Source organism: Bradyrhizobium barranii subsp. apii (genome assembly GCF_011516635.5).
GTDB classification, from domain to species: domain Bacteria; phylum Pseudomonadota; class Alphaproteobacteria; order Rhizobiales; family Xanthobacteraceae; genus Bradyrhizobium; species Bradyrhizobium barranii.
This window is the reverse complement of the sequence record NZ_CP096256.1, coordinates 115,343-173,013: the sequence shown is the minus strand read 5'-3', so window position 1 is coordinate 173,013 and position 57,671 is coordinate 115,343. Positions and strand designations below refer to the sequence as shown.

Below are 57,671 nucleotides of genomic sequence, written 5' to 3'. Positions count from 1 at the left end.
CCGCGCAGGAAATCGTAACCGGCATCGGCCGTGTAATAGGTGAACCTCCCGTTTGCCTGGCCGGATATCGTGTTGACATAGGAAAATGGTGGCCCCAGGCCCCAGTCTTCATCGTTCATGTTTCCTTTGTTGAAGCGTCCAAGGCCAATATTGCCCTTCAGGAATATTCCCCACGGGCTATCAACACGGCCAAATGCGTCACCGGAAAGCCCGTCGAGGCCGTGGTAGGTGAGCCTCGATATAAGAATGTCAGGATCTCCAGTAGCGATATCGAGGGGCACAGCGTTAGCGTTCCATTGGAATCGTCCCCGGCTGAGCCAGAGCCGCGATCCTCCTTCGAACGACCAACCGGGGGCGTAAGCAATCGGCGGCGCGCCGGCGGGCGCTTTCGCGTACAGCGGTGCATCGGACCTCTGCGTCCACGGGTCGGCGCCAAAGTGGTAGTTCAATCCGATCTTTCCGACGTGATAGTTGCTGGACAGGCCCGTTGTGTTCGCTGGCAGAATTGCGAACGGTGGATCTTGCACCGTCGGAGGGGTCGCGACACTCGGCCCACCGAAATGCAGGTAGTCATACTCGATTTTGACCGACCATGCAGGCGTAAGCGCTTGCTCAACACCTAGCCCGATGGTGCCACCGACCCGGCCATAGTCGAAATGGGTTTTCTCCTGTGGCCCCCCGCCTTCAAAATTGTTGAAGACGTCGCTCCGATTGTTTTGCCAAGCCACGCCTCCCTTGAGGTAGGCCAGGGTGTGGCCCAGCGCGCCAAACGCGTAACCGATGCGACCGGTCCCGGTGGCAAAGACGTTGGGACCTGCCTTGCAGTTTGCGCTCACGATAAAACCGGACGCGGCGAGGCAAGTATTTGTACCGTCGGAGACATCACCGCTGACATCAAGTTCGACGCCAAATACCCAGTCGTTGTTCTGCCAGTTGTACCCGACCTGACCACCTGCGAGGAATACTGGGGTATCGACGACGTCGCCATAGATTGAAGGACCGTACGGATTGCTGAAGGAGGTTCGGCCGTAGCCGCCTCCGACGTGGCCGCCAATATAACCCCCGGACCAGTTCCACACCGCCGGTGGCAGTTTCACTACTGGCACAAGGTCTGCCGCATTGGCTGCGTCGCTTGCGACGAGCGCAATTATCAGCGCTCCCAAAAGAAGAACTTGAGATCGCAACAGACACATCCCTGCGTTTTCTTGGTCCACAACCGAGCGCCCTTAAGTTATCGCCGCACCATCCGTCGTGCGAAACGCACGCTAACAGCGAGTTGCGCTAAGTCCGTCCGTAGATCATTGCACTGCGATTTGTGATGATGCGGTGAACCGAGCAAGTTACGTGCCGATGTGAATTCGTGAGTTATGAAGGCACTTCGTGGTGGCGTGTAGGGTCAAATTGCTGACATTGGTCTCAAGACCGACAGCCGGCGCAGCCGGGTCGCCACAATACCGATCAGGGGGCTTGGCTGCCGAGCTTGTGGAAGATGCGTTGGAGGAGCGTCAGGCTCCGGCGATCAAGCTTGAGATCGCGATCGGTGATGTCGTGCTGCGGATGGATACGGCCATTGATGGTGAGCAGCTGTCCCGTGTGATCCGTGGGTGCGAGCCTAGAGCTGGCCCCGGTTGTTTGGACAGTGCCCCGCGGAAATTAAGTGGATTCCTGCCAGGTTACACTGAATGCGGGGCTTTGCGATTTTGTCGTTGCGTCGGGAGAAGCTATGGGAGGCGGCGGGGCTGAGGCACTATCGGCGCTGGACCACCAAAGATGGATGTAGATCATGCCCGCAGTCGATGATTTGAGTCGTTCCCTCACCGCGCTGAATCAAGATAGCACGTTGATGACGGTTATCGAAATGAGCAAGTCAAGTTGGCTCGTCGCCGGGATGGTGCCTGGCATTGAGCGGCATCCCATGAAGAAGCTCGATCCCGATCCGGTGGCGTTACTCAACCTGGTCAGTCGCTGGCGCTGCGAAGCGGAGAGGAAACAGCGGCGGATCGACCGGAGCGTGTCACAGACACGACAGAAGTGTTTGACATCTGCCAATCTAGACACGTGAACCTGACCTTGACCTAATTGTTGTAAGAACCCTGCTAGCCAATCTTCTTCAGAACCATGATGGTTTGAGCTGGTCCAGCAAATCTGAATGGTGCGATATGTGAATTCCCTTCTGACGGCGGGCAAGATTGACCGGTGAATCAGGAGAGACGATGAACGGACAATCTCGGCGGAACCACACTCCGGCTTTCAAGGCGAAGGTGACGCTTGCCCGTCAAGGGTGACTGCACGCTGGCGCAACTAAAGCGGGATGGGACGACGCCAACGTCGTCCTCTCAGCTGTCCGCCACAACTCTCGGGGATGGTCCTAAGTTTGCTGTGGCGCGCGCTCGCCTCTCCACCGGCTCAGGCCGGCTTCTTAGACTCGTGTGATCGCGAACGACGTCAAATTAGCGCCGTCCTCGTGGCTGAGGTGATTTTCAGCCTTCATGTGCCCGATGGCCGAGCGGCGCAAAACGTACAAGGCCAGTAAGGCAAGCGCTCCATCTGAGCTGACACCCGGGCTCGCACTTGTATTCTTGTGTCGGCTCCTTCAGAGTTGAACTTCGAACACCGCGCCCGCCGCCGTCAGCGATCGACACTTGCTATTGTCCACGCTCTATCCGTTGAATAGTCAGTGCTCATGTTCAAGCCACACGGTTCGGCCAATTGCACTCCTCCACCCTCTCTCTGGCGCCCCACTTACGGCTGGAAACGGCCCAAAAGCTTCGACTGCATGTGGGCGAGCGCGTCACTCAGCCTTGCCGCCTCTTCGAATCGGGTTTCCTGGTGCGGCGGGTGCGAGCCAGGATCGACCACGATGGCCTCGGCGGATTCCGAGAGCCGGCGCAGCGGGATCATGAGCCATTGAGCGGCGCACAGGAGCAGTACCAGTGCGACCACGGCGCCGGCGCCGAGAATGAACCAGAACGTACGGATTAGTTCTCGAATTGATGCCATAGCGTCATCGGCGTTCTGTCGGACCAGAAGAGACCAGCCGAAGCTCGGAAGGTCCGTAAAACCAACGGTCGGAACTATCACGGTGAAATAGTCCTTTCCATCGGACCATCGCTCGCTCGAGAACGCGCGGGTGACGCGACTGGCCGCAAACGATGAGCCGACGCTTAGCTGCTTGTTGACGACATCGGCCGGGCCAAACAGCACGGTTCGGTCCCGTGATAGCAGCAGCACATCGATTCCAGGCGCCTGCAACGCGGCCATGCCCTCCTCTACCCATTTCCAGTTGAGGTGCGCTCCGATCACGCCCGCGACGGAGCCATCATGCCGCAAGGGTGCAGCTAGATCGACGAAGCGATAAGGTTCCGCGGATACAGGCAAGAGGCTAGCCAGGAGTTGGGCCTCGTGGACATCGACTGCAGTTGGCGCATCAAGGCCGCGCGTGAACCATGGCCTCTGCGCTACACTTGCGCCCTCGAGCATCCCGTCCCTGGCCGCCAGTACCTTGCCCTCAAGATCGGCTATGCCGAGCCAGGAGTATCGGCCATCCAGGCGGCTCAGAGTCTGTCCGGAAAGATTACCTTGGATTGCATAGCTTTCGCAGCATGAGTCGGATGGAGGCCAGCTTGAGAAAGGCGAGCGCCCTGTGATTGAAGCATTCCCAATCTTTGGACAGTCTTCGGCATCGCCCGAGCCAGGCAAAGGTACGCTCGACGATCCAGCGTTTGGGCAAGACGACGAAACGGTGAGCCTGATCGGAGCGTTTGACGATTTCGAGGTTCACGCGCTTCAGAGCGCTACGCAGCCCCTTCTGGAAATGTGGCCCTTGATATCCGCCGTCGGCGTAGAGCTTCAGAAGAAAGGGATAGAGGCCGAACAACGTTGCCATCAGGAGCACGCCGCCGTCGCGATCCTGGATGTCCGCCGCATGCACGATGGCGTGCATCAAGAGGCCTTGCGTGTCGACGAGAATGTGCCGCTTCTTGCCCTTGATCTTCTTGCCCGCGTCGTAGCCATGGAGATCATGAGGCCCCCTTTTTCAGCGCTTTTCACGCTCTGGCTATCGATGATGGCGGCGGTGGGAGAAGCCTCGCGCTCGGCCCTTTCGCGACATTCGACATAGAGGGCGTGATGAATTTTATCGAGCGTGCCGTTCCAGCTCCACAGATCGAAGTAGCCATACAGCGTCGAGCGCGGCGGCAGGTCCTTGGGGATCGCGCGCCACTGGCAACCTGTGCTCAGGATGTACATCAGCCCGTTGGCAATCTCGCGCAGGTCCACCGTACGCTTGTTGCCGCCGCGCTTGGCCGGCGGGATGCGAGGCGCGATCAGCGCCCACTCCTCGTCGGTCAAGTCGCTCGGATAGCGCAGGCGGCTGCGGTCGTAGCGTGCACGGTTCTCGGTAGTCCACATTGGCGGCGCGTCCCCATCGAATCAGGCCGCTCACCTTGAATCACAACCGATTCATTCGACTCAACATGTTTTGGAACAGACACTTAGACTGCCTCGCCGCTCTTGGACTGTCTTGGACGGCAAAGTTGCCGTCTTTCGGTCTGGCTTCGCTGTTGAGTCGTTCGTGCATTTCCTTACTGGCCTCGAAGTGTGGAAGGCGCTTCTCGTCGACGCGTACGAGCGCCTGTGCGCGGATTCCTGCTGATGCGAGCTTGCCGTCCGAATCCACGTAGCTCAACCCGATCGCCGCGCGCGAGCGAAGCAACGATCTCGTCGAGTATTGCATTGACAATAATCTCGACATCCCGCTAATAAAGCCGTGGATTTCGGCCGGCGATACGCTCAACGAGTTCGAATCTGATCATTGACACTAGCATCCACAGAATGGCGCGCATAGAGGCCAGGTTGATGCCGCTCTCGATCAGCTCTTTGAGTTGAAGCGATTGGCAGGCACTGGTGCCCGACCCACTCTAGAAGGCTTGCAAGTAATGCGCCGCGGAGATCGGCGCCCGGCCGCTTCGGGTGCCATCGTCGCTTCCGCAATCGGTCAGATGGCGTCGGTCAAGCGCCTGCGCCGTAACCGCAGCTGCTGCGGGAGCGCACCCTAAGGAATGTAGAGCAGGACAAGGATTGCAAGCGCGGCGATAGCACAGAAAGCCACTGTCTTGCCGATCACCGCGCGTTGCTCGATTTGCGCGGCCGCATATCCGAAGCCTCTGGCAATATTGAGGAGGCTGTCCCGTTCGAGCCCTTCCGGCGAATGCTCGGCCTGTAGCAGGTAAGTCTGCTCCAACCGCCGGTACTCGTCCGCTCGCAATCTGCTCGCGCGCGCCGCCATATGTCTCCCTCCGACCAGCTCACCAAGATGCTCGCAGACTATCCGCGAACTGCGGACCGGATGTGACCGCCGGCCTACCAGGTCAGATAGTTGCACCTGTGCCCCAGTAGAAAATTGGCGCTTCGGGGGTCCTTCCGGGGCCCTTCCCATGCGGGTGACGCGCTACCGCCCAACTTGGCTAGATAAAAAAACGTCAAAAGTGACTTTTTGTTCTCGGATCGGTTGTGGAATTGAGGGTCGCAGCCATCCCCGGCCTGATCGGGAAAACATCGGATCGGCGATTTTCGAAGGCAAAATTGATGTTTTGGTATGTGGCGGCGGCGCTTAAGGGCGACCGAAACGCGCTCGAAAGAAACAATACCGATTTGAGACGGTATGGCTCGTGATCGGAGCCTCTATCCATGATCGTTATCGGCCTTAAAGGGCTTTGTCGGGTCGGTCCGGCAAGACCACCGTGGTCCGCCATCTCATCGAAAACTACGGGTTTGGCGCGGCCGGTTCCCTGGCGCGCTAAAGGACAACGAATTGACCGAGTTGCCCGACGATATCGCCCAGCGCATCGGCGAAGTCCTGAAAGCGTTTGGCTATGATCCCCAGGGCGACCGGTGCATTGAGCCCGCGGCCGATGTCCCTGACGGGTCGCAGGCCCATTCGACGAACTTCTTCCGCAAGCTGAACGAAGACGCGCTGTCGAATCTGCATGCCTGGGTGGCGCATCGTAAGTTATTCGGCGAGCAAGGCGTCGATGGCGCTAATTTCGCCGCGTTCGAGGCCGCGCAGGGTGACGTCGAGGAGTTTCAGGGCGCGCGGCATCTTCAGACTGACCAAGTTGGTCTTAACGCGCTCGATGACGGAGGAAGCACTCATCATACGATCTCCTGGGCTGTCAGACGGCGGCCGACGGCCGCGTAGAAGTCAAGCGACGACGAACGGTGTGGTCACCGGCGCACGTGAGGGTGACGGGTTCTGCACTGCCTGGATGGCGTAGGCCGAAGCTGGCGAGCTTGCGATGTGCCGGATCGAGCCGCTTCTGACCCCGACCATCGAGCGGGGCATACTTGCCACCAGCACGCTGCCCTCGAAGATGCGGATTTCGTCAGCGAATACATGGACGTTGGAGACCCGCCACCGCGTCGTACTCGACCTCAAACCTGGCGAAGTAACTTGCGCCTGCTCACCTGCTGAAGCGTCAAAACGCACTTCAAAAGTTGTCGGCTGGGCAGGCCGCAGTTCGCGCACGCGATCGCGTACGATGCTGTCGCCGCCGACGAAGCTGCTTTCCTTGAGCTCAAGGACAACCGCACGGTGGTGAGCGCAGGATAGGCAGCCAGCCGCTCACGCAAATAAGCTTCGAAGTGGTCGACAATTCCGGGCCGCGCCGCTCGCTTTTTGTAGACCGGCGCCTCTAATCCTTCGGCGATGTAGGCCCTGACTGTCTTTTGGTCGAGACCAGGTTGCCGGGCGATAGCGCTGACCGACAGACCTTGGCCATGCAAATCCAAGATCATGACAAGGTCCCCAAGTGTGAGCACCGCGCCCTCCCCTCTGCCTGCAGGAGGAGCGTCGGCGATTCGGCCGGCACGCAAACTGGGGATTTTTCAAATGGAATAAGTGGGGAGAATTACTCCTCACAAGATGGAGCACGAACTGTTTCAGCTCGCTGGCAACGTCGATTGAGACTGGATCGACGACGAGATCGCACCGCTCTGCAGCGAGAACGGCCGGCCCGGCATCACGACCCGCTCATGATCGGGCTGCTGCTGCCCAAGCATATTTACGGCCTGCCCGATGAGGGGGTGTGCGAGCGCTGGGTCACGACCCGTATTTCCAATTCTTCACCGGCGAAGAGTTCTTCCGGCACACGTTCCCGCATGGGCGCTCGGACCTGAGCCACTGGCGCCAGCGGCTCAGCGACAAGCTGGAACTGCTGCTGGCCGAGAGCCTGCGGGCGGCGCATGACGTCGGCGTGTTACGCAGGCAGTCGATACCACGGTGCAGCCAAATTCGCGACCGATACCAAGGTGCTGCATGTGGCGATCGAGGGTTCAACCGTCTCTCCCGCCGGCGGCATAAAAAAGCATACGCAGACATAGCTGTCTCGCCAACGCCCTGCGCTTCGACCGTTGCGCCGAGCAACGACCGCACACAGCCTAAAACCGAAACCTCTGCTTTGGCGTGGAGTGGGACGGGGGCGAATACGACGCGTAGCCGCCGCCATCGCATGGATTTTACTGAAGATCACGGACAGTTAGCCAGCAGAAGAAGAGTGTTAGGTTGAATGCCGTCCGCTGCCGTCTTGATGTACTTGTGTCCATCGTGCGTGGCCCACACGACATCAACTCTGCGACCGTTTTCTTCGACATAAAACTCCCACTCGTTGCTCTCGATGTCTCGGATAGCCTGATCGATGGATCGCTTCCACGGCGTTCCGTCCGGGTTAGGTCCCCCAACATGTGTGATTCTTTCGTGAGGTTTCTTTCTGTCCGTCTTGTTGACGTAGCGTATGCGTGCGCGTTTGGTCATTCTCGTCTCTCCTAAATCTGCAGGTTACTGAAGGACCAGCATAGCCCAATGGTTGGATTAGGCGGCTACCAATCCTGGTGGGTGTCTTGCAGTCCTTCTCCACAATACAACTTGCGGCGCCACAAGATTACCCTTCACCTTAGCGACACGGGATAGGGACAGCGCTCATGGTCCAACGCCACGGCTCAAGCTGAGATCGCGGCGCAGATGGCAGCTGAGAATCGTTCGAGCGCCGCAAGCCAGCCCGTCGGCCGCTGCCCGAGCATTTGCGCGGGAACGCATTGTCTATTGGATACGGGGCCACCTGCCCATGCTGCGACGACAGCCCATTGCGCAAGATTGGCGAGGGATGTGACCGAGACGCTGGAGCTCGTTCCGCGCCAGTGGAAGGTGATCCAGCGCTAGCGCGAGAAGCTCGACTGCCGGGCCTGCGAAGCGATCGCCCAGCCACTGGCCCCCTCACATCCGATTGCGCGCGGGAGCGCAGGGCCCAACTACTGGCCCAGTTACACCTGCCGTTCTATCGTCAGAGCGCGATCTATGAGCGTGAAGACATCGACCTCGACGTATCGACGCTCGCGGACTGGTAGATGCCTCCGCGGCAATCCTGGTCGATGGTATCCGGAGGCGCGTCTTTGCTCTGGACCTACGTAAGCACATTGAGATCAAAGTCGACTGCAACACGATCCGAGCCGGTCGTGGGGCAGACACTGTGATGATTGCGCCAATCCTATAGACGCTGAAGGTGAGCCTCGATAAGCCGTCTGGTGCGGTCCGTTGATGGTGGTGACCAAAGCTAAAAAGTCGTCCGTGAAGAGCGGCTAAGCGATTGAGCTGGAATCGCATTTGTCGTTTTGGACTGTTTTAGGATTGCAGGGTTTTGATGCTTCGGGCATCGGAACCTTGCAATTCCATTTTCGGGATTGAACGAAGCCGCTGCCGCGGCGTAGGGGGCAAGGTGGCATAGATCGCCTCCTGGCTGAGAGGATGTGGGTGTTGGAGCCCACCCCCTCAGACAGGAGTATCGAGATGGCCGATTTGAGCCCTCTTCGCCGCCGCATGATCGAAGACATGACCGTCCGCAATCTGTCGCCGGCGACGCAAAGATCCTACATCAGCGCGGTTTCGAAGTTCAGCCGCTATTTTGGCCGATCGCCTGACCGGTTAGAGCTGGAAGACGTCCGCGCCTTCCAGGTGCATTTGGTCTCGACCGGCATCTCATGGCCGGCGCTGAACCAGATCGTCTGTGCGCTACGGTTTTTCTACGGCGTCACGCTCGGCGAGGCGCTCATCCCAGAGCGCATTCCCTATGCGCGAGAACCGCGCAAGCTGCCGGTCGTTCTCAGCGCCGACGAAGTGGTTCAGTTTCTTGAAGCGGTATCGAGCCTGAAGAGCCGCGCCGCGCTCACCACCGCCTATGCGGCCGGGCTCAGGGCCTCGGAGGTTGCGGGACTGCGGATCGAAGACATCGACAGCGCCCGCGGCGTCATCCAGGTGCGCCACGGCAAGGGCGCGAAGGATCGCAACGTGATGCTGTCGCCCCAGCTGCTGGGCATCCTGCGCACCTACTGGCGGCTCGCCCGGCCGCGGCTTTATCTGTTCCCTGGTCGTGACGAAGATCATCCGATCGATCAGACCGTGCTGCATGCCGCCTGCCGGTCGGCGGTGAAGGCTGCGGGCCTGACCAAGCGCGTCACGCCGCACACGCTGCGCCACAGCTTCGCGACACATCTTCTCGAGAACGGAACCGATATCCGGATCATCCAGGTCTTGCTCGGGCACAATAATTTGTCGTCGACAGCGCGCTACACGCAGGTCGCCACCGATACGATCCGAGCGACGCAGAGCCCGCTCGATCGCCTGTCGCTGGAGGTGACGCCACCTGGATGACCCGCAGCGGGATGCGGGTCATGACCCGCTCCGACATCCGCTCCAACAGGCCCGCCATCGAGATTGCCGATATTCTGCGCCGGCATGGCGACGCCTATCGCCGTGTACATGCCGGTCATCTGGGGCGGGTCGAGCGGCGCGTGATGAGCGCGATCGTTGCGTGCCGGACCGAGGCGCTCGGCGGCCACATGCAGGCTTGCGACGACTGCGGCACGACACGCGTTGCCTATAATTCCTGCCGCAATCGGCACTGTCCGAAGTGTCAGGGGAGAGCCCGAGCCGCGTGGCTCGCCGCGCGTCAAGCCGACCTGCTTCCGGTTCCCTATTTCCACGTCGTCTTTACACTTCCCGCACCGATCGCCGCGATCGCTTTCCAGAACAAGGCCGTCGTCTATGCCATCCTGTTCAAGGCTGCCGCCGAGGCGATGACGACGCTCGCCGCCAATCCACGCCGGCTCGGCGGTGCGATCGGCGGCGTCGCCGTCCTCCACACCTGGGGACAGACGCTGATGCATCATCCCCACGTCCATTGCGTCGTTCCGGGTGGCGGCCTCTCGCCCGATGGCGCGCGCTGGACCGCTTGCCGACCGAACTTCTTCCTGGCCGTCAAACCGTTGTCCAGACTATTTCGCACACTTTTTCTCAAACGTCTGTCGGCAGCCTTCAACTCCGGTGCCTTGCGTTTCTTCGGCGATCTCGGAGCTCTGGCCGAGCCGGCTGCCTTTGCGGCCCACCTCGACGCCATGCGACGCATCAACTGGGTTGTTTACGCCAAGCGGCCCTTCGGCGGACCCGCACAGGTCCTGGCCTATCTCGGCCGCTACACCCATCGCGTCGCGATCGCCAACAGCCGGCTCGTCGCACTCGACGACGATCATGTCGCCTTCTCATGGAAGGACTATCGCCAAAACAGCGCGACAAAGATCATGAATCTCAAGCCCGATGAGTTCATTCGCCGTTTCCTGCTTCATACGCCGCCTGACGGCTTCCACCGCATCCGCCACTTCGGCTTCATGGCCAACCGCCATCGCGCTGCCAAGCTCGCCCTTTGCCGCGAACTTCTCGATCATGAGCGAACAGCCCCAAACGATGGCCAGCCGTCGCCTGTGGATTCGGAGGCTCAAACCTGGGCCGAGGTTCCTGCCTGTCCCGATTGTGGTGGCGTCATGCGCATCATTGAGCGCTTTCGACATAGCTTCAGACGCCCCAGCCCTCGAACATCACCGTTCCGATGCGACACATCGTGAGCCAAGTCATGTCGTGCACGACGATCTGCATGTTTCGCGGGATCGTGAGCACGGATTTCAGGGGATCGTGAGCAGAGATTTCAGACGATCGTGAGCACGGATTTCGCGGGATCGTGAGCAGCTTTTCAGCAACTCAGCCCGCTTCGGCCGACAACTCAACCGGCTTAGGAACTGCCTCGTCAGTGAACGAGGAAGGCCGATGCCCACCCAGAGATTGTCGATGCGCCGGATCAAAGAGGTTCTCCGCTTAAAACATGTTCAAGGCTTGCCGGAGCGAGCCATCGCGCGCACCTTGGGCATCAGCAACGGCGCCGTGCACAGCTATCTACGCCGAGCCGGGGCTGCCGGGCTGAACTGGCCGTTGCCGGCCGGAATGAGCGACGAGGACCTGGAGCTGCTGCTTTTCCCGGCGCCGAGGCCTGCGTCGCAGAGCCCCCAGCGGGCCGTTCCCGACTGGGGCTATGTCGACAAGGAGCTGCGCCGACGCAACGTGACCCGTCGGCTGCTGTGGGACGAGTATCGCGCCACCCATCCCGATGGCTTCGGCTACACCTGGTTCTGCACGACGTACGAGGCCTGGAAGGGGCGAGCCCGGCCTTCGATGCGGCAGACGCATCTGGGCGGCGAGAAGGTTTTCGTGGATTTCGCCGGCGACACCATCGACGTCATCGATCCCTCAAACGGGGAAGTGCAGTCGATGAAGCTGTTCGTCGCGGCGATGGGCGCCTCCAACTATACCTATGCCGAGGCCTGTCCAAGCGAGGGGCTCGCCGACTGGATCCGGGTCCACATCAATCTTTTCGCCTTCCTCGGCGGCGTGCCGACATTCGTAGTCTGCGACAATCTCAAGGCCGCCGTCACCAATCCCGACCGCCACGATCCCGGCCTCAACCGAACCTATGCCGAGATGGCGAGCCATTACGGCACGGCCATTCTCGCAGCCCGGCCGCGGCGCCCAAAAGATAAGGCAAAGGTCGAAGTTGCGGTGCAAGTCGCCCAGCGATGGATTCTGGCGCGGCTGCGCAACCAACGCTTCTTTTCGTTGGCGGAGCTGAACGCAGCCATCAAAACACTCGTCGTCGAACTCAATGCAAGGCAGATGCGCGACTTTGGCGCCAGTCGCGCCGAACTGTTCGCCGAGCTCGACAAGCCCAAGCTTACAAAGCTGCCGGACCAGGCTTACGCTTTCGCACGCTGGAAGCGATGCCGGATCGGCCCCGACTATCATATCGAGATCGATGGACACTGGTATTCCGCGCCGTATCGGCTCATCCGTGAGCTTGTCGACGCACGCATCGATGACAGAACGGTCGAGATCTTCCACAACGGCCGCAGGATCGCCAGCCACGCCCGCGCGCCCAACCGGCGGGGCCACACCACCATCGCCGACCATATGCCCAGCGCCCATCGGCGCTACGGTCAATGGACGCCCGCCGGAGTGATCGTCGCCGGCGAGCGGATCGGTCCGTCGACCGCCGCCTTCTTCCAGGCCGTGATCGCGGCCCGGCCGCATCCCGAGCAAGGCTTTCGCACCTGCCTCGGCATTCTGTCACTGGTCAAAAGCTACAGCGCGGAGCGCGTCGAAGCGGCCTGCCGGCGCGGCATTCTGATCAAGGCGCGATCCGTCGCCTCGATCCGCTCCATCCTCCAGAACGGTCTGGATCGTACCTTTCTCGACGAGCCCTCCGAACACCAACCCCTGCGCCACGGCAACATCCGCGGCCGCGATTATTTTCACTGAAGCCAAGGAGACCTGTATGCTCAACCATCCCACCCACGAACGCCTGATCGAGCTCGGCTTGAGCGGCATGGCCAAGGCCTTCGAGGAGCAGCGACGATCGCCTGATCTCGAAGCCTTGCCGTTCGAAGATCGCATCGGCCTGCTGGTCGACCGGGAAGCGGCGGAACGCGACACCAGGCGGCTCACCACGCGCCTCAAGCTGGCCTCGCTCCGCCAGAATGCCTGCGTGGAGGACGTCGATTTGCGGGGATGTCCCGGGTTCTGTTGAATTTCTGAAGAGGTCGGCGTTGCCCACCTTGAGCCGGTAGGCTCGGGGTGCTGATTCCACAAAGGAGAGCAACGCCATGACGAGAGATATCACACCGGCTGGTTGGCCGGCGACCGGGGCTGTGGAGAAATCATTTGCGGAAGTGCGAGCGAGCTTCGATCGGTTCTGCCTTGCGGCAGGAATCGAGGCGCTCGGCACGATGATGGAGGCGGATGTGACAGCGGCCTGCGGGCCGCGCCACGGTCGTGATGCGGCGCGGCGGGCGCACCGTTGGGGCCGAACGCGGGGGCGGATCGGTTTCCACGGCGGCAAGATCGAGGTCGATCGCCCGCGGGTCCGGGGCATGGACGGCCGCGAGGTCACGATCCCGAGCTGGGAAACGGCGGCGCAGGAGGACTGGCTCGGTCGCTGGGCGATGAACCTGATGCTGATCAATGTGTCGACGCGCCGGTTCGGCCGCGCCGTCCGGCTGCCCGAGGGTGACGTGCCGGCACCGCCCGGATCGGGGATTTCGAAGTCGGCGGCCTCGCGGAGGTTCGTGGCTCTGTCGGCGGCGCGGCTGGCCGACTTCATGGCTGCCGATCTGTCCGCGCTCGACCTTCTGGTGGTCCAAATCGACGGGCTGCATCTCGACGACGATCTCGTGCTGGTGGCCGCGATCGGGGTTGACGGCGAAGGCAACAAGCATCCGCTGGCGCTGGTGGAAGGGGCGACCGAGAATGCAGCAACGGTTCAGGCCCTGCTGGACAACCTGGTCTCGCGCGGGCTCGACCCGACGGTGCCAAGACTGTTCATCGCCGACGGCGCGAAGGCGTTGTCGAAGGCGATCCGCCGCACCTTCGGTTCGGCCGCTGCGATCCAGCGCTGCCAGATCCACAAGGCGCGCAACATCATGGAACGCCTGCCGAAAGAGCATCATGCGGCCACCCGCCGGGTGCTGCGCCAGGCCTGGGAGCTCGATGACGCCGACAAGGCTGAAAAATTGATCCGCAATCTCGCGCGTCGACTCGACCAGCAATGGCCCGGCGTTGCGGCCAGTATCCTCGAAGGCCTCGACGAAATCCTGACTGTCGTCCGGTTGAAGTTGCCGAAGGAGCTTCGCCGATCGCTCGCCTGTACCAATATCGCCGAGAACATGATGGGCACCATTCGCCGCGTCACGCGCAACGTTAAACGCTGGCGGGATGCCGGTATGGCCTTGCGATGGGTCGCGGCCGGTATGATCGAGGCCAACAAGGGCTTCCGACGATTGAAGGCGCATAAGCAATTGTCGGTTCTGCGTGCGGCCCTTCAAGCTCACCACGATCGCATGACAATCAAGTCCGTTGCCCACGTCACGAGGGCTGCGTAATATTCATTCCGGCAACGTCGACCCGACGTAGTTCAACAGCGATCGGGACATCCCCCGATTTGCGCACGCCGCGGGGTATCGACCGGGCCGTCTTCGCCAAGCTCGCCAGCGGCGACTGGATCGATCGCCACGAGAATTTGCTCATAACCGGGGCGACCGGATTGGGCAAAAGTTGGTTAGCCTGTGCCCTCGGCCACAAGGCCTGCCGAGATAATCGCTCGGTCCTCTATCACCGCGTCCCAAGATTGTTCGAAGCGTTGGGGCTCGCGCGGGGCGATGGACGTTATGCCCGCTTGCTCAAAACCCTTGGCCGCGCCCAGGTTCTGATTTTGGATGATTGGGGATTGTCGGTGCTCACCGCTGCCGAGCGGCGCGATCTACTGGAAATCCTTGACGATCGCCATGGCCGCTCCTCCACCATCGTAACCAGCCAACTCCCTGTGGACACATGGCACGAAGTTATCGGAGATCCCACGCTAGAGCATTTTCCGACCGGAAAGAATCGGGTGGGGATTCCCAAAACGGCGCGAGTCAGATTCAAGCTGCATGCTGGCGAGGGAGGCCAGCATGTATGGCCAGGGCGCTTTCGGTTGATCTTCGCCAAAGGGTGGTAGCCGCGATTGACGGTGGCATGTCCTGTCGACAGGCTGCTGAGCGCTTTGGTGTCAGCGCGGCCAGTGCAATCCGCTGGCGCGGTCGCCTCAAGAAAGTTGGCGACATCGTTCCTAAACGCCAGGGCGGTGACCGCAAATCGCAGCGCATCGAAGCGCATTCGCAATTGATTCTGGAGGCGGTGACAGCGAGGCCGGATATCACGCTTGCCGAGTTGCGAGAACTGTTGAAACGTCGTGGAATATCGACTGGCATCGCGTCGCTCTGGCGTTTTTTCCAGCGCAGAAAGATCACACTTAAAAAAAGACAGCGCACGCCGCCGAGCAACGGCGCGGCGATATAAATGCCGCACGTGAGGAGTGGTTCGAAGGGCAAATCGACCTTGACCCTGAGCGTCTCGTCTTCATCGACGAAACCAGCGCCAACACCAAAATGGCGCGGCGTTACGGGCGCTCGCCACGCGGCGAGCGATGTCGTGCAGCTATCCCACACGGACATTGGAAGACGACGACGTTCACCGCTGGATTGCGCTCCGACGGTCTGATCGCGCCGCTTGTTCTGGACGGTCCAATGGATGGCGACGCTTTCCTGGCCTACGTCGAGCAATTGCTCGCCCCATCGCTGCGGCCGGGCGATACCGTTATCATGGACAACTTGCCCGCTCACAAGGTCCATGGCGTTCGAGAGGCCATCCAGGCGGTCGGAGCTAGCCTGCTCTATCTTCCGCCCTACAGTCCAGACTTCAACCCGATTGAAATGGCCTTCTCCAAACTGAAAGCGCTGTTGCGGACCGCCGCAGCCCGCACCATGCCCGATCTCTGGCAAGCAATCGCCAACGCTCTCAAACGCTTCTCACCCGAGGAATGTCAAAATTATCTCGTCGCGGCTGGTTACGACGCAACGTGATCGGAAAACGCTCTAGGCGACGCGATTCTGGATCGCCTCGTCCACAACGCTCACCGCCTCCAGCTTGCTGGCGAAAGCATGCGAAAACGCAACGCCAAAACCATCACCCTTGACGAGCAGCCAGAACGCTGACCCTATCACCGCCTCGGCCGGAGCGAGGCTGCTCACGATCGTCTGAATTCGGCGCTCATGATCGCGCGAAATCGCTGCTCACGATCACTGAAATATGCAGCCAAGCCCAATCGTCGATTCCGACGACGGTCGGAGCAACGAAATCCGGCAACGGGGCCGAGTGAATCATTCGGAGCAAGGTGTCGCCGCTGACCGGCATGGCCAGTTTGCGCGCCAGGCGTGAGCCGGGCTCTCCGCCGACCGCAAAGCCGATCGCCAGTTGGCTCTCGCCGAGGCGGGTTGTGCGTCTTGCTTTCGGCCGCACCGTTGCCGGTAGTCGTTCGGTGAATATCCGACGCGGGCATTGCAGATTCGCGCATCGAAACCGTCGCGCGTGAAGCCGGATTTCGACAACCCGACCCTGCCAGGGCAGATCGGCTAAGCGTCGCACGTAATGGCTGTGGACGCGACACGTCTGGCAGCCGCAACAGGGACAGAGCGAGACCGCTGACTTCGGCCGAGCTACGAGCACCACCCTGTTGGTCTGGGGAAGGATCTCGACAATCGAAAGCTCGGAGGAAACCAGTGAGCGGAAGGCTTGGAGCAAGGCGAATCACGGGCGTCGACTGCGATTCCGACCTTATGCCCTTATTTGCACTGTCCGTGAATCCTGCACCCTGCACCAAATGTGCGGAAGAACCCCTAATTGCCGCGCGGAATGCTCTACTTGTCGTCCACTTTCTCCGACTTGAAACCGGTTTACCTCTCAGTTGTTAACCGGGCGATGATCTTGAAATTTTATGAGCCACTACTCTTGGGAGGGGGTCTATCGGCTGTTAAGGCCGTTGATAGGTGTCGAGCCAGAACTCGGCGGTTCTCCGGGACACTCATCATAGTCACGTGGTCGCCCGGAATTGGCACGGCATGAATGGCCTCCGCACTCAGAACGCGGTCCCAACCCCGCAGGGGCGCACCCTCTGGATCTATTGAATTTTTGCGAGATCGTGCGCGACGGCTAAGATGCTCGTTGCTATAGAACTGATGTATCTCAATCGGTAGGGATGGTACCTCATACAAGTCCAGCGCCCTATGAAACTGCATGCTCCTTTCATACGTCAGAATGTCGTTCTCGAGATCACGATCCAAATGGATCGCCCCAACTTTCTGGGCCTTTTCAAGGAGCTTAGAAATTGAACTTTGTTCAGCGAAGCGTTCAAGCATTTTGAACTTCTCGTCGTCTAATTCGAGAGATTCCAACAACGCTTCTCGCAACATTTGGGTGGGTGATACGCTTGACGGTTTTGCAGGTAGCACAACATCGATTAGAGCGATGAATGAAACAGCTTCATCAAGATCCAGTAACTGCTGCGCAATGGCGTAGGCCAAGACTCCTCCTGATGAATATCCAGCGAATCGATATGGACCTCGTGCCTGAATCTCTCTAATCGCCAAATTTACTTGCGAGGCTATCTCTTCAAGATCTGGAACTCGAACTTCACTGAATTGGGGCCATGGCAAAGCGTAGACAGGACATTCTACGTTCATTTCCTGGACCAAACTGGGGACATAGGAGCAGTCGCCCAAACCTGTGGGAACAAAGAACAGTGGCGGCTGCAATCCGGTTGCTCGAACACAAATCACTCTCGAACTGCTGGGCTGTGGTTCCAATTGAGTCTTTGATGCAAGTTCCTTTAGAACGGGGGCTTGGAAGAGGTCGGCGGCACTGAACTTGAGCCCAAGATCAAGTGCGCGACTGAGCAATTGCACAGCTAGCAGGGAATGGCCGCCGAGCGCAAAGAAGTTGTCGTGGCGCCCGATGCGCTCCACACCGAGAAGCTCGGCCCAGATCTGTGCCAGCGTGGTCTCGATCTCGCCCTGCGGCGGCTCATAGGCGCGATGCGCATACGCCTCCTCGCCCGGGGCCGGCAGCGCGTTCCGATCGACCTTGCCGTTCACCGTCAGCGGCAGCCCCGCCAGCCGCACGAACGCAGACGGCACCATGTAGTCCGGCAGCCGCGCACTCAAGTGTGCGCGCAAACCCCCGGCAAGATCAGATTCCTCAGCTTCGGGGGCGACGACATACGCAACGAGCCGCTGCTCGCCGCGGCCATCCTCGCGCGCCACCACCACCGCATCACCCACCGCCGGATGCTCGAGGAGCCGCGCCGCGATCTCGCCCGGCTCGATCCGGAAGCCGCGGATCTTCACCTGCTCGTCGTTGCGCCCCAAAAACTCCAGATTGCCGTCCGCCAGGTAGCGTGCCAGGTCGCCGGTCCGGTACAGCCGGTCGCCGTCCACAAAGGGGCTGGCGATGAACCGCTCCGCCGTCAGCTCAGGGCGGTTCAGGTAGCCCCGCGCCACCCCCGCACCGCCAATGCAGAGCTCGCCCACCGCCCCGAACGGCACCGGCTCCCCATGATCGTCCAGCAGATAGATCCGAAGATCGGGAATGCGCCTTCCGATCTGACTGCCCGAATCGGTGGTGTCAGACTGATCAAGAGACCGATAGGTGACATGCACGGTCGTTTCCGTAATACCGTACATGTTGATCAATTGTGGTGCACGATCTGAATGCCTTGCATACCACGGCTTCAGAATCGATGGCTCCAGAGCCTCTCCACCCAAAATAACGTAGCGAAGGCGGTTTCGAGCACCGCGCTGACGCTCCAGATCCACAAGAGCTTTAAAAGCCGAAGGGGTCTGATTCAGAACTGTAACGCCGGACTTGCAGATGAGATCATCGAAGTCAGGAGCAGAGCGAGCGGTGTCGCTCGGCACAAGAATCAAACGACCGCCATAACGCAGTGCGCCCCACAACTCCCACACCGAGAAGTCGAACGAGAAGGAATGGAACAGGCACCATACGTCCTGTTCAGTGAACCCATACCATTCCTGCGTCGCCTCGAACAAACGAACGATCTGAGCATGCTCGACCATGACGCCCTTGGGCGTACCGGTGGATCCCGAGGTGTAGATCACGTAGGCGAGATGGCGGGAGGTGAGGCCGAGCGCGCGCGGGTCCGGATCCGATTCCGGCAGGCTGGCCCAGGCCGGTGCCGCCGCATCGAGTTCCAGCACGCTCGCATCGAGGCCCACATCGCCCAAGGCGGCGCGGCCCGCCGCATCGGTCAGCAGCAGCCGCGGCGCCGCATCCTCCAGCACCTGGCGCAACCGCGCCGACGGATAGGCCGGGTCCAGCGGCACATACGCCCCGCCGGCCTTCAGGATCGCCAAAAGCCCCACCACCATCAGCGGACTGCGCGCAACGCAGATTGCCACCGGCTGATCCGGCTTCACCCCGAGGGCGATCAGATGATGCGCCAGCTGGTTGGCGTGCGCATTGAGCGCGCCATAGCTTACGCGCTGGTCCTGATAGACCAGCGCCACCGCCTCCGGCGCCTTGCGCACCTGCGCCTCGAACAGCTCCTGGATGCACTTGTCCGCAGGATACGGTGCCGCCGTCCGGTTCAGCTCCTCCAGCAGATAGGTACGCTCGTCCGCTGGCAGGATGTCCAGCTCCCGCACCGGCGTGTCCGGCGCCCGCTCCAGCGCCTCTGCCAGCTGCTCGAGCGCCCGCTGCATGTAGCCGCAGATCCGATCCGCCGAGATAGGCTCCGCCACCTGCGCCGTCAGCCCGAGCGCCTCGCCAAAATCCTCCACTGACAAGGTCTGCGGATAATTGGTGCGCTCCTCCCCGCCCAGCCATTCCACGCCCACCAGACTGTCATCGGTTGCGGTGGCGACCGCCGCGGTGTTGTGGCGGTAGTTCAACAACGCGCTGAACAGCGGCGCCGGCGCCGCAATGGCACTGCAGCGCTGCGCCAGCGCCAGCGAGGCATGCTCATGTGCCAGCAGCTCGGCCAGCCGGGCATGCGTGGTTCGCACGCTCGCCTCGACCGCAGTCCCATCAAGATCAAGCCGCAGCGGCAGGGTGTTGATGAACAGCCCCATGGCGCGGTCGGCGCCGGCGTTGCCCTGCAGGCGGCCGAACAGCACCGTGCCGAACACCACCTGCTCGCGGCCGCTGCTGCGCGCCACCACCTGCCCCCACGCCAGATGGCACAGGCTTGCCAGACTGACGCCCAGCCGCCGCGCCTGTTCCCGCAGCCGCGCATGGAGCGCCGGCGGCAACAACCGATGCGCCTCACGAACCCCGCCGCCGTCGCCGCGCACCTCGCTCAAGCCGAACGGCGTGGTCGGCTCGTCGATGTCGGCCAGCAGCTCCCGGAAGAACGCTTCGTCCGCCTCGGCATCACCGCGTAGATGCACCTGCGCCACCAGATTGCGGAACGGCTGCGGCGCCGGCAGCTCATGCTGGCGCCCCTCCAGCTCGGCCCGGACCTCAGCATGCATCACGTCCAGCGTGGTGTGATCCCCGATCAGATGATGCTGCAGCTCCAGCAGCAGCCAGCGCGCGCTGCCGGGCTCGCGCGCAATCACAAACCGCAGCAGTGGCGCCCGGCCAAGCTCGATGCGGTGCCGGCGCGGATCAAACCGCTCCCTCAGCTGCTCGGCGCCAGCACCATGAGCGCCATCCAGCTCGACCTCGGTCACCTCCAGTTGCGCCTTCCGCCACACCACCTGGGCCGGCTGCGACAGCCCCTCCCAGACAAACGAGGTGCGCAGGATGTCATGCCGATCCACCACCCGCTGGACCGCGGCAAGATAGCGCTCGAGCAGCCCACGCTCGGCAAACGCCATCTGCGATACCAGCAGGTATGGATCGCCCTTTGCCGCCAGCAGATGATGGAACAGGATGCCGTCCTGCAGCGGCGACAGGCCGTAAATGTCCTGGATGTTGCCAACCCCGCCGGGCACCGTGGCGATGATCCGGTCGATCTCGTCCTGTGCCAGCTCGATCAGCGGCAGCATCTGTGGCGTGATCGCCGCACTCCGTTCGGTGATCAGGTTGGCCGGGACCGCCACCTCCTGATGGTGGCCGAGGCTTGCGGCCAGATCCGCCAGCACCGGCTGGACGAACAGGGTGCGCACTTCGATGCCCAGCGACCGCCGCCGCAGAAGCTCCATCAACTGTACCGCCAACAGCGAGTGGCCGCCCAGTTCGAAGAAGTGATCGTGGCGCCCGATGCGCTCCACACCGAGAAGCTCGGCCCAGATCGTTGCCAGTGCCGTCTCGATCTCGCCCTGCGGCGGCGCGTAGGCGCGATGCGCATACGCCTCCTCGCCCGGGGCCGGCAGCGCGTTCCGATCGACCTTGCCGTTCACCGTCAGCGGCAGCCCCGCCAGCCGCACGAACGCAGACGGCACCATGTAGTCCGGCAGCCGCGCACTCAAGTGTGCGCGCAAACCCCCGGCAAGATCAGATTCCTCAGCTTCGGGGGCGACGACATACGCAACGAGCCGCTGCTCGCCGCGGCCATCCTCGCGCGCCACCACCACCGCATCACCCACCGCCGGATGCTCGAGGAGCCGCGCCGCGATCTCGCCCGGCTCGATCCGGAAGCCGCGGATCTTCACCTGCTCGTCGTTGCGCCCCAAAAACTCCAGATTGCCGCCCGCCAGGTAGCGTGCCAGGTCGCCGGTCCGGTACAGCCGGTCGCCGTCCACAAAGGGGCTGGCGATGAACCGCTCCGCCGTCAGCTCAGGGCGGTTCAGGTAGCCCCGCGCCACCCCCGCACCGCCAATGCAGAGCTCGCCCACCGCCCCGAACGGCACCGGCTCCCCATGACCATCCAGCAGATACACACGCGTGTTCGCAATCGGACGGCCAATCGTTTCAACGACAACGTCCCCCCTTCGTATGCAAATCCAGGTCGAGTAGGTCGTTGTCTCGGAAGGACCGTACAGATTACAGATCTTCTCGACACCACTGCTCTCAAATGCCTTCGCGATGAGATCCGCCTTCAGCCGCTCGCCGGCCAAATTGATGACGCTTGTCGAAGCCGGTACTGCTTTCTGATCGAGCAGAGCGGCGATCGCCGAAGGGACGGTGTTGATTAAGGAGACATCCGACTGCGTTTGCGCATTCTCGACAAGGTGCAGCCTGGTTCCTTGCGAGAGTGGAACGAAGCACTCGTAGATCGACAGATCAAAGCTGATCGAGGTGGCAAACAGCGTCCGGCTGATTTCTGATTCCGCAAACACGCCGCTGCTCCAATGCAGCAGGTTGACAGTGCTCCGATGCTCGACCATGACGCCCTTGGGCGTACCGGTGGATCCCGAGGTGTAGATCACGTAGGCGAGATGGCGGGAGGTGAGGCCGAGCGCGCGCGGGTCCGGATCCGATTCCGGCAGGCTGGCCCAGGCCGGTGCCGCCGCATCGAGCTCCAGCACGCTCGCATCGAGGCCCACATCGCCCAAGGCGGCGCGGCCCGCCGCATCGGTCAGCAGCAGCCGCGGCGCCGCATCCTCCAGCACCTGGCGCAACCGCGCCGACGGATAGGCCGGGTCCAGCGGCACATACGCCCCGCCGGCCTTCAGGATCGCCAAAAGCCCCACCACCATCAGCGGACTGCGCGCAACGCAGATTGCCACCGGCTGATCCGGCTTCACCCCGAGGGCGATCAGATGATGCGCCAGCTGGTTGGCGTGCGCATTGAGCGCGCCATAGCTTACGCGCTGGTCCTGATAGACCAGCGCCACCGCCTCCGGCGCCTTGCGCACCTGCGCCTCGAACAGCTCCTGGATGCACTTGTCCGCAGGATACGGTGCCGCCGTCCGGTTCAGCTCCTCCAGCAGATAGGTGCGCTCGGCGGACGACAGCAGCTCAATCCGCCCGACCTCTTGCTGCGCATCGGCAGCCATCGCCCGCAGCAGCGCCAGCAGATAATCCCGCTGCCGCTCGATCGTCGTCTGATCAAACAGCGCGGTGGCATAAGCCAGCGTTCCGGCGATCTCCTCACCCTGCTCGCCAAGGCTCAGCTCCAGATCGAACTTGACCTGATCAATCTCTTCCCCGGCAGCTTCCACACTCAGCCCCGGCAGGTCCAATGACCCAACCGCATTGTTCTCCCAGGCCAGCATCACCTGGAACAACGGCGTATGATCAAGAGCCCGCGGCGGCTGCACGATCTCCACCACCTGCTCGAACGGCAGCTCCTGGTGCTCCTGCGCTCCCAACGCCGTGCGCCGCGTCCGCTCCAACAGCTCCGACACGCTCGGCTCGCCCGACAGGTCCAGCCGGAGCGCCAGGGTGTTGACGAAGAAGCCGATCAGCTCTTCGATCTCGCGGTGCCCCCGATTGGCACTCGGCACCCCGATCACAAGATCGTCCTGTCCCGACAGACGCGACAGCACCGCAGCCCACCCCGCCAGCACGGTCATGAACAATGTCGTGCCATGCTGCCGGCTCAGCCGCTTCAGCCCCCGCGTCAGATCCGCATCAATGATGATCGGGACCGTCGCCCCGGCAAACGACTGTTGCGCCGGCCGCGGCCGGTCCGTCGGCAGCGCCAGACGGGCCGGCGCGCCGGACAGATTGCTGCGCCAATACTGCGCCTGGCGCTGCAGCCGTTCCCCCGACAGCCACTGCCGTTGCCAGGCAGCATAGTCCGGATACTGGATCGCAAGCGGCGGCAGCGGATCGTCCTGCCCAGCCGCGAATGCCCGGTACAGCTGAGTGAGCTCGCCCACCAACACGCCCAGCGACCAGCCGTCCGAGACGATGTGGTGCTGGGTCAGCAGCAACACGTGCGCCTCGTCCGACAGCCGGATCAGCCGGCCGCGGATCAGCGGGCCCCGCGCCAGATCAAACGGCGTGCGCGCCTCCTGCTGGCACAGCTGCGACAGCGCGGCGTCCGCATCCAGCCTGCCCCGCAGATCGTGCTCCACGACCGGCAGCCCCGCCTCCTCCGGCAGAAGCTCAACCCGGAGCTTGCCCTCCGAGGTGACAAAGACGCTGCGCAGCGCCTCATGCCGCGCAAACAAACGGTCCAGGCTGCGTTGCCAGGCGCTGCGGTCGAGCCCACCCTTCAGCCGCCACGCCAGCGGCACGTGATAGTGCGTGCTGCCCTGATCCAGCTGCGCCAAAAACCACAGCCGCTGCTGCGCAAATGACAGCACAAGCGGCTCGTGACGTGACACGGCCACAATCGCCGGCAGCTCTTGCGGACCGCAGCGGCTCAACAGCTCGACGATGCTTGCCGCCAGATCGGCCAGCACCGGTCTTGCAAACAGCGTCCGCAGCGGCAGCTCGACACCCTGCGCCTGCGACAGCCGGCTCGACATCTGTACTGCCAACAGCGAGTGGCCGCCCAGTTCGAAGAAGTGATCGTGGCGCCCGATGCGCTCCACACCGAGAAGCTCGGCCCAGATCGTTGCCAGCGCCGTCTCGATCTCGCCCTGCGGCGGCGCGTAGGCGCGATGCGCATACGCCTCCTCGCCCGGGGCCGGCAGCGCGTTCCGATCGACCTTGCCGTTCACCGTCAGCGGCAGCCCCGCCAGCCGCACGAACGCAGACGGCACCATGTAGTCCGGCAGCCGCGCACTCAAGTGTGCGCGCAAACCCCCGGCAAGATCAGATTCCTCAGCTTCGGGGGCGACGACATACGCAACGAGCCGCTGCTCGCCGCGGCCATCCTCGCGCGCCACCACCACCGCATCACCCACCGCCGGATGCTCGAGGAGCCGCGCCGCGATCTCGCCCGGCTCGATCCGGAAGCCGCGGATCTTCACCTGCTCGTCGTTGCGCCCCAAAAACTCCAGATTGCCGCCCGCCAGGTAGCGTGCCAGGTCGCCGGTCCGGTACAGCCGGTCGCCGTCCACAAAGGGGCTGGCGATGAACCGCTCCGCCGTCAGCTCAGGGCGGTTCAGGTAGCCCCGCGCCACCCCCGCACCGCCAATGCAGAGCTCGCCCACCGCCCCGAACGGCACCGGCTCCCCATGACCATCCAGCAGATACACACGCGTGTTCGCAATCGGACGGCCAATCGTTTCAACGACAACGTCCCCCCTTCGTATGCAAATCCAGGTCGAGTAGGTCGTTGTCTCGGAAGGACCGTACAGATTACAGATCTTCTCGACACCACTGCTCTCAAATGCCTTCGCGATGAGATCCGCCTTCAGCCGCTCGCCGGCCAAATTGATGACGCTTGTCGAAGCCGGTACTGCTTTCTGATCGAGCAGAGCGGCGATCGCCGAAGGGACGGTGTTGATTAAGGAGACATCCGACTGCGTTTGCGCATTCTCGACAAGGTGCAGCCTGGTTCCTTGCGAGAGTGGAACGAAGCACTCGTAGATCGACAGATCAAAGCTGATCGAGGTGGCAAACAGCGTCCGGCTGATTTCTGATTCCGCAAACACGCCGCTGCTCCAATGCAGCAGGTTGACAGTGCTCCGATGCTCGACCATGACGCCCTTGGGCGTACCGGTGGATCCCGAGGTGTAGATCACGTAGGCGAGATGGCGGGAGGTGAGGCCGAGCGCGCGCGGGTCCGGATCCGATTCCGGCAGGCTGGCCCAGGCCGGTGCCGCCGCATCGAGTTCCAGCACGCTCGCATCGAGGCCCACATCGCCCAAGGCGGCGCGGCCCGCCGCATCGGTCAGCAGCAGCCGCGGCGCCGCATCCTCCAGCACCTGGCGCAACCGCGCCGACGGATAGGCCGGGTCCAGCGGCACATACGCCCCGCCGGCCTTCAGGATCGCCAAAAGCCCCACCACCATCAGCGGACTGCGCGCAACGCAGATTGCCACCGGCTGATCCGGCTTCACCCCGAGGGCGATCAGATGATGCGCCAGCTGGTTGGCGTGCGCATTGAGCGCGCCATAGCTTACGCGCTGGTCCTGATAGACCAGCGCCACCGCCTCCGGCGCCTTGCGCACCTGCGCCTCGAACAGCTCCTGGATGCACTTGTCCGCAGGATACGGTGCCGCCGTCCGGTTCAGCTCCTCCAGCAGATAGGTGCGCTCGGCGGACGACAGCAGCTCAATCCGCCCGACCTCTTGCTGCGCATCGGCAGCCATCGCCCGCAGCAGCGCCAGCAGATAATCCCGCTGCCGCTCGATCGTCGTCTGATCAAACAGCGCGGTGGCATAAGCCAGCGTTCCGGCGATCTCCTCACCCTGCTCGCCAAGGCTCAGCTCCAGATCGAACTTGACCTGATCAATCTCTTCCCCGGCAGCTTCCACACTCAGCCCCGGCAGGTCCAATGACCCAACCGCATTGTTCTCCCAGGCCAGCATCACCTGGAACAACGGCGTATGATCAAGAGCCCGCGGCGGCTGCACGATCTCCACCACCTGCTCGAACGGCAGCTCCTGGTGCTCCTGCGCTCCCAACGCCGTGCGCCGCGTCCGCTCCAACAGCTCCGACACGCTCGGCTCGCCCGACAGGTCCAGCCGGAGCGCCAGGGTGTTGACGAAGAAGCCGATCAGCTCTTCGATCTCGCGGTGCCCCCGATTGGCACTCGGCACCCCGATCACAAGATCGTCCTGTCCCGACAGACGCGACAGCACCGCAGCCCACCCCGCCAGCACGGTCATGAACAATGTCGTGCCATGCTGCCGGCTCAGCCGCTTCAGCCCCCGCGTCAGATCCGCATCAATGATGATCGGGACCGTCGCCCCGGCAAACGACTGTTGCGCCGGCCGCGGCCGGTCCGTCGGCAGCGCCAGACGGGCCGGCGCGCCGGACAGATTGCTGCGCCAATACTGCGCCTGGCGCTGCAGCCGTTCCCCCGACAGCCACTGCCGTTGCCAGGCAGCATAGTCCGGATACTGGATCGCAAGCGGCGGCAGCGGATCGTCCTGCCCAGCCGCGAATGCCCGGTACAGCTGAGTGAGCTCGCCCACCAACACGCCCAGCGACCAGCCGTCCGAGACGATGTGGTGCTGGGTCAGCAGCAACACGTGCGCCTCGTCCGACAGCCGGATCAGCCGGCCGCGGATCAGCGGGCCCCGCGCCAGATCAAACGGCGTGCGCGCCTCCTGCTGGCACAGCTGCGACAGCGCGGCGTCCGCATCCAGCCTGCCCCGCAGATCGTGCTCCACGACCGGCAGCCCCGCCTCCTCCGGCAGAAGCTCAACCCGGAGCTTGCCCTCCGAGGTGACAAAGACGCTGCGCAGCGCCTCATGCCGCGCAAACAAACGGTCCAGGCTGCGTTGCCAGGCGCTGCGGTCGAGCCCACCCTTCAGCCGCCACGCCAGCGGCACGTGATACTGCGTGCTGCCCTGATCCAGCTGCGCCAAAAACCACAGCCGCTGCTGCGCAAATGACAGCACAAGCGGCTCGTGACGTGACACGGCCACAATCGCCGGCAGCTCTTGCGGACCGCAGCGGCTCAACAGCTCGACGATGCTTGCCGCCAGATCGGCCAGCACCGGTCTTGCAAACAGCGTCCGCAGCGGCAGCTCGACACCCTGCGCCTGCGACAGCCGGCTCGACATCTGTACTGCCAACAGCGAGTGGCCGCCCAGTTCGAAGAAGTGATCGTGGCGCCCGATGCGCTCCACACCGAGAAGCTCGGCCCAGATCGTTGCCAGCGCCGTCTCGATCTCGCCCTGCGGCGGCGCGTAGGCGCGATGCGCATACGCCTCCTCGCCCGGGGCCGGCAGCGCGTTCCGATCGACCTTGCCGTTCACCGTCAGCGGCAGCCCCGCCAGCCGCACGAACGCAGACGGCACCATGTAGTCCGGCAGCCGCGCACTCAAGTGTGCGCGCAAACCCCCGGCAAGATCAGATTCCTCAGCTTCGGGGGCGACGACATACGCAACGAGCCGCTGCTCGCCGCGGCCATCCTCGCGCGCCACCACCACCGCATCACCCACCGCCGGATGCTCGAGGAGCCGCGCCGCGATCTCGCCCGGCTCGATCCGGAAGCCGCGGATCTTCACCTGCTCGTCGTTGCGCCCCAAAAACTCCAGATTGCCGCCCGCCAGGTAGCGTGCCAGGTCGCCGGTCCGGTACAGCCGGTCGCCGTCCACAAAGGGGCTGGCGATGAACCGCTCCGCCGTCAGCTCAGGGCGGTTCAGGTAGCCCCGCGCCACCCCCGCACCGCCAATGCAGAGCTCGCCCACCGCCCCGAACGGCACCGGCTCCCCATGATCGTCCAGCAGATAGATCCGCGTGTTCGCGATCGGACGGCCGATCGGGACAATGGCCTCATCAAACTCAGCCGGACAACTCCAGGTCGTCGCACAAACCGTCGTTTCGGTCGGTCCATAGCCGTTGACAATGGATGCGGCAGGCAGGCATCGGATAAGTTCAGCCTTCGGCAGCTCTCCGGCAAGAATGAGAGCTTGCGACGCCAAATATTCCACATGCTTGCTTTGCTGAAGTAAGGCTGGGGGCAACGTCGCGTGCGTGATGGCTTCGCTTCGCAGATAATCCGATAGCTTGGTGCTCGCTTGACAGAGCTCATCCGCAGGCAAATGCAATGCGGCTCCCGAGCCAAACGCCATTATAATTTCCCAAACACTCGCATCAAAACCAAAGGAGGCAAACTGCACTATTCGGCTGTTTGAACAAACGCCCAAAAGCGTTATCTGAGCCAGCCCCAGATTGACCAAGCTCCGATGCTCGACCATGACGCCCTTGGGCGTACCGGTGGATCCCGAGGTGTAGATCACGTAGGCGAGATGGCGGGAGGTGAGGCCGAGCGCGCGCGGGTCCGGATCCGATTCCGGCAGGCTGGCCCAGGCCGGTGCCGCCGCATCGAGTTCCAGCACGCTCGCATCGAGGCCCACATCGCCCAAGGCGGCGCGGCCCGCCGCATCGGTCAGCAGCAGCCGCGGCGCCGCATCCTCCAGCACCTGGCGCAACCGCGCCGACGGATAGGCCGGGTCCAGCGGCACATACGCCCCGCCGGCCTTCAGGATCGCCAAAAGCCCCACCACCATCAGCGGACTGCGCGCAACGCAGATTGCCACCGGCTGATCCGGCTTCACCCCGAGGGCGATCAGATGATGCGCCAGCTGGTTGGCGTGCGCATTGAGCGCGCCATAGCTTACGCGCTGGTCCTGATAGACCAGCGCCACCGCCTCCGGCGCCTTGCGCACCTGCGCCTCGAACAGCTCCTGGATGCACTTGTCCGCAGGATACGGTGCCGCCGTCCGGTTCAGCTCCTCCAGCAGATAGGTGCGCTCGGCGGACGACAGCAGCTCAATCCGCCCGACCTCTTGCTGCGCATCGGCAGCCATCGCCCGCAGCAGCGCCAGCAGATAATCCCGCTGCCGCTCGATCGTCGTCTGATCAAACAGCGCGGTGGCATAAGCCAGCGTTCCGGCGATCTCCTCACCCTGCTCGCCAAGGCTCAGCTCCAGATCGAACTTGACCTGATCAATCTCTTCCCCGGCAGCTTCCACACTCAGCCCCGGCAGGTCCAATGACCCAACCGCATTGTTCTCCCAGGCCAGCATCACCTGGAACAACGGCGTATGATCAAGAGCCCGCGGCGGCTGCACGATCTCCACCACCTGCTCGAACGGCAGCTCCTGGTGCTCCTGCGCTCCCAACGCCGTGCGCCGCGTCCGCTCCAACAGCTCCGACACGCTCGGCTCGCCCGACAGGTCCAGCCGGAGCGCCAGGGTGTTGACGAAGAAGCCGATCAGCTCTTCGATCTCGCGGTGCCCCCGATTGGCACTCGGCACCCCGATCACAAGATCGTCCTGTCCCGACAGACGCGACAGCACCGCAGCCCACCCCGCCAGCACGGTCATGAACAATGTCGTGCCATGCTGCCGGCTCAGCCGCTTCAGCCCCCGCGTCAGATCCGCATCAATGATGATCGGGACCGTCGCCCCGGCAAACGACTGTTGCGCCGGCCGCGGCCGGTCCGTCGGCAGCGCCAGACGGGCCGGCGCGCCGGACAGATTGCTGCGCCAATACTGCGCCTGGCGCTGCAGCCGTTCCCCCGACAGCCACTGCCGTTGCCAGGCAGCATAGTCCGGATACTGGATCGCAAGCGGCGGCAGCGGATCGTCCTGCCCAGCCGCGAATGCCCGGTACAGCTGAGTGAGCTCGCCCACCAACACGCCCAGCGACCAGCCGTCCGAGACGATGTGGTGCTGGGTCAGCAGCAACACGTGCGCCTCGTCCGACAGCCGGATCAGCCGGCCGCGGATCAGCGGGCCCCGCGCCAGATCAAACGGCGTGCGCGCCTCCTGCTGGCACAGCTGCGACAGCGCGGCGTCCGCATCCAGCCTGCCCCGCAGATCGTGCTCCACGACCGGCAGCCCCGCCTCCTCCGGCAGAAGCTCAACCCGGAGCTTGCCCTCCGAGGTGACAAAGACGCTGCGCAGCGCCTCATGCCGCGCAAACAAACGGTCCAGGCTGCGTTGCCAGGCGCTGCGGTCGAGCCCACCCTTCAGCCGCCACGCCAGCGGCACGTGATAGTGCGTGCTGCCCTGATCCAGCTGCGCCAAAAACCACAGCCGCTGCTGCGCAAATGACAGCACAAGCGGCTCGTGACGTGACACGGCCACAATCGCCGGCAGCTCTTGCGGACCGCAGCGGCTCAACAGCTCGACGATGCTTGCCGCCAGATCGGCCAGCACCGGTCTTGCAAACAGCGTCCGCAGCGGCAGCTCGACACCCTGCGCCTGCGACAGCCGGCTCGACATCTGTACTGCCAACAGCGAGTGGCCGCCCAGTTCGAAGAAGTGATCGTGGCGCCCGATGCGCTCCACACCGAGAAGCTCGGCCCAGATCGTTGCCAGCGCCGTCTCGATCTCGCCCTGCGGCGGCGCGTAGGCGCGATGCGCATACGCCTCCTCGCCCGGGGCCGGCAGCGCGTTCCGATCGACCTTGCCGTTCACCGTCAGCGGCAGCCCCGCCAGCCGCACGAACGCAGACGGCACCATGTAGTCCGGCAGCCGCGCACTCAAGTGTGCGCGCAAACCCCCGGCAAGATCAGATTCCTCAGCTTCGGGGGCGACGACATACGCAACGAGCCGCTGCTCGCCGCGGCCATCCTCGCGCGCCACCACCACCGCATCACCCACCGCCGGATGCTCGAGGAGCCGCGCCGCGATCTCGCCCGGCTCGATCCGGAAGCCGCGGATCTTCACCTGCTCGTCGTTGCGCCCCAAAAACTCCAGATTGCCGTCCGCCAGGTAGCGTGCCAGGTCGCCGGTCCGGTACAGCCGGTCGCCGTCCACAAAGGGGCTGGCGATGAACCGCTCCGCCGTCAGCTCAGGGCGGTTCAGGTAGCCCCGCGCCACCCCCGCACCGCCAATGCAGAGCTCGCCCACCGCCCCGAACGGCACCGGCTCCCCATGATCGTCCAGCAGATAGATCCGCGTGTTCGCGATCGGACGGCCGATCGGGACAATGACCTCATCAAACTCAGCCGGACAACTCCACGCTGTCACGTCGATCGCAGCTTCCGTCGGACCGTAGAGATTGTGCAGGCCCGTCCGGGGCAATACGCGCCGAACCCTATGCACACTGGCGGCAGGGAGCGCCTCGCCGCTGCATAAAACACGCCGCAGCGACCTGCAGCGGTCAACACTCTTCGCATCCATAAAACTGACCAGCATGGATGGCACGAAGTGAATCGTCGTGATGCGCTGGCTGATGATCAAGTCGACCAATGCGTCGGGATCTCTGTGCGCGCCGGGCGGCGCCAGCACCAGGGTTGCCCCTTCAAGCAAGGTCCAGAAGAACTCCCAGGCCGAGACATCGAAGCTAAATGGCGTCTTCTGCAACACGACATCAGTTGCGTTGAGACCATAGGCATTTTGCATCCACATCAGGCGATTGACGATAGCCCGATGCTCGTTCTGGGCCCCTTTAGGCGTACCGGTGGATCCCGAGGTGTAGATCACGTAGGCGAGATGGCGGGAGGTGAGGCCGAGCGCGCGCGTATCCGGATCCGATTCCGGCAGGCTGGCCCAGGCCGGTGCCGCCGCATCGAGCTCCAGCACGCTCGCATCGAGGCCCACATCGCCCAAGGCGGCGCGGCCCGCCGCATCGGTCAGCAGCAGCCGCGGCGCCGCATCCTCCAGCACCTGGCGCAACCGCGCCGACGGATAGGCCGGGTCCAGCGGCACATACGCCCCGCCGGCCTTCAGGATCGCCAAAAGCCCCACCACCATCAGCGGACTGCGCGCAACGCAGATTGCCACCGGCTGATCCGGCTTCACCCCGAGGGCGATCAGATGATGCGCCAGCTGGTTGGCGTGCGCATTGAGCGCGCCATAGCTTACGCGCTGGTCCTGATAGACCAGCGCCACCGCCTCCGGCGCCTTGCGCACCTGCGCCTCGAACAGCTCCTGGATGCACTTGTCCGCAGGATACGGTGCCGCCGTCCGGTTCAGCTCCTCCAGCAGATAGGTACGCTCGTCCGCTGGCAGGATGTCCAGCTCCCGCACCGGCGTGTCCGGCGCCCGCTCCAGCGCCTCTGCCAGCTGCTCGAGCGCCCGCTGCATGTAGCCGCAGATCCGATCCGCCGAGATAGGCTCCGCCACCTGCGCCGTCAGCCCGAGCGCCTCGCCAAAATCCTCCACTGACAAGGTCAGCGGATAATTGGTGCGCTCCTCCCCGCCCAGCCATTCCACGCCCACCAGACTGTCATCGGTTGCGGTGGCGACCGCCGCGGTGTTGTGGCGGTAGTTCAACAACGCGCTGAACAGCGGCGCCGGCGCCGCAATGGCACTGCAGCGCTGCGCCAGCGCCAGCGAGGCATGCTCATGTGCCAGCAGCTCGGCCAGCCGGGCATGCGTGGTTCGCACGCTCGCCTCGACCGCAGTCCCATCAAGATCAAGCCGCAGCGGCAGGGTGTTGATGAACAGCCCCATGGCGCGGTCGGCGCCGGCGTTGCCCTGCAGGCGGCCGAACAGCACCGTGCCGAACACCACCTGCTCGCGGCCGCTGCTGCGCGCCACCACCTGCCCCCACGCCAGATGGCACAGGCTTGCCAGACTGACGCCCAGCCGCCGCGCCTGTTCCCGCAGCCGCGCATGGAGCGCCGGCGGCAACAACCGATGCGCCTCACGAACCCCGCCGCCGTCGCCGCGCACCTCGCTCAAGCCGAACGGCGTGGTCGGCTCGTCGATGTCGGCCAGCAGCTCCCGGAAGAACGCTTCGTCCGCCTCGGCATCACCGCGTAGATGCACCTGCGCCACCAGATTGCGGAACGGCTGCGGCGCCGGCAGCTCATGCTGGCGCCCCTCCAGCTCGGCCCGGACCTCAGCATGCATCACGTCCAGCGTGGTGTGATCCCCGATCAGATGATGCTGCAGCTCCAGCAGCAGCCAGCGCGCGCTGCCGGGCTCGCGCGCAATCACAAACCGCAGCAGTGGCGCCCGGCCAAGCTCGATGCGGTGCCGGCGCGGATCAAACCGCTCCCTCAGCTGCTCGGCGCCAGCACCATGAGCGCCATCCAGCTCGACCTCGGTCACCTCCAGTTGCGCCTTCCGCCACACCACCTGGGCCGGCTGCGACAGCCCCTCCCAGACAAACGAGGTGCGCAGGATGTCATGCCGATCCACCACCCGCTGGACCGCGGCAAGATAGCGCTCGAGCAGCCCACGCTCGGCAAACGCCATCTGCGATACCAGCAGGTATGGATCGCCCTTTGCCGCCAGCAGATGATGGAACAGGATGCCGTCCTGCAGCGGCGACAGGCCGTAAATGTCCTGGATGTTGCCAACCCCGCCGGGCACCGTGGCGATGATCCGGTCGATCTCGTCCTGTGCCAGCTCGATCAGCGGCAGCATCTGTGGCGTGATCGCCGCACTCCGTTCGGTGATCAGGTTGGCCGGGACCGCCACCTCCTGATGGTGGCCGAGGCTTGCGGCCAGATCCGCCAGCACCGGCTGGACGAACAGGGTGCGCACTTCGATGCCCAGCGACCGCCGCCGCAGAAGCTCCATCAACTGTACCGCCAACAGCGAGTGGCCGCCCAGTTCGAAGAAGTGATCGTGGCGCCCGATGCGCTCCACACCGAGAAGCTCGGCCCAGATCGTTGCCAGTGCCGTCTCGATCTCGCCCTGCGGCGGCGCGTAGGCGCGATGCGCATACGCCTCCTCGCCCGGGGCCGGCAGCGCGTTCCGATCGACCTTGCCGTTCACCGTCAGCGGCAGCCCCGCCAGCCGCACGAACGCAGACGGCACCATGTAGTCCGGCAGCCGCGCACTCAAGTGTGCGCGCAAACCCCCGGCAAGATCAGATTCCTCAGCTTCGGGGGCGACGACATACGCAACGAGCCGCTGCTCGCCGCGGCCATCCTCGCGCGCCACCACCACCGCATCACCCACCGCCGGATGCTCGAGGAGCCGCGCCGCGATCTCGCCCGGCTCGATCCGGAAGCCGCGGATCTTCACCTGCTCGTCGTTGCGCCCCAAAAACTCCAGATTGCCGCCCGCCAGGTAGCGTGCCAGGTCGCCGGTCCGGTACAGCCGGTCGCCGTCCACAAAGGGGCTGGCGATGAACCGCTCCGCCGTCAGCTCAGGGCGGTTCAGGTAGCCCCGCGCCACCCCCGCACCGCCAATGCAGAGCTCGCCCACCGCCCCGAACGGCACCGGCTCCCCATGACCATCCAGCAGATACACACGCGTGTTCGCAATCGGACGGCCAATATGCGGCACTACGTCTTCGGCGAAGAGCCGTCCCGAGGTCGCCACTACGGTAGCTTCCGTAGGTCCATAGTTGTTTATCAGTTTTAGGTTCGGTGCTAGCGATCCAGGAACACGCTGGAGACGATCACCGCCAACAAGCAAGTACTCCACCTTGGAGTTTACCAGCTTATACTCCAATGCGATTGTCGCGAGCGGGGTGATCAAGAAGCCAATGTCAGGTGACTGATCACGCCACCATTGGAGCAGAAGAGAATCTGCTGCTGACGCTCTGGGCGGGAGCAGCAACGTGCTGCGGTTACATAACGCAGACCATAGCTCCCAGGTGCTGGCATCGAACGCTACTCCAGCCGTGAGCGCGCAGCAGGTTTCTGGCTGGCGACAAAAGGTTTGCACATGCCATATTATAAGATTGACCAAGCTCCGATGCTCGACCATGACGCCCTTGGGCGTACCGGTGGATCCCGAGGTGTAGATCACGTAGGCGAGATGGCGGGAGGTGAGGCCGAGCGCGCGCGGGTCCGGATCCGATTCCGGCAGGCTGGCCCAGGCCGGTGCCGCCGCATCGAGTTCCAGCACGCTCGCATCGAGGCCCACATCGCCCAAGGCGGCGCGGCCCGCCGCATCGGTCAGCAGCAGCCGCGGCGCCGCATCCTCCAGCACCTGGCGCAACCGCGCCGACGGATAGGCCGGGTCCAGCGGCACATACGCCCCGCCGGCCTTCAGGATCGCCAAAAGCCCCACCACCATCAGCGGACTGCGCGCAACGCAGATTGCCACCGGCTGATCCGGCTTCACCCCGAGGGCGATCAGATGATGCGCCAGCTGGTTGGCGTGCGCATTGAGCGCGCCATAGCTTACGCGCTGGTCCTGATAGACCAGCGCCACCGCCTCCGGCGCCTTGCGCACCTGCGCCTCGAACAGCTCCTGGATGCACTTGTCCGCAGGATACGGTGCCGCCGTCCGGTTCAGCTCCTCCAGCAGATAGGTACGCTCGTCCGCTGGCAGGATGTCCAGCTCCCGCACCGGCGTGTCCGGCGCCCGCTCCAGCGCCTCTGCCAGCTGCTCGAGCGCCCGCTGCATGTAGCCGCAGATCCGATCCGCCGAGATAGGCTCCGCCACCTGCGCCGTCAGCCCGAGCGCCTCGCCAAAATCCTCCACTGACAAGGTCAGCGGATAATTGGTGCGCTCCTCCCCGCCCAGCCATTCCACGCCCACCAGACTGTCATCGGTTGCGGTGGCGACCGCCGCGGTGTTGTGGCGGTAGTTCAACAACGCGCTGAACAGCGGCGCCGGCGCCGCAATGGCACTGCAGCGCTGCGCCAGCGCCAGCGAGGCATGCTCATGTGCCAGCAGCTCGGCCAGCCGGGCATGCGTGGTTCGCACGCTCGCCTCGACCGCAGTCCCATCAAGATCAAGCCGCAGCGGCAGGGTGTTGATGAACAGCCCCATGGCGCGGTCGGCGCCGGCGTTGCCCTGCAGGCGGCCGAACAGCACCGTGCCGAACACCACCTGCTCGCGGCCGCTGCTGCGCGCCACCACCTGCCCCCACGCCAGATGGCACAGGCTTGCCAGACTGACGCCCAGCCGCCGCGCCTGTTCCCGCAGCCGCGCATGGAGCGCCGGCGGCAACAACCGATGCGCCTCACGAACCCCGCCGCCGTCGCCGCGCACCTCGCTCAAGCCGAACGGCGTGGTCGGCTCGTCGATGTCGGCCAGCAGCTCCCGGAAGAACGCTTCGTCCGCCTCGGCATCACCGCGTAGATGCACCTGCGCCACCAGATTGCGGAACGGCTGCGGCGCCGGCAGCTCATGCTGGCGCCCCTCCAGCTCGGCCCGGACCTCAGCATGCATCACGTCCAGCGTGGTGTGATCCCCGATCAGATGATGCTGCAGCTCCAGCAGCAGCCAGCGCGCGCTGCCGGGCTCGCGCGCAATCACAAACCGCAGCAGTGGCGCCCGGCCAAGCTCGATGCGGTGCCGGCGCGGATCAAACCGCTCCCTCAGCTGCTCGGCGCCAGCACCATGAGCGCCATCCAGCTCGACCTCGGTCACCTCCAGTTGCGCCTTCCGCCACACCACCTGGGCCGGCTGCGACAGCCCCTCCCAGACAAACGAGGTGCGCAGGATGTCATGCCGATCCACCACCCGCTGGACCGCGGCAAGATAGCGCTCGAGCAGCCCACGCTCGGCAAACGCCATCTGCGATACCAGCAGGTATGGATCGCCCTTTGCCGCCAGCAGATGATGGAACAGGATGCCGTCCTGCAGCGGCGACAGGCCGTAAATGTCCTGGATGTTGCCAACCCCGCCGGGCACCGTGGCGATGATCCGGTCGATCTCGTCCTGTGCCAGCTCGATCAGCGGCAGCATCTGTGGCGTGATCGCCGCACTCCGTTCGGTGATCAGGTTGGCCGGGACCGCCACCTCCTGATGGTGGCCGAGGCTTGCGGCCAGATCCGCCAGCACCGGCTGGGCGAACAGGGTGCGCACTTCGATGCCCAGCGACCGCCGCCGCAGAAGCTCCATCAACTGTACCGCCAACAGCGAGTGGCCGCCCAGTTCGAAGAAGTGATCGTGGCGCCCGATGCGCTCCACACCGAGAAGCTCGGCCCAGATCGTTGCCAGTGCCGTCTCGATCTCGCCCTGCGGCGGCGCGTAGGCGCGATGCGCATACGCCTCCTCGCCCGGGGCCGGCAGCGCGTTCCGATCGACCTTGCCGTTCACCGTCAGCGGCAGCCCCGCCAGCCGCACGAACGCAGACGGCACCATGTAGTCCGGCAGCCGCGCACTCAAGTGTGCGCGCAAACCCCCGGCAAGATCAGATTCCTCAGCTTCGGGGGCGACGACATACGCAACGAGCCGCTGCTCGCCGCGGCCATCCTCGCGCGCCACCACCACCGCATCACCCACCGCCGGATGCTCGAGGAGCCGCGCCGCGATCTCGCCCGGCTCGATCCGGAAGCCGCGGATCTTCACCTGCTCGTCGTTGCGCCCCAAAAACTCCAGATTGCCGCCCGCCAGGTAGCGTGCCAGGTCGCCGGTCCGGTACAGCCGGTCGCCGTCCACAAAGGGGCTGGCGATGAACCGCTCCGCCGTCAGCTCAGGGCGGTTCAGGTAGCCCCGCGCCACCCCCGCACCGCCAATGCAGAGCTCGCCCACCGCCCCGAACGGCACCGGCTCCCCATGACCATCCAGCAGATACACACGCGTGTTCGCAATCGGACGGCCAATCGTTTCAACGACAACGTCCCCCCTTCGTATGCAAATCCAGGTCGAGTAGGTCGTTGTCTCGGAAGGACCGTACAGATTACAGATCTTCTCGACACCACTGCTCTCAAATGCCTTCGCGATGAGATCCGCCTTCAGCCGCTCGCCGGCCAAATTGATGACGCTTGTCGAAGCCGGTACTGCTTTCTGATCGAGCAGAGCGGCGATCGCCGAAGGGACGGTGTTGATTAAGGAGACATCCGACTGCGTTTGCGCATTCTCGACAAGGTGCAGCCTGGTTCCTTGCGAGAGTGGAACGAAGCACTCGTAGATCGACAGATCAAAGCTGATCGAGGTGGCAAACAGCGTCCGGCTGATTTCTGATTCCGCAAACACGCCGCTGCTCCAATGCAGCAGGTTGACAGTGCTCCGATGCTCGACCATGACGCCCTTGGGCGTACCGGTGGATCCCGAGGTGTAGATCACGTAGGCGAGATGGCGGGAGGTGAGGCCGAGCGCGCGCGGGTCCGGATCCGATTCCGGCAGGCTGGCCCAGGCCGGTGCCGCCGCATCGAGCTCCAGCACGCTCGCATCGAGGCCCACATCGCCCAAGGCGGCGCGGCCCGCCGCATCGGTCAGCAGCAGCCGCGGCGCCGCATCCTCCAGCACCTGGCGCAACCGCGCCGACGGATAGGCCGGGTCCAGCGGCACATACGCCCCGCCGGCCTTCAGGATCGCCAAAAGCCCCACCACCATCAGCGGACTGCGCGCAACGCAGATTGCCACCGGCTGATCCGGCTTCACCCCGAGGGCGATCAGATGATGCGCCAGCTGGTTGGCGTGCGCATTGAGCGCGCCATAGCTTACGCGCTGGTCCTGATAGACCAGCGCCACCGCCTCCGGCGCCTTGCGCACCTGCGCCTCGAACAGCTCCTGGATGCACTTGTCCGCAGGATACGGTGCCGCCGTCCGGTTCAGCTCCTCCAGCAGATAGGTACGCTCGTCCGCTGGCAGGATGTCCAGCTCCCGCACCGGCGTGTCCGGCGCCCGCTCCAGCGCCTCTGCCAGCTGCTCGAGCGCCCGCTGCATGTAGCCGCAGATCCGATCCGCCGAGATAGGCTCCGCCACCTGCGCCGTCAGCCCGAGCGCCTCGCCAAAATCCTCCACTGACAAGGTCAGCGGATAATTGGTGCGCTCCTCCCCGCCCAGCCATTCCACGCCCACCAGACTGTCATCGGTTGCGGTGGCGACCGCCGCGGTGTTGTGGCGGTAGTTCAACAACGCGCTGAACAGCGGCGCCGGCGCCGCAATGGCACTGCAGCGCTGCGCCAGCGCCAGCGAGGCATGCTCATGTGCCAGCAGCTCGGCCAGCCGGGCATGCGTGGTTCGCACGCTCGCCTCGACCGCAGTCCCATCAAGATCAAGCCGCAGCGGCAGGGTGTTGATGAACAGCCCCATGGCGCGGTCGGCGCCGGCGTTGCCCTGCAGGCGGCCGAACAGCACCGTGCCGAACACCACCTGCTCGCGGCCGCTGCTGCGCGCCACCACCTGCCCCCACGCCAGATGGCACAGGCTTGCCAGACTGACGCCCAGCCGCCGCGCCTGTTCCCGCAGCCGCGCATGGAGCGCCGGCGGCAACAACCGATGCGCCTCACGAACCCCGCCGCCGTCGCCGCGCACCTCGCTCAAGCCGAACGGCGTGGTCGGCTCGTCGATGTCGGCCAGCAGCTCCCGGAAGAACGCTTCGTCCGCCTCGGCATCACCGCGTAGATGCACCTGCGCCACCAGATTGCGGAACGGCTGCGGCGCCGGCAGCTCATGCTGGCGCCCCTCCAGCTCGGCCCGGACCTCAGCATGCATCACGTCCAGCGTGGTGTGATCCCCGATCAGATGATGCTGCAGCTCCAGCAGCAGCCAGCGCGCGCTGCCGGGCTCGCGCGCAATCACAAACCGCAGCAGTGGCGCCCGGCCAAGCTCGATGCGGTGCCGGCGCGGATCAAACCGCTCCCTCAGCTGCTCGGCGCCAGCACCATGAGCGCCATCCAGCTCGACCTCGGTCACCTCCAGTTGCGCCTTCCGCCACACCACCTGGGCCGGCTGCGACAGCCCCTCCCAGACAAACGAGGTGCGCAGGATGTCATGCCGATCCACCACCCGCTGGACCGCGGCAAGATAGCGCTCGAGCAGCCCACGCTCGGCAAACGCCATCTGCGATACCAGCAGGTATGGATCGCCCTTTGCCGCCAGCAGATGATGGAACAGGATGCCGTCCTGCAGCGGCGACAGGCCGTAAATGTCCTGGATGTTGCCAACCCCGCCGGGCACCGTGGCGATGATCCGGTCGATCTCGTCCTGTGCCAGCTCGATCAGCGGCAGCATCTGTGGCGTGATCGCCGCACTCCGTTCGGTGATCAGGTTGGCCGGGACCGCCACCTCCTGATGGTGGCCGAGGCTTGCGGCCAGATCCGCCAGCACCGGCTGGGCGAACAGGGTGCGCACTTCGATGCCCAGCGACCGCCGCCGCAGAAGCTCCATCAACTGTACCGCCAACAGCGAGTGGCCGCCCAGTTCGAAGAAGTGATCGTGGCGCCCGATGCGCTCCACACCGAGAAGCTCGGCCCAGATCGTTGCCAGTGCCGTCTCGATCTCGCCCTGCGGCGGCGCGTAGGCGCGATGCGCATACGCCTCCTCGCCCGGGGCCGGCAGCGCGTTCCGATCGACCTTGCCGTTCACCGTCAGCGGCAGCCCCGCCAGCCGCACGAACGCAGACGGCACCATGTAGTCCGGCAGCCGCGCACTCAAGTGTGCGCGCAAACCCCCGGCAAGATCAGATTCCTCAGCTTCGGGGGCGACGACATACGCAACGAGCCGCTGCTCGCCGCGGCCATCCTCGCGCGCCACCACCACCGCATCACCCACCGCCGGATGCTCGAGGAGCCGCGCCGCGATCTCGCCCGGCTCGATCCGGAAGCCGCGGATCTTCACCTGCTCGTCGTTGCGCCCCAAAAACTCCAGATTGCCGCCCGCCAGGTAGCGTGCCAGGTCGCCGGTCCGGTACAGCCGGTCGCCGTCCACAAAGGGGCTGGCGATGAACCGCTCCGCCGTCAGCTCAGGGCGGTTCAGGTAGCCCCGCGCCACCCCCGCACCGCCAATGCAGAGCTCGCCCACCGCCCCGAACGGCACCGGCTCCCCATGACCATCCAGCAGATACACACGCGTGTTCGCAATCGGACGGCCAATCGGGATGTTGCTGGGTAGAGATGGCTCTCTCGGAATGTCATAGAAGATACAACCGACAGCTGCTTCAGTTGGGCCGTACTCGTTCACCATTCTCACCGTGGGCTGGATCCTGCGCCACAACTCCACTGTCGAATGCGACAGCGCTTCACCGCCGATGATAAGCAATCCAACGCGGCTCGGCGCCGAGTCCGCTAGCATCTGTTGCCCAAGAGCATTCAGATGGCTCGGGGTAATATTGACGATCCCGCAGTCCGAGCGGACCGTCTCTTTGAGTCCTTCGACCTCATCTCTCTCCTTTATAAGGAATGCATGGCCACCACAGATCAGAGGCGCAAACAGGCTGTTGATTGTCGCATCGAAGACCAGAGGCGAGGAAATCACGGAGGATGATCTGGGAGCGTACGCATCGCGGGCCCAGGAGAGATAATTGACCAAGCTCCGATGCTCGACCATGACGCCCTTGGGCGTACCGGTGGATCCCGAGGTGTAGATCACGTAGGCGAGATGGCGGGAGGTGAGGCCGAGCGCGCGCGGGTCCGGATCCGATTCCGGCAGGCTGGCCCAGGCCGGTGCCGCCGCATCGAGCTCCAGCACGCTCGCATCGAGGCCCACATCGCCCAAGGCGGCGCGGCCCGCCGCATCGGTCAGCAGCAGCCGCGGCGCCGCATCCTCCAGCACCTGGCGCAACCGCGCCGACGGATAGGCCGGGTCCAGCGGCACATACGCCCCGCCGGCCTTCAGGATCGCCAAAAGCCCCACCACCATCAGCGGACTGCGCGCAACGCAGATTGCCACCGGCTGATCCGGCTTCACCCCGAGGGCGATCAGATGATGCGCCAGCTGGTTGGCGTGCGCATTGAGCGCGCCATAGCTTACGCGCTGGTCCTGATAGACCAGCGCCACCGCCTCCGGCGCCTTGCGCACCTGCGCCTCGAACAGCTCCTGGATGCACTTGTCCGCAGGATACGGTGCCGCCGTCCGGTTCAGCTCCTCCAGCAGATAGGTGCGCTCGGCGGACGACAGCAGCTCAATCCGCCCGACCTCTTGCTGCGCATCGGCAGCCATCGCCCGCAGCAGCGCCAGCAGATAATCCCGCTGCCGCTCGATCGTCGTCTGATCAAACAGCGCGGTGGCATAAGCCAGCGTTCCGGCGATCTCCTCACCCTGCTCGCCAAGGCTCAGCTCCAGATCGAACTTGACCTGATCAATCTCTTCCCCGGCAGCTTCCACACTCAGCCCCGGCAGGTCCAATGACCCAACCGCATTGTTCTCCCAGGCCAGCATCACCTGGAACAACGGCGTATGATCAAGAGCCCGCGGCGGCTGCACGATCTCCACCACCTGCTCGAACGGCAGCTCCTGGTGCTCCTGCGCTCCCAACGCCGTGCGCCGCGTCCGCTCCAACAGCTCCGACACGCTCGGCTCGCCCGACAGGTCCAGCCGGAGCGCCAGGGTGTTGACGAAGAAGCCGATCAGCTCTTCGATCTCGCGGTGCCCCCGATTGGCACTCGGCACCCCGATCACAAGATCGTCCTGTCCCGACAGACGCGACAGCACCGCAGCCCACCCCGCCAGCACGGTCATGAACAATGTCGTGCCATGCTGCCGGCTCAGCCGCTTCAGCCCCCGCGTCAGATCCGCATCAATGATGATCGGGACCGTCGCCCCGGCAAACGACTGTTGCGCCGGCCGCGGCCGGTCCGTCGGCAGCGCCAGACGGGCCGGCGCGCCGGACAGATTGCTGCGCCAATACTGCGCCTGGCGCTGCAGCCGTTCCCCCGACAGCCACTGCCGTTGCCAGGCAGCATAGTCCGGATACTGGATCGCAAGCGGCGGCAGCGGATCGTCCTGCCCAGCCGCGAATGCCCGGTACAGCTGAGTGAGCTCGCCCACCAACACGCCCAGCGACCAGCCGTCCGAGACGATGTGGTGCTGGGTCAGCAGCAACACGTGCGCCTCGTCCGACAGCCGGATCAGCCGGCCGCGGATCAGCGGGCCCCGCGCCAGATCAAACGGCGTGCGCGCCTCCTGCTGGCACAGCTGCGACAGCGCGGCGTCCGCATCCAGCCTGCCCCGCAGATCGTGCTCCACGACCGGCAGCCCCGCCTCCTCCGGCAGAAGCTCAACCCGGAGCTTGCCCTCCGAGGTGACAAAGACGCTGCGCAGCGCCTCATGCCGCGCAAACAAACGGTCCAGGCTGCGTTGCCAGGCGCTGCGGTCGAGCCCACCCTTCAGCCGCCACGCCAGCGGCACGTGATAGTGCGTGCTGCCCTGATCCAGCTGCGCCAAAAACCACAGCCGCTGCTGCGCAAATGACAGCACAAGCGGCTCGTGACGTGACACGGCCACAATCGCCGGCAGCTCTTGCGGACCGCAGCGGCTCAACAGCTCGACGATGCTTGCCGCCAGATCGGCCAGCACCGGTCTTGCAAACAGCGTCCGCAGCGGCAGCTCGACACCCTGCGCCTGCGACAGCCGGCTCGACATCTGTACTGCCAACAGCGAGTGGCCGCCCAGTTCGAAGAAGTGATCGTGGCGCCCGATGCGCTCCACACCGAGAAGCTCGGCCCAGATCGTTGCCAGCGCCGTCTCGATCTCGCCCTGCGGCGGCGCGTAGGCGCGATGCGCATACGCCTCCTCGCCCGGGGCCGGCAGCGCGTTCCGATCGACCTTGCCGTTCACCGTCAGCGGCAGCCCCGCCAGCCGCACGAACGCAGACGGCACCATGTAGTCCGGCAGCCGCGCACTCAAGTGTGCGCGCAAACCCCCGGCAAGATCAGATTCCTCAGCTTCGGGGGCGACGACATACGCAACGAGCCGCTGCTCGCCGCGGCCATCCTCGCGCGCCACCACCACCGCATCACCCACCGCCGGATGCTCGAGGAGCCGCGCCGCGATCTCGCCCGGCTCGATCCGGAAGCCGCGGATCTTCACCTGCTCGTCGTTGCGCCCCAAAAACTCCAGATTGCCGTCCGCCAGGTAGCGTGCCAGGTCGCCGGTCCGGTACAGCCGGTCGCCGTCCACAAAGGGGCTGGCGATGAACCGCTCCGCCGTCAGCTCAGGGCGGTTCAGGTAGCCCCGCGCCACCCCCGCACCGCCAATGCAGAGCTCGCCCACCGCCCCGAACGGCACCGGCTCCCCATGATCGTCCAGCAGATAGATCCGAAGATCGGGAATGCGCCTTCCGATCTGACTGCCCGAATCGGTGGTGTCAGACTGATCAAGAGACCGATAGGTGACATGCACGGTCGTTTCCGTAATACCGTACATGTTGATCAATTGTGGTGCACGATCTGAATGCCTTGCATACCACGGCTTCAGAATCGATGGCTCCAGAGCCTCTCCACCCAAAATAACGTAGCGAAGGCGGTTTCGAGCACCGCGCTGACGCTCCAGATCCACAAGAGCTTTAAAAGCCGAAGGGGTCTGATTCAGAACTGTAACGCCGGACTTGCAGATGAGATCATCGAAGTCAGGAGCAGAGCGAGCGGTGTCGCTCGGCACAAGAATCAAACGACCGCCATAACGCAGTGCGCCCCACAACTCCCACACCGAGAAGTCGAACGAGAAGGAATGGAACAGGCACCATACGTCCTGTTCAGTGAACCCATACCATTCCTGCGTCGCCTCGAACAAACGAACGATCTGAGCATGCTCGACCATGACGCCCTTGGGCGTACCGGTGGATCCCGAGGTGTAGATCACGTAGGCGAGATGGCGGGAGGTGAGGCCGAGCGCGCGCGGGTCCGGATCCGATTCCGGCAGGCTGGCCCAGGCCGGTGCCGCCGCATCGAGTTCCAGCACGCTCGCATCGAGGCCCACATCGCCCAAGGCGGCGCGGCCCGCCGCATCGGTCAGCAGCAGCCGCGGCGCCGCATCCTCCAGCACCTGGCGCAACCGCGCCGACGGATAGGCCGGGTCCAGCGGCACATACGCCCCGCCGGCCTTCAGGATCGCCAAAAGCCCCACCACCATCAGCGGACTGCGCGCAACGCAGATTGCCACCGGCTGATCCGGCTTCACCCCGAGGGCGATCAGATGATGCGCCAGCTGGTTGGCGTGCGCATTGAGCGCGCCATAGCTTACGCGCTGGTCCTGATAGACCAGCGCCACCGCCTCCGGCGCCTTGCGCACCTGCGCCTCGAACAGCTCCTGGATGCACTTGTCCGCAGGATACGGTGCCGCCGTCCGGTTCAGCTCCTCCAGCAGATAGGTACGCTCGTCCGCTGGCAGGATGTCCAGCTCCCGCACCGGCGTGTCCGGCGCCCGCTCCAGCGCCTCTGCCAGCTGCTCGAGCGCCCGCTGCATGTAGCCGCAGATCCGATCCGCCGAGATAGGCTCCGCCACCTGCGCCGTCAGCCCGAGCGCCTCGCCAAAATCCTCCACTGACAAGGTCAGCGGATAATTGGTGCGCTCCTCCCCGCCCAGCCATTCCACGCCCACCAGACTGTCATCGGTTGCGGTGGCGACCGCCGCGGTGTTGTGGCGGTAGTTCAACAACGCGCTGAACAGCGGCGCCGGCGCCGCAATGGCACTGCAGCGCTGCGCCAGCGCCAGCGAGGCATGCTCATGTGCCAGCAGCTCGGCCAGCCGGGCATGCGTGGTTCGCACGCTCGCCTCGACCGCAGTCCCATCAAGATCAAGCCGCAGCGGCAGGGTGTTGATGAACAGCCCCATGGCGCGGTCGGCGCCGGCGTTGCCCTGCAGGCGGCCGAACAGCACCGTGCCGAACACCACCTGCTCGCGGCCGCTGCTGCGCGCCACCACCTGCCCCCACGCCAGATGGCACAGGCTTGCCAGACTGACGCCCAGCCGCCGCGCCTGTTCCCGCAGCCGCGCATGGAGCGCCGGCGGCAACAACCGATGCGCCTCACGAACCCCGCCGCCGTCGCCGCGCACCTCGCTCAAGCCGAACGGCGTGGTCGGCTCGTCGATGTCGGCCAGCAGCTCCCGGAAGAACGCTTCGTCCGCCTCGGCATCACCGCGTAGATGCACCTGCGCCACCAGATTGCGGAACGGCTGCGGCGCCGGCAGCTCATGCTGGCGCCCCTCCAGCTCGGCCCGGACCTCAGCATGCATCACGTCCAGCGTGGTGTGATCCCCGATCAGATGATGCTGCAGCTCCAGCAGCAGCCAGCGCGCGCTGCCGGGCTCGCGCGCAATCACAAACCGCAGCAGTGGCGCCCGGCCAAGCTCGATGCGGTGCCGGCGCGGATCAAACCGCTCCCTCAGCTGCTCGGCGCCAGCACCATGAGCGCCATCCAGCTCGACCTCGGTCACCTCCAGTTGCGCCTTCCGCCACACCACCTGGGCCGGCTGCGACAGCCCCTCCCAGACAAACGAGGTGCGCAGGATGTCATGCCGATCCACCACCCGCTGGACCGCGGCAAGATAGCGCTCGAGCAGCCCACGCTCGGCAAACGCCATCTGCGATACCAGCAGGTATGGATCGCCCTTTGCCGCCAGCAGATGATGGAACAGGATGCCGTCCTGCAGCGGCGACAGGCCGTAAATGTCCTGGATGTTGCCAACCCCGCCGGGCACCGTGGCGATGATCCGGTCGATCTCGTCCTGTGCCAGCTCGATCAGCGGCAGCATCTGTGGCGTGATCGCCGCACTCCGTTCGGTGATCAGGTTGGCCGGGACCGCCACCTCCTGATGGTGGCCGAGGCTTGCGGCCAGATCCGCCAGCACCGGCTGGGCGAACAGGGTGCGCACTTCGATGCCCAGCGACCGCCGCCGCAGAAGCTCCATCAACTGTACCGCCAACAGCGAGTGGCCGCCCAGTTCGAAGAAGTGATCGTGGCGCCCGATGCGCTCCACACCGAGAAGCTCGGCCCAGATCGTTGCCAGTGCCGTCTCGATCTCGCCCTGCGGCGGCGCGTAGGCGCGATGCGCATACGCCTCCTCGCCCGGGGCCGGCAGCGCGTTCCGATCGACCTTGCCGTTCACCGTCAGCGGCAGCCCCGCCAGCCGCACGAACGCAGACGGCACCATGTAGTCCGGCAGCCGCGCACTCAAGTGTGCGCGCAAACCCCCGGCAAGATCAGATTCCTCAGCTTCGGGGGCGACGACATACGCAACGAGCCGCTGCTCGCCGCGGCCATCCTCGCGCGCCACCACCACCGCATCACCCACCGCCGGATGCTCGAGGAGCCGCGCCGCGATCTCGCCCGGCTCGATCCGGAAGCCGCGGATCTTCACCTGCTCGTCGTTGCGCCCCAAAAACTCCAGATTGCCGCCCGCCAGGTAGCGTGCCAGGTCGCCGGTCCGGTACAGCCGGTCGCCGTCCACAAAGGGGCTGGCGATGAACCGCTCCGCCGTCAGCTCAGGGCGGTTCAGGTAGCCCCGCGCCACCCCCGCACCGCCAATGCAGAGCTCGCCCACCGCCCCGAACGGCACCGGCTCCCCATGACCATCCAGCAGATACACACGCGTGTTCGCAATCGGACGGCCAATCGGGATGTTGCTGGGTAGAGATGGCTCTCTCGGAATGTCATAGAAGATACAACCGACAGCTGCTTCAGTTGGGCCGTACTCGTTCACCATTCTCACCGTGGGCTGGATCCTGCGCCACAACTCCACTGTCGAATGCGACAGCGCTTCACCGCCGATGATAAGCAATCCAACGCGGCTCGGCGCCGAGTCCGCTAGCATCTGTTGCCCAAGAGCATTCAGATGGCTCGGGGTAATATTGACGATCCCGCAGTCCGAGCGGACCGTCTCTTTGAGTCCTTCGACCTCATCTCTCTCCTTTATAAGGAATGCATGGCCACCACAGATCAGAGGCGCAAACAGGCTGTTGATTGTCGCATCGAAGACCAGAGGCGAGGAAATCACGGAGGATGATCTGGGAGCGTACGCATCGCGGGCCCAGGAGAGATAATTGACCAAGCTCCGATGCTCGACCATGACGCCCTTGGGCGTACCGGTGGATCCCGAGGTGTAGATCACGTAGGCGAGATGGCGGGAGGTGAGGCCGAGCGCGCGCGTATCCGGATCCGATTCCGGCAGGCTGGCCCAGGCCGGTGCCGCCGCATCGAGTTCCAGCACGCTCGCATCGAGGCCCACATCGCCCAAGGCGGCGCGGCCCGCCGCATCGGTCAGCAGCAGCCGCGGCGCCGCATCCTCCAGCACCTGGCGCAACCGCGCCGACGGATAGGCCGGGTCCAGCGGCACATACGCCCCGCCGGCCTTCAGGATCGCCAAAAGCCCCACCACCATCAGCGGACTGCGCGCAACGCAGATTGCCACCGGCTGATCCGGCTTCACCCCGAGGGCGATCAGATGATGCGCCAGCTGGTTGGCGTGCGCATTGAGCGCGCCATAGCTTACGCGCTGGTCCTGATAGACCAGCGCCACCGCCTCCGGCGCCTTGCGCACCTGCGCCTCGAACAGCTCCTGGATGCACTTGTCCGCAGGATACGGTGCCGCCGTCCGGTTCAGCTCCTCCAGCAGATAGGTGCGCTCGGCGGACGACAGCAGCTCAATCCGCCCGACCTCTTGCTGCGCATCGGCAGCCATCGCCCGCAGCAGCGCCAGCAGATAATCCCGCTGCCGCTCGATCGTCGTCTGATCAAACAGCGCGGTGGCATAAGCCAGCGTTCCGGCGATCTCCTCACCCTGCTCGCCAAGGCTCAGCTCCAGATCGAACTTGACCTGATCAATCTCTTCCCCGGCAGCTTCCACACTCAGCCCCGGCAGGTCCAATGACCCAACCGCATTGTTCTCCCAGGCCAGCATCACCTGGAACAACGGCGTATGATCAAGAGCCCGCGGCGGCTGCACGATCTCCACCACCTGCTCGAACGGCAGCTCCTGGTGCTCCTGCGCTCCCAACGCCGTGCGCCGCGTCCGCTCCAACAGCTCCGACACGCTCGGCTCGCCCGACAGGTCCAGCCGGAGCGCCAGGGTGTTGACGAAGAAGCCGATCAGCTCTTCGATCTCGCGGTGCCCCCGATTGGCACTCGGCACCCCGATCACAAGATCGTCCTGTCCCGACAGACGCGACAGCACCGCAGCCCACCCCGCCAGCACGGTCATGAACAATGTCGTGCCATGCTGCCGGCTCAGCCGCTTCAGCCCCCGCGTCAGATCCGCATCAATGATGATCGGGACCGTCGCCCCGGCAAACGACTGTTGCGCCGGCCGCGGCCGGTCCGTCGGCAGCGCCAGACGGGCCGGCGCGCCGGACAGATTGCTGCGCCAATACTGCGCCTGGCGCTGCAGCCGTTCCCCCGACAGCCACTGCCGTTGCCAGGCAGCATAGTCCGGATACTGGATCGCAAGCGGCGGCAGCGGATCGTCCTGCCCAGCCGCGAATGCCCGGTACAGCTGAGTGAGCTCGCCCACCAACACGCCCAGCGACCAGCCGTCCGAGACGATGTGGTGCTGGGTCAGCAGCAACACGTGCGCCTCGTCCGACAGCCGGATCAGCCGGCCGCGGATCAGCGGGCCCCGCGCCAGATCAAACGGCGTGCGCGCCTCCTGCTGGCACAGCTGCGACAGCGCGGCGTCCGCATCCAGCCTGCCCCGCAGATCGTGCTCCACGACCGGCAGCCCCGCCTCCTCCGGCAGAAGCTCAACCCGGAGCTTGCCCTCCGAGGTGACAAAGACGCTGCGCAGCGCCTCATGCCGCGCAAACAAACGGTCCAGGCTGCGTTGCCAGGCGCTGCGGTCGAGCCCACCCTTCAGCCGCCACGCCAGCGGCACGTGATAGTGCGTGCTGCCCTGATCCAGCTGCGCCAAAAACCACAGCCGCTGCTGCGCAAATGACAGCACAAGCGGCTCGTGACGTGACACGGCCACAATCGCCGGCAGCTCTTGCGGACCGCAGCGGCTCAACAGCTCGACGATGCTTGCCGCCAGATCGGCCAGCACCGGTCTTGCAAACAGCGTCCGCAGCGGCAGCTCGACACCCTGCGCCTGCGACAGCCGGCTCGACATCTGTACTGCCAACAGCGAGTGGCCGCCCAGTTCGAAGAAGTGATCGTGGCGCCCGATGCGCTCCACACCGAGAAGCTCGGCCCAGATCGTTGCCAGCGCCGTCTCGATCTCGCCCTGCGGCGGCGCGTAGGCGCGATGCGCATACGCCTCCTCGCCCGGGGCCGGCAGCGCGTTCCGATCGACCTTGCCGTTCACCGTCAGCGGCAGCCCCGCCAGCCGCACGAACGCAGACGGCACCATGTAGTCCGGCAGCCGCGCACTCAAGTGTGCGCGCAAACCCCCGGCAAGATCAGATTCCTCAGCTTCGGGGGCGACGACATACGCAACGAGCCGCTGCTCGCCGCGGCCATCCTCGCGCGCCACCACCACCGCATCACCCACCGCCGGATGCTCGAGGAGCCGCGCCGCGATCTCGCCCGGCTCGATCCGGAAGCCGCGGATCTTCACCTGCTCGTCGTTGCGCCCCAAAAACTCCAGATTGCCGCCCGCCAGGTAGCGTGCCAGGTCGCCGGTCCGGTACAGCCGGTCGCCGTCCACAAAGGGGCTGGCGATGAACCGCTCCGCCGTCAGCTCAGGGCGGTTCAGGTAGCCCCGCGCCACCCCCGCACCGCCAATGCAGAGCTCGCCCACCGCCCCGAACGGCACCGGCTCCCCATGATCGTCCAGCAGATAGATCCGCGTGTTCGCGATCGGACGGCCGATCGGGACAATGGCCTCATCAAACTCAGCCGGACAACTCCAGGTCGTCGCACAAACCGTCGTTTCGGTCGGTCCATAGCCGTTGACAATGGATGCGGCAGGCAGGCATCGGATAAGTTCAGCCTTCGGCAGCTCTCCGGCAAGAATGAGAGCTTGCGACGCCAAATATTCCACATGCTTGCTTTGCTGAAGTAAGGCTGGGGGCAACGTCGCGTGCGTGATGGCTTCGCTTCGCAGATAATCCGATAGCTTGGTGCTCGCTTGACAGAGCTCATCCGCAGGCAAATGCAATGCGGCTCCCGAGCCAAACGCCATTATAATTTCCCAAACACTCGCATCAAAACCAAAGGAGGCAAACTGCACTATTCGGCTGTTTGAACAAACGCCCAAAAGCGTTATCTGAGCCAGCCCCAGATTGACCAAGCTCCGATGCTCGACCATGACGCCCTTGGGCGTACCGGTGGATCCCGAGGTGTAGATCACGTAGGCGAGATGGCGGGAGGTGAGGCCGAGCGCGCGCGGGTCCGGATCCGATTCCGGCAGGCTGGCCCAGGCCGGTGCCGCCGCATCGAGTTCCAGCACGCTCGCATCGAGGCCCACATCGCCCAAGGCGGCGCGGCCCGCCGCATCGGTCAGCAGCAGCCGCGGCGCCGCATCCTCCAGCACCTGGCGCAACCGCGCCGACGGATAGGCCGGGTCCAGCGGCACATACGCCCCGCCGGCCTTCAGGATCGCCAAAAGCCCCACCACCATCAGCGGACTGCGCGCAACGCAGATTGCCACCGGCTGATCCGGCTTCACCCCGAGGGCGATCAGATGATGCGCCAGCTGGTTGGCGTGCGCATTGAGCGCGCCATAGCTTACGCGCTGGTCCTGATAGACCAGCGCCACCGCCTCCGGCGCCTTGCGCACCTGCGCCTCGAACAGCTCCTGGATGCACTTGTCCGCAGGATACGGTGCCGCCGTCCGGTTCAGCTCCTCCAGCAGATAGGTGCGCTCGGCGGACGACAGCAGCTCAATCCGCCCGACCTCTTGCTGCGCATCGGCAGCCATCGCCCGCAGCAGCGCCAGCAGATAATCCCGCTGCCGCTCGATCGTCGTCTGATCAAACAGCGCGGTGGCATAAGCCAGCGTTCCGGCGATCTCCTCACCCTGCTCGCCAAGGCTCAGCTCCAGATCGAACTTGACCTGATCAATCTCTTCCCCGGCAGCTTCCACACTCAGCCCCGGCAGGTCCAATGACCCAACCGCATTGTTCTCCCAGGCCAGCATCACCTGGAACAACGGCGTATGATCAAGAGCCCGCGGCGGCTGCACGATCTCCACCACCTGCTCGAACGGCAGCTCCTGGTGCTCCTGCGCTCCCAACGCCGTGCGCCGCGTCCGCTCCAACAGCTCCGACACGCTCGGCTCGCCCGACAGGTCCAGCCGGAGCGCCAGGGTGTTGACGAAGAAGCCGATCAGCTCTTCGATCTCGCGGTGCCCCCGATTGGCACTCGGCACCCCGATCACAAGATCGTCCTGTCCCGACAGACGCGACAGCACCGCAGCCCACCCCGCCAGCACGGTCATGAACAATGTCGTGCCATGCTGCCGGCTCAGCCGCTTCAGCCCCCGCGTCAGATCCGCATCAATGATGATCGGGACCGTCGCCCCGGCAAACGACTGTTGCGCCGGCCGCGGCCGGTCCGTCGGCAGCGCCAGACGGGCCGGCGCGCCGGACAGATTGCTGCGCCAATACTGCGCCTGGCGCTGCAGCCGTTCCCCCGACAGCCACTGCCGTTGCCAGGCAGCATAGTCCGGATACTGGATCGCAAGCGGCGGCAGCGGATCGTCCTGCCCAGCCGCGAATGCCCGGTACAGCTGAGTGAGCTCGCCCACCAACACGCCCAGCGACCAGCCGTCCGAGACGATGTGGTGCTGGGTCAGCAGCAACACGTGCGCCTCGTCCGACAGCCGGATCAGCCGGCCGCGGATCAGCGGGCCCCGCGCCAGATCAAACGGCGTGCGCGCCTCCTGCTGGCACAGCTGCGACAGCGCGGCGTCCGCATCCAGCCTGCCCCGCAGATCGTGCTCCACGACCGGCAGCCCCGCCTCCTCCGGCAGAAGCTCAACCCGGAGCTTGCCCTCCGAGGTGACAAAGACGCTGCGCAGCGCCTCATGCCGCGCAAACAAACGGTCCAGGCTGCGTTGCCAGGCGCTGCGGTCGAGCCCACCCTTCAGCCGCCACGCCAGCCGAATGTGATACTGCGTGCTGCCCTGATCCAGCTGCGCCAAAAACCACAGCCGCTGCTGCGCAAACGATGGTGCTAGCGCGGTTTCGCGCCCGACCTTTCGCATCAACGTAGCTTTTCGGCTGCTACTCCGGTTTCTCTCCTTGGCGAGGACTAGAAGCTTGCTCAAGCCTTCTACATCCAGATTTTCCAAACTGACCCTAACAATATCTGTCATTTCTACGCACCCAGCGAGAGCAGCTTCTGAAGCTCGTCACGCTCAAATGCTCGTTCGAGCAAAGTAATAGAAATTTCGCGAGCGAGGGCAGCCAGTATCGGTTTTGCGAACACCGTCATCAGCGGCAGTTCGACCCCAACCGCTTGTGACAGCCGGCTCGACATCTGTACTGCCAACAGCGAGTGGCCGCCCAGTTCGAAGAAGTGATCGTGGCGCCCGATGCGCTCCACACCGAGAAGCTCGGCCCAGATCTGTGCCAGCGTGGTCTCGATCTCGCCCTGCGGCGGCTCATAGGCGCGATGCGCATACGCCTCCTCGCCCGGGGCCGGCAGCGCGTTCCGATCGACCTTGCCGTTCACCGTCAGCGGCAGCCCCGCCAGCCGCACGAACGCAGACGGCACCATGTAGTCCGGCAGCCGCGCACTCAAGTGTGCGCGCAAACCCCCGGCAAGATCAGATTCCTCAGCTTCGGGGGCGACGACATACGCAACGAGCCGCTGCTCGCCGCGGCCATCCTCGCGCGCCACCACCACCGCATCACCCACCGCCGGATGCTCGAGGAGCCGCGCCGCGATCTCGCCCGGCTCGATCCGGAAGCCGCGGATCTTCACCTGCTCGTCGTTGCGCCCCAAAAACTCCAGATTGCCGTCCGCCAGGTAGCGTGCCAGGTCGCCGGTCCGGTACAGCCGGTCGCCGTCCACAAAGGGGCTGGCGATGAACCGCTCCGCCGTCAGCTCAGGGCGGTTCAGGTAGCCCCGCGCCACCCCCGCACCGCCAATGCAGAGCTCGCCCACCGCCCCGAACGGCACCGGCTCCCCATGATCGTCCAGCAGATAGATCCGAAGATCGGGAATGCGCCTTCCGATCTGACTGCCCGAATCGGTGGTGTCAGACTGATCAAGAGACCGATAGGTGACATGCACGGTCGTTTCCGTAATACCGTACATGTTGATCAATTGTGGTGCACGATCTGAATGCCTTGCATACCACGGCTTCAGAATCGATGGCTCCAGAGCCTCTCCACCCAAAATAACGTAGCGAAGGCGGTTTCGAGCACCGCGCTGACGCTCCAGATCCACAAGAGCTTTAAAAGCCGAAGGGGTCTGATTCAGAACTGTAACGCCGGACTTGCAGATGAGATCATCGAAGTCAGGAGCAGAGCGAGCGGTGTCGCTCGGCACAAGAATCAAACGACCGCCATAACGCAGTGCGCCCCACAACTCCCACACCGAGAAGTCGAACGAGAAGGAATGGAACAGGCACCATACGTCCTGTTCAGTGAACCCATACCATTCCTGCGTCGCCTCGAACAAACGAACGATCTGAGCATGCTCGACCATGACGCCCTTGGGCGTACCGGTGGATCCCGAGGTGTAGATCACGTAGGCGAGATGGCGGGAGGTGAGGCCGAGCGCGCGCGTATCCGGATCCGATTCCGGCAGGCTGGCCCAGGCCGGTGCCGCCGCATCGAGCTCCAGCACGCTCGCATCGAGGCCCACATCGCCCAAGGCGGCGCGGCCCGCCGCATCGGTCAGCAGCAGCCGCGGCGCCGCATCCTCCAGCACCTGGCGCAACCGCGCCGACGGATAGGCCGGGTCCAGCGGCACATACGCCCCGCCGGCCTTCAGGATCGCCAAAAGCCCCACCACCATCAGCGGACTGCGCGCAACGCAGATTGCCACCGGCTGATCCGGCTTCACCCCGAGGGCGATCAGATGATGCGCCAGCTGGTTGGCGTGCGCATTGAGCGCGCCATAGCTTACGCGCTGGTCCTGATAGACCAGCGCCACCGCCTCCGGCGCCTTGCGCACCTGCGCCTCGAACAGCTCCTGGATGCACTTGTCCGCAGGATACGGTGCCGCCGTCCGGTTCAGCTCCTCCAGCAGATAGGTACGCTCGTCCGCTGGCAGGATGTCCAGCTCCCGCACCGGCGTGTCCGGCGCCCGCTCCAGCGCCTCTGCCAGCTGCTCGAGCGCCCGCTGCATGTAGCCGCAGATCCGATCCGCCGAGATAGGCTCCGCCACCTGCGCCGTCAGCCCGAGCGCCTCGCCAAAATCCTCCACTGACAAGGTCAGCGGATAATTGGTGCGCTCCTCCCCGCCCAGCCATTCCACGCCCACCAGACTGTCATCGGTTGCGGTGGCGACCGCCGCGGTGTTGTGGCGGTAGTTCAACAACGCGCTGAACAGCGGCGCCGGCGCCGCAATGGCACTGCAGCGCTGCGCCAGCGCCAGCGAGGCATGCTCATGTGCCAGCAGCTCGGCCAGCCGGGCATGCGTGGTTCGCACGCTCGCCTCGACCGCAGTCCCATCAAGATCAAGCCGCAGCGGCAGGGTGTTGATGAACAGCCCCATGGCGCGGTCGGCGCCGGCGTTGCCCTGCAGGCGGCCGAACAGCACCGTGCCGAACACCACCTGCTCGCGGCCGCTGCTGCGCGCCACCACCTGCCCCCACGCCAGATGGCACAGGCTTGCCAGACTGACGCCCAGCCGCCGCGCCTGTTCCCGCAGCCGCGCATGGAGCGCCGGCGGCAACAACCGATGCGCCTCACGAACCCCGCCGCCGTCGCCGCGCACCTCGCTCAAGCCGAACGGCGTGGTCGGCTCGTCGATGTCGGCCAGCAGCTCCCGGAAGAACGCTTCGTCCGCCTCGGCATCACCGCGTAGATGCACCTGCGCCACCAGATTGCGGAACGGCTGCGGCGCCGGCAGCTCATGCTGGCGCCCCTCCAGCTCGGCCCGGACCTCAGCATGCATCACGTCCAGCGTGGTGTGATCCCCGATCAGATGATGCTGCAGCTCCAGCAGCAGCCAGCGCGCGCTGCCGGGCTCGCGCGCAATCACAAACCGCAGCAGTGGCGCCCGGCCAAGCTCGATGCGGTGCCGGCGCGGATCAAACCGCTCCCTCAGCTGCTCGGCGCCAGCGCCATGAGCGCCATCCAGCTCGACCTCGGTCACCTCCAGTTGCGCCTTCCGCCACACCACCTGGGCCGGCTGCGACAGCCCCTCCCAGACAAACGAGGTGCGCAGGATGTCATGCCGATCCACCACCCGCTGGACCGCGGCAAGATAGCGCTCGAGCAGCCCACGCTCGGCAAACGCCATCTGCGATACCAGCAGGTATGGATCGCCCTTTGCCGCCAGCAGATGATGGAACAGGATGCCGTCCTGCAGCGGCGACAGGCCGTAAATGTCCTGGATGTTGCCAACCCCGCCGGGCACCGTGGCGATGATCCGGTCGATCTCGTCCTGTGCCAGCTCGATCAGCGGCAGCATCTGTGGCGTGATCGCCGCACTCCGTTCGGTGATCAGGTTGGCCGGGACCGCCACCTCCTGATGGTGGCCGAGGCTTGCGGCCAGATCCGCCAGCACCGGCTGGGCGAACAGGGTGCGCACTTCGATGCCCAGCGACCGCCGCCGCAGAAGCTCCATCAACTGTACCGCCAACAGCGAGTGGCCGCCCAGTTCGAAGAAGTGATCGTGGCGCCCGATGCGCTCCACACCGAGAAGCTCGGCCCAGATCGTTGCCAGTGCCGTCTCGATCTCGCCCTGCGGCGGCGCGTAGGCGCGATGCGCATACGCCTCCTCGCCCGGGGCCGGCAGCGCGTTCCGATCGACCTTGCCGTTCACCGTCAGCGGCAGCCCCGCCAGCCGCACGAACGCAGACGGCACCATGTAGTCCGGCAGCCGCGCACTCAAGTGTGCGCGCAAACCCCCGGCAAGATCAGATTCCTCAGCTTCGGGGGCGACGACATACGCAACGAGCCGCTGCTCGCCGCGGCCATCCTCGCGCGCCACCACCACCGCATCACCCACCGCCGGATGCTCGAGGAGCCGCGCCGCGATCTCGCCCGGCTCGATCCGGAAGCCGCGGATCTTCACCTGCTCGTCGTTGCGCCCCAAAAACTCCAGATTGCCGCCCGCCAGGTAGCGTGCCAGGTCGCCGGTCCGGTACAGCCGGTCGCCGTCCACAAAGGGGCTGGCGATGAACCGCTCCGCCGTCAGCTCAGGGCGGTTCAGGTAGCCCCGCGCCACCCCCGCACCGCCAATGCAGAGCTCGCCCACCGCCCCGAACGGCACCGGCTCCCCATGATCGTCCAGCAGATAGATCCGCGTGTTCGCGATCGGACGGCCGATCGGGACAATGGCCTCATCAAACTCAGCCGGACAACTCCACGCTGTCACGTCGATCGCAGCTTCCGTCGGACCGTAGAGATTGTGCAGGCCCGTCCGGGGCAATACGCGCCGAACCCTATGCACACTGGCGGCAGGGAGCGCCTCGCCGCTGCATAAAACACGCCGCAGCGACCTGCAGCGGTCAACACTCTTCGCATCCATAAAACTGACCAGCATGGATGGCACGAAGTGAATCGTCGTGATGCGCTGGCTGATGATCAAGTCGACCAATGCGTCGGGATCTCTGTGCGCGCCGGGCGGCGCCAGCACCAGGGTTGCCCCTTCAAGCAAGGTCCAGAAGAACTCCCAGGCCGAGACATCGAAGCTAAATGGCGTCTTCTGCAACACGACATCAGTTGCGTTGAGACCATAGGCATTTTGCATCCACATCAGGCGATTGACGATAGCCCGATGCTCGTTCTGGGCCCCTTTAGGCGTACCGGTGGATCCCGAGGTGTAGATCACGTAGGCGAGATGGCGGGAGGTGAGGCCGAGCGCGCGCGGGTCCGGATCCGATTCCGGCAGGCTGGCCCAGGCCGG

Annotated in this window: 15 protein-coding genes and 6 pseudogenes (2 of these 21 running past the window's edge); 11 read left to right on the top strand and 10 right to left on the bottom strand. The window is 64.6% G+C overall.

Features of this window, described 5'->3' with window-relative positions; genetic code table 11:
• Nucleotides 1-1,214 carry the 5' portion of an outer membrane beta-barrel protein gene (locus tag HAP41_RS47885; protein ID WP_248577270.1) on the bottom strand. Its footprint begins 523 nt before the window's first position, so 1,214 of the gene's 1,737 nt are visible here — the first part of the coding sequence; it begins with the start codon at nt 1,212-1,214; its stop codon lies off the left edge, out of view.
• A 569-nt stretch (nt 1,215-1,783) separates the two neighbouring features.
• On the opposite strand from HAP41_RS47885, the gene HAP41_RS47880 reads away from it, so the two are divergent.
• Nucleotides 1,784-2,062 (top strand): hypothetical protein, encoded by a 279-nt coding sequence (locus HAP41_RS47880; protein ID WP_224581076.1) that lies wholly within the window; start codon nt 1,784-1,786, stop codon nt 2,060-2,062.
• Between the two features lie 680 nt (nt 2,063-2,742).
• On the opposite strand, the gene HAP41_RS47875 is transcribed toward HAP41_RS47880, so the two are convergent.
• The 4 genes and pseudogenes from HAP41_RS47875 to HAP41_RS47860 all read right to left on the bottom strand — a co-directional run bounded on the left by HAP41_RS47875 (nt 2,743) and on the right by HAP41_RS47860 (nt 5,287).
• Nucleotides 2,743-3,261, bottom strand: coding sequence for a hypothetical protein (locus HAP41_RS47875; RefSeq protein WP_166107445.1), 519 nt, complete (start codon nt 3,259-3,261; stop codon nt 2,743-2,745).
• A 313-nt stretch (nt 3,262-3,574) separates the two neighbouring features.
• Nucleotides 3,575-4,410: pseudogene (locus HAP41_RS47870) on the bottom strand (IS5 family transposase).
• Between the two features lie 40 nt (nt 4,411-4,450).
• Nucleotides 4,451-4,814 (bottom strand): annotated as a pseudogene (locus HAP41_RS47865) (HU family DNA-binding protein).
• Between the two features lie 239 nt (nt 4,815-5,053).
• Nucleotides 5,054-5,287, bottom strand: a complete 234-nt coding sequence (locus tag HAP41_RS47860) for a hypothetical protein (RefSeq protein WP_166107447.1) — start codon at nt 5,285-5,287, stop codon at nt 5,054-5,056.
• A gap of 525 nt (nt 5,288-5,812) precedes the next feature.
• On the opposite strand from HAP41_RS47860, the gene HAP41_RS50455 reads away from it, so the two are divergent.
• Nucleotides 5,813-6,199, top strand: coding sequence for a hypothetical protein (locus HAP41_RS50455; RefSeq protein ID WP_175618608.1), 387 nt, complete (start codon nt 5,813-5,815; stop codon nt 6,197-6,199).
• A gap of 233 nt (nt 6,200-6,432) precedes the next feature.
• On the opposite strand, the gene HAP41_RS47845 is transcribed toward HAP41_RS50455, so the two are convergent.
• Nucleotides 6,433-6,795, bottom strand: coding sequence for a hypothetical protein (locus HAP41_RS47845; protein ID WP_166107449.1), 363 nt, complete (start codon nt 6,793-6,795; stop codon nt 6,433-6,435).
• 127 nt (nt 6,796-6,922) lie between these two features.
• On the opposite strand from HAP41_RS47845, the pseudogene HAP41_RS47840 reads away from it, so the two are divergent.
• A pseudogene (locus HAP41_RS47840) lies at nt 6,923-7,415 on the top strand (transposase); the annotation flags it as partial.
• 110 nt (nt 7,416-7,525) lie between these two features.
• Here the strand turns inward: HAP41_RS47840 and HAP41_RS47835 are convergent.
• Nucleotides 7,526-7,810, bottom strand: a complete 285-nt coding sequence (locus tag HAP41_RS47835) for a DUF3892 domain-containing protein (protein WP_166107451.1) — start codon at nt 7,808-7,810, stop codon at nt 7,526-7,528.
• Nucleotides 7,811-8,839: 1,029 nt separating this feature from the next.
• Here HAP41_RS47835 and HAP41_RS47830 point away from each other — a divergent pair.
• The 8 genes and pseudogenes from HAP41_RS47830 to HAP41_RS47795 form a co-directional block, all read left to right on the top strand.
• A complete protein-coding gene (locus tag HAP41_RS47830; RefSeq protein ID WP_166079017.1) occupies nt 8,840-9,700 on the top strand; it encodes a tyrosine-type recombinase/integrase in 861 nt (286 codons plus the stop codon).
• A 20-nt stretch (nt 9,701-9,720) separates the two neighbouring features.
• Nucleotides 9,721-10,947 carry an IS91 family transposase gene (locus HAP41_RS47825; protein WP_166053869.1) on the top strand — a complete coding sequence of 409 codons (1,227 nt, stop codon included), beginning with the start codon at nt 9,721-9,723 and terminating at the stop codon, nt 10,945-10,947.
• A gap of 199 nt (nt 10,948-11,146) precedes the next feature.
• The gene (istA, locus tag HAP41_RS47820) at nt 11,147-12,688 is read left to right on the top strand and encodes an IS21 family transposase (protein WP_166065845.1); all 1,542 of its coding nucleotides are present in this window, start codon (nt 11,147-11,149) and stop codon (nt 12,686-12,688) included.
• A 16-nt stretch (nt 12,689-12,704) separates the two neighbouring features.
• Nucleotides 12,705-12,935 (top strand): annotated as a pseudogene (locus HAP41_RS47815) (ATP-binding protein); the annotation flags it as partial.
• A 97-nt stretch (nt 12,936-13,032) separates the two neighbouring features.
• A complete protein-coding gene (locus tag HAP41_RS47810) occupies nt 13,033-14,307 on the top strand; it encodes an IS256 family transposase (RefSeq protein ID WP_166064748.1) in 1,275 nt (424 codons plus the stop codon).
• A 53-nt stretch (nt 14,308-14,360) separates the two neighbouring features.
• Nucleotides 14,361-14,786 (top strand): annotated as a pseudogene (locus HAP41_RS47805) (ATP-binding protein); the annotation flags it as partial.
• Between the two features lie 92 nt (nt 14,787-14,878).
• Nucleotides 14,879-15,825 (top strand): IS630 family transposase gene (locus tag HAP41_RS47800; protein ID WP_166063836.1). Its coding sequence is split into 2 segments (ribosomal slippage): nt 14,879-15,218 and nt 15,218-15,825, totalling 948 coding nucleotides; the frame shifts between segments, so codons are not numbered across the junction.
• Between the two features lie 12 nt (nt 15,826-15,837).
• Nucleotides 15,838-15,957, top strand: a pseudogene (locus HAP41_RS47795) (ATP-binding protein); the annotation flags it as partial.
• A 55-nt stretch (nt 15,958-16,012) separates the two neighbouring features.
• Here the strand turns inward: HAP41_RS47795 and HAP41_RS47790 are convergent.
• The 3 genes from HAP41_RS47790 to HAP41_RS47775 all read right to left on the bottom strand — a co-directional run.
• On the bottom strand, nt 16,013-16,261 hold the full coding sequence (locus HAP41_RS47790) for a hypothetical protein (protein ID WP_224581097.1): 249 nt from the start codon (nt 16,259-16,261) through the stop codon (nt 16,013-16,015).
• Nucleotides 16,262-16,734: 473 nt separating this feature from the next.
• Complete coding sequence (locus HAP41_RS47780) at nt 16,735-52,845, bottom strand: non-ribosomal peptide synthase/polyketide synthase (protein WP_208012695.1); 36,111 nt, start codon at nt 52,843-52,845, stop codon at nt 16,735-16,737.
• A gap of 113 nt (nt 52,846-52,958) precedes the next feature.
• Nucleotides 52,959-57,671, bottom strand: partial view of a non-ribosomal peptide synthetase gene (locus tag HAP41_RS47775; protein ID WP_248577269.1) — the 3' portion only. It continues 1,893 nt past the right edge of the window; only the last 4,713 of its 6,606 coding nucleotides appear in the window; the start codon falls outside the window, past its right edge; the stop codon is at nt 52,959-52,961.

Coding starts and splice junctions, on each gene's coding strand:
- HAP41_RS47880 (WP_224581076.1), top strand. CDS start 1,784: ATGCCCGCAGTCGATGATTTGAGTCGTTCCCTCACCGCGCTGAATCAA.
- HAP41_RS47875 (WP_166107445.1), bottom strand. CDS start 3,261: ATGGCCGCGTTGCAGGCGCCTGGAATCGATGTGCTGCTGCTATCACGG.
- HAP41_RS47860 (WP_166107447.1), bottom strand. CDS start 5,287: ATGGCGGCGCGCGCGAGCAGATTGCGAGCGGACGAGTACCGGCGGTTG.
- HAP41_RS47845 (WP_166107449.1), bottom strand. CDS start 6,795: ATGATCTTGGATTTGCATGGCCAAGGTCTGTCGGTCAGCGCTATCGCC.
- HAP41_RS47835 (WP_166107451.1), bottom strand. CDS start 7,810: ATGACCAAACGCGCACGCATACGCTACGTCAACAAGACGGACAGAAAG.
- HAP41_RS47830 (WP_166079017.1), top strand. CDS start 8,840: ATGGCCGATTTGAGCCCTCTTCGCCGCCGCATGATCGAAGACATGACC.
- HAP41_RS47825 (WP_166053869.1), top strand. CDS start 9,721: ATGACCCGCTCCGACATCCGCTCCAACAGGCCCGCCATCGAGATTGCC.
- istA (WP_166065845.1), top strand. CDS start 11,147: ATGCCCACCCAGAGATTGTCGATGCGCCGGATCAAAGAGGTTCTCCGC.
- HAP41_RS47810 (WP_166064748.1), top strand. CDS start 13,033: ATGACGAGAGATATCACACCGGCTGGTTGGCCGGCGACCGGGGCTGTG.
- HAP41_RS47780 (WP_208012695.1), bottom strand. CDS start 52,845: ATGCGAAAGGTCGGGCGCGAAACCGCGCTAGCACCATCGTTTGCGCAG.